This window comes from Aminobacter sp. BE322 (assembly GCF_050433525.1).
Classification (GTDB): Bacteria; Pseudomonadota; Alphaproteobacteria; order Rhizobiales; family Rhizobiaceae; genus Aminobacter.
The window spans coordinates 111,431-165,510 of record NZ_JBNPXB010000007.1 but is presented as its reverse complement, the minus strand read 5'-3'; the positions used below and the strand labels follow the sequence as shown (position 1 = coordinate 165,510).

Here is a 54,080-nt window from a genome sequence, read left to right as displayed (position 1 = left end):
TGCCCTTGATGAGCACGACGACCGTCTTGCCCTGGCTCTCCAGCCCGGTGATCGTGTCAACGATGCTCTCTTCGAGGCCCGTTTGTTCGGCGGCGTGACGGGGAGACCCGACCGAAGCGAAGCCGTCCTTCAACCGCGCTGTGACCGCTTTGCCGGGTGTGGCAACGCCGCCCCCGAAGGTGGCGGGCAGTTCGAGCCCCCGCACCTTTGCCGCCTCCACGATTGCAATCCCGAGAGGATGGCTGGTGCTGCGCTCGACGGCCGCCGCGATGGCAAGGACGGAGTTCTCATCACCATTGATCGGCACAATGTCCGTCACCTGGGGGTGGCCACGCGTCAGCGTTCCCGTCTTGTCGAAGGCAACGGTTACGACCTTGCCAAGTGTTTCCAGCGTCGCGCCGCCCTTGATCAACAGTCCCTGACGCGCACCGGCGGCAAGACCCGAAGCAATAGCCGCCGGTGTGGAAATCACGAGCGCGCAGGGACAAGCAATCAGCAACGTCGCGAGACCCCGATACACCCATGTCATCCAGTCACCGCCGAAGGCGAGCGGCGGCACGACAACGATCAGAGCCGCGACGACCATCGCGCCCGGCGTGTACCAGCGGCTGAAACGGTCGATCATACGCGCCGTCGGGGCCTTTGATTCCTGGGCTTCCTCGACCATGTGGATGATACGGGCGATGGTGTTGTCGGCCGCGACATGGCTGATCGACACCCGCAACTCGCCATTTGCATTGATGCTGCCGGCATAGACGTTTGCGCCGGCTTCTTTCAGCACGGGCACGGATTCGCCTGTCACCGGGGCCTCATCGACCTCAGAAACGCCGTCAATCACCGTGCCGTCAGACGGCACACGGTCACCAGGCCGAACAACGACAACATCACCGACGGCCAGATCTTCTGCGGCGACCTTCTCAACAACACCATCACGCTCGCGGAACGCGGCCCGAGGCACGAGATCGATCAGTGCTTCAATGCCAGCGCGCGCACGGCCGGCCGCCACGGTTTCAAGCAATTCGCCCACTGCGAACAGAAAGATCACGACAGCAGCTTCTTCGGCCTCGCCGATGGCGACCGCGCCGAGTGCCGCGACCGTCATCAGCGTCTCGATGGTGAAGGGGGAGCCGGACATCGCGCCGGCGACCGCCCGCCTCGCGAACGGGATGATGCTGATCAATGCAGCGCCCGAGTATAGCCATTGCTCCGATTCGGGCAGGACACGCGCGAGGGCGAAGGCAAGGATGAACAACGCGCCGGTAAGGAGCACAAGCCGACCCTTGCTGCCTTTCCACCACGCCTCCGTGCTGCGTTTCCGAGGTGGGCTCGCCTTTGCCTCGGTCTGCTCGATCACTGGTGTGTAGCCGAGCGCTCGGATCTTTTGCTCAATGGTGCCGAGAGCCGTACGGTCCTCATCCAGTTGCAATGCGAGCGTCTCGTTGGCGTAGCTGACATGAATGTCGCTAACGCCCGGCAGGCGTTGCATCACCGTTTCAATTTTCAACGCGCAGGAGGCGCAGTCCATGCCTTCTACACGCAGTCTGTAAGGGCTCGCTGCCGCCATGATGTCACCTCGACTTTCCCGATGTGACATTGTAGATAGACCCTGTAGTAACTATAGGGTCAAGAGATGAACGACAGAATTCTGATGATCGGCCAATTGGCTAGACGAACGGGGACCAAGGTCGAGACGATCCGGTTCTACGAGAAGAACGGTCTCCTGCCCGCACCCTCGCGTACCGATGGCAACTACCGTGCATATGAGCCGGGCCACCTCAACCGCCTCAGCTTCATCAGGCGTGCGCGCGAGCTTGGTTTCTCGCTCGATCAGATCAGGGAGTTTCTCAAGCTGGCCGACGATCGTTCGCAGTCCTGCGCGGCGATTGATGCGATTGCAAAGGAGCACCGGAAGGAAGTCGAGCGAAAAATCGAAGACCTAACTGCGCTCAAGTCGGAACTGGACAGGATGATAGACCAGTGTGGATGCGGGCTGGTCGCAGATTGTAGGATAATAGAGAGCCTGTCTCCGCTGCCAGCCAGAACCTAATGACTGCTCACCGCAGCGCCGGGCCTCTCGATGCCAAAATCTTTGCGGCGATCGGTGACGTAATCATCTGGATCACAGCGAAGAAGGCGGCAGGCACGGCGATTTCCGAGGGCAACCCGGACGCCGCTACGAACGCCGCCGCAATGGAGAACTCCTTTTTGCTCACCGTGAACAGGTAGGCGATCAGCTCTTGCCGGTCGGCCACAAAGACTTTTGCGATGGACCCGACCGCATAGCCGATCAGGTTCAGCGTGAGCGCGGCCAGCGCGATTAGGAGGGCGAACCAGCCATAGCCGAGGATTGTTTCGGCGTTTGGACCCACGACCGCCAGAAGCAGGAGCAGGTAGAGCACCGAACCAAGAGAGGGATAGAGGCCATCGTGTCGGCCGACCGCTTCCGGGTATCGCGTGCGTAGGTAGACCCCGATCACGGTCGGCAGCACCACGATCAGCACTAATTCCATGATGATCGCCCCGATGGGAACTTGCAGCTCGATTCCGGTGAGAAGCAGGAACAGGATCGGCACGATGAAGGGCGAAAGCACTGTGTTGACCGCATTGAGGACCGCCGCGAGGGCGACATTGCCGCGTGCGAGCAGGACCAGCAACGGAGCGGAAACGTCAGTCGGCAGAGTGCCGACAAGGGTTTGACCGGCGGCCAGCGGCCCAGAGCCGAAGAACAGCCGCCCGGTGAGCCATCCGGCGAGCGACATGGGACCATAGACGAGGCCAAGCGCCCAAAGCTGCCGGCTCGGCTTCCGGAAAACCAGCTTCACGGCGTGAGCGTCGAATGTCAGGCTGATGACCAGCATCAGCAATGCCAGAAGCGGGCTTATGCCGCTTTCAAGGACCATGCCGAGCGAAGGGACGAGCAGGCCAAGCGCGGCCGTTACAACGGCCAGCAGCAGGAGATTGTTTTCAACAAAGGCGAGGGCTTTCTGCATCGGCAGTCCTATTCGCAGCGGATCGTACCGGTTGGGCGGCCCTCGCATTTCGCGAACAGGGCAATCGCTTGATCGCAATATTTGCAGTGACCTTGGCAGCAGTCGTGCATGAGGAAGGCGACGAGATCGGAGAGCGCCGGCCAGTTGGCGCTGTAGATGATCGACTTGCCATCTCGCCGCCCCTGCACGAGTCCGGCACGCTCCAGTTCCTTGAGATGGAAGGAGACGCGCGACGGCGGCGCATCATCGAGCGCGCCGGCGATGGCACCAGCGGCCATGCCGTCAGCCCCCGCGACGACCAACATGCGGATTATCCGCAAGCGGTCCTTGTGAGAGAGCGCGGCGAAGCCCGCGAGCGCGTCGTTTTCGTCCATATCATTTCAACGTTTCATGTTTTGTTGAAATTATTGCTTATAGATGGAGCGCGCGCGCCTCAATCTCGCGCAATTCCTGAAACCCGCAATAGATCGGCTGCACCCGGAAAGTCGCGGCTATTCGTTTCACAAGACTTTATCGCAAGTGCTAAGCCACTTGCGACATGATTTCCGAGAGCGGACCACCTGGGGCGAACGTCGGCTCGGTCCCGGCGAGGCGGCCTGACGCCACGGGCCGGTCGAATCAGTCGAGAGCATGCCGGTGTGCCTGCAGATCATCCGACTGGTCAGGCACACCGCCGTTCTCCTGTAATTTTATCCCACACTACTACGACGACCGAAACTTGTTGAAACGACCTGTTTTGTGTCTCTTTTAGTGATCCCCATCCGGGGATCGTCTCTCGCCTCCCCGGTGGAACGGGGACGAGATGCCAGGCATCAACCACAAACAGGCAAATGTGGACCGCGGCGCGCGCATGCTCCGGACAGCGCTCGGGCCTGCCATCTCAACCCTGCTGCAAGACCCGTCTGTCGTCGAGGTCATGCTGAACCCGGACGGACGCATCTGGGTGGACCGGCTGTCCGAAGGGTTGGCCGATACGGGCGAAATACTGTCCGCCGCTGACGGTGAGCGCATCGTGCGGCTGGTCGCCCACCATGTCGGCGTCGAAGTCCATGCGCGCAGCCCGCGCGTCTCGGCCGAACTGCCCGAAACCGGCGAGCGCTTCGAGGGGTTGCTGCCGCCGGTCGTGTCCGCACCCGCCTTCGCCATCCGCAAGCCCGCGGTCGCAGTATTCACGCTAGACGACTATGTGGCCGCCGGCATCATGTCCGCCGATCAGGCGGAAACGCTCCGCGCGGCCGTCGCGTCCCGCGCCAACATCCTTGTCGCAGGCGGCACGTCCACCGGTAAAACGACGCTGACCAATGCGCTGCTCGCCGAGGTGGCGAAGACGCAGGATCGGGTCGTCATCATCGAGGACACCCGCGAACTGCAATGCGCAGCGTCGAATCTCGTGGCGATGCGCACCAAGGATGGTGTCGCCACCTTGTCGGAACTGGTGCGGTCTTCGCTGCGCCTGCGTCCGGACCGCATTCCGATCGGTGAGGTGCGCGGCGCCGAGGCGCTCGATCTCCTCAAAGCCTGGGGCACCGGCCATCCGGGCGGCATCGGCACCATCCATGCTGGTTCCGGCATCGGCGCCCTGCGCCGCCTCGAACAACTCATCCAGGAAGCCGTCGTCACTGTGCCGCGCGCGATGATCGCGGAGACCATCGACCTCGTGGCCGTCCTCGCTGGCCGCGGCTCCGCGCGCCGGCTGGCCGAACTTGCCTGCGTCGAAGGGCTCGGCCCCGACGGCGATTACCGGATTTCCCTCGCTTTTCCCGACACCTCAATCCCTCACGTTCCAGGAGAACCTGCATGATCCGTTGCGCCGTTCGTATCCGTCATCATCTGGCGACCGCCGCCGCCTTCACCTGGGCGAGCCTGATGACTGCCCCCGCCCAAGCGTCTGGCTCCTCCATGCCCTGGGAAGCGCCGCTGCAATCCATCCTTGAATCCGTCGAAGGCCCGGTGGCCAAGATCGTGGCAGTGATCATCATCATCGTCACCGGCCTGACGCTCGCATTCGGCGATACCGGCGGCGGCTTCCGTCGCCTCATCCAGATCGTCTTCGGTATCTCCATCGCCTTCGCGGCGTCCAGCTTCTTCCTCTCGTTCTTCAGCTTCGGCGGCGGAGCGCTGGTCTGATGGCGGTGAGTTTCGAGGCGCTCGACGCGGTTCCGGGATTCAGTGTGCCGGTTCACCGCGCCCTGACCGAACCGATCCTGCTTGGCGGAGCGCCACGCTCCGTCGCGATCCTCAATGGCACGCTGGCCGGAGCCGTGGGCCTCGGCCTCCAGCTCTGGCTGGCCGGCATCCTGATCTGGGCCGTCGGTCACATCGCCGCCGTCTGGGCCGCCAAGCGCGATCCGCTCTTCGTCGAGGTCGCGCGCCGCCACCTCCGCATCCCCGGTCATCTTTCGGTGTGAGGAAGCCCATGATGAATCTCGCCGAATACCGCCGTACCGCATCCCGCCTCGCCGATTACCTTCCCTGGGTAGCGCTGGTCGGCTTCGGCGTTGTCCTCAACAAGGATGGCTCGTTCCAGCGCACCGCGAAGTTTCGCGGTCCCGATCTGGATTCCGCCGTCGCGGCCGAGCTGGTCGCGGTCGCTGGCCGCCTTAACAATGCCTTCCGTCGCCTCGGCTCCGGCTGGGCGATCTTCGTCGAAGCACAGCGGTCGGAAGCCGCCACCTATCCGGCGAGCCGCTTCCCCGATCCCGCATCGGCGCTGGTCGATGCCGAGCGCAAGGCCGATTTCGAGGAGAAAGGCAGCCATTTCGTCTCTGGCTATTTCCTGACCTTCCTCTGGCTTCCGCCCGCCGAGGATGCCGCCCGCTCCGAGTCCTGGCTTTACGAGGGCCGCGAAACGTCGAGCGTGAACCCTTGGGAACTGGTGCGCGGCTTTGCCGACCGCACCGACCGCGTGCTGGCGCTGCTCGACGGTTTTATGCCGGAATGCCGCTGGCTCGATGACGCCGGGACGCTGACTTACCTGCATTCGACGATTTCGATCAACCGGCATCGCGTCCGCGTGCCCGAAACCCCGACCTATCTCGATGCGCTGCTGGCCGATCAGCCGCTGACCGGCGGGCTGGAGCCGCGCCTGGGCAATCAGCATCTCCGGGTGCTGACGATCACCGGCTTTCCGGCAACCACCACCCCCGGCCTGCTCGACGAAATGAACCGGTTGGCCTTTCCCTATCGCTGGTCGACCCGCGCCATCCTCATGGACAAGACCGATGCGACCCGGCTGCTGACGAAGATCAGGCGCCAGTGGTTCGCCAAGCGCAAGTCGATTGCCGCCATCCTGAAAGAGGTGATGACCAACGAGCAATCCGCGCTCGTCGACACCGACGCCGCCAACAAGGCGGCCGATGCCGACATGGCCCTGCAGGAACTTGGCGCCGACATGGCGGGCATGGCCTATGTCACGGCGACCGTCACCGTTTGGGACGAGGACGCCCGCCGCGCCGACGAAAAGCTGCGGCTGGTCGAGAAGATCATCCAGTCCCGCGATTTCAGCGTCATGGTCGAAACGGTCAACGCCGTCGACGCCTGGCTCGGCAGCTTGCCCGGACATGCCTATGCGAATGTCCGGCAACCGCCGGTCTCGACGCTCAACCTTGCCCACATGGTCCCTTCGTCCGCCGTGTGGGCGGGACCGGAACGGGACGATCACTTCGGCGCGCCCCCGCTGCTGTATGGCAGGACCGAAGGATCGACCCCGTTCCGGTTTTCCCTCCATGTCGGCGATGTCGGCCATACGCTTGTCGTCGGGCCGACGGGTGCCGGCAAATCGGTGCTGCTGGCGCTAATGGCCTTGCAGTTCCGGCGCTACGCGCGCTCACAGGTCTTTGCCTTCGATTTCGGCGGCTCGATCCGGGCCTGCGCCCTCGCGATGCAAGGTGACTGGCACGATCTTGGTGGCGAGCTGACCGACGCTTCCGAAACATCCGTCTCGCTGCAACCTCTGGCGCGCATTCACGAGACGGCCGAACGCGCCTGGGCCGCCGACTGGATCGTGGCGATCCTGACGCGCGAGAACATCCAGATCACCCCGGAGGTGAAGGAGCACATCTGGACGGCCCTGACCTCGCTCGCCTCCGCCCCGGTCGGGGAACGCACCATCACCGGCCTCGCCGTGCTGCTCCAGTCGAATGATCTGAAACAGGCGCTCCGCGCCTATTGCGTCGGTGGTCCCTATGGCCGGCTGCTCGATGCGGAGACCGAACATCTTGGTTCAGCAGACGTGCAGGCATTCGAAATCGAGGGCCTTGTCGGGACCGGCGCGGCGCCCGCGGTCCTCTCTTATCTCTTCCACCGCATCGGCGACCGGCTAGACGGGTGGCCCACGCTGCTGATCATCGACGAGGGCTGGCTGGCGCTCGACGACGAAGGCTTCGCGGACCAACTCAGGGAATGGCTCAAAACCCTGCGAAAGAAGAACGCCAGCGTCATCTTCGCCACGCAGTCACTGTCCGACATCGACAATTCAGCCATCGCGCCGGCGATCATCGAAAGCTGCCCAACGCGGCTGTTGCTGCCCAACGAGCGCGCCATCGAACCCCAGATCACCGCGATCTATCGCCGTTTCGGCCTCAATGACAGGCAGATCGAGATCCTCGCACGGGCCACGCCCAAGCGGGACTACTACTGCCAGTCGCGGCGCGGCAACCGCCTGTTTGACCTCGGATTGTCGGAAGTCGGGCTGGCGCTTTGCGCCGCATCGGCCAAATCCGATCAGGCCCTGATCAGCGAAATCCTCACCGAGCATGGCCGCGACGGGTTCCTCGCCGCCTGGCTCAAGGCGCGTGGCGTCGAATGGGCCGCAGAACTGATCCCGGACCTCAGCAATCTCGCGACCGAAAGCGAGGATCTGCCGTCCGTCATTTTCGATGAGGACGCGTTCGAGCTCACCCTGGAAGAAGAGGAAAGTACCCCATGACGCGCACAAAGACCCGGATTTCCCGCATGGCCAGCGCTTCGGCGCTCGCCCTTTCGCTTGCCGCGCCGCTGGCGCTCGCGCCGGACTTCATCACCCCGGCCCATGCCTTCTTCGGCGGGTTCGGCCGGATCGTCTATGATCCGACCAACCACGCGGAGAATCTGCTGACCGCCGCCCGTACGCTGGAGCAGATCAACAACCAGATCACCTCGCTTCAGAACGAGGCGCAGATGCTGATCAACCAGGCCCGCAATCTCGCGAGCCTGCCTCACAGCTCGCTTCAGGCGCTTCAGCAGAACGTCCAGCGGACCCAGCAGCTTCTCGGGCAGGCCCAGAACATTGCGTTCGACGTTCAGAACATCGATCAGATGTTCCAGCAGGACTACGGCAAGCTGTCTTTGACCGCGACCGACACCCAGATGATCGCCGATGCGCGCTCGCGCTGGGAAAACACCGTCGGCGGCCTGCAGGACGCCATGCGCGTCCAGGCCGGCGTCGTCGGCAATATCGACAGCAATCGCACGCAAATGTCGGAGCTTGTCGGCCAAAGCCAGGGGGCGACCGGCGCGCTTCAGGCGACCCAGGCTGGCAACCAGCTTCTCGCCCTCCAGTCGCAGCAGCTTTCGGACCTGATCGCTGTCATCTCGGCCAATGGCCGGGCGAATGCCTTGACCGAGGCCGAACGCGCCACGGCAGCCGAACAGGGACGCATTCAGCGCGAGCGTTTCCTGACGCCGGGGTCAGGCTATCAGCCCGGCAACGCGCGAATGTTCAACTGAGGAAAGGAGGCGGAGTATGGAGGGGAAGGTGCTGGCCCGGATCGCGGCCATTGTGTTCGTGGCCGTGGCCATCACGGCGGCGATCATCGAGATGTCGCGTGAGGAAGGCCCCGCGCCAGCACCTTCCGTCCCAGCGCTTCAGCCCGCCACCGATCCGCTGCGTCTGGAACAGCGGCGTTGCCAGGCATTGGGCGAGGCGGCGGCCAATGATGCCGACTGCCTCCGAACCTGGGCCGAGACCCGCGATCGCTTCCTCGGCAAGACACCCGCGCCAGCGACCCCCGCACAGAACGGGAGACCGTGAGCCATGGGCGGAACGGGGGTCATCGATAATTTTCTCGGCATCTTCACCAGCTATATCGACTCCGGCTTCGGCCTGCTCGGCGGCGAGGTGGCGTTTATCGCCACGACGCTGATCGTCATCGACGTGACGCTCGCCGCACTGTTCTGGGCCTGGGGCGCCGACGGCGACATCATTGCGCGGTTGGTGAAAAAGACGCTGTTCGTCGGCGTCTTCGCCTATCTCATCAGCAACTGGAACAATCTCGCACGGATCGTCTTCGAGAGCTTCGCCGGGCTCGGGCTCATGGCGTCCGGCACTGGCTTCTCGGTTGCCGATCTGCTGCGCCCCGGCCGCGTTGCCCAAACCGGGCTGGACGCCGGTCGCCCGCTGCTGGAATCTATTTCGGACCTGATGGGCTGGATCGCCTTCTTCGAGAACTTCATCCAGATCGCGTGCCTGTTGTTCGCCTGGGCGCTGGTGGTGCTGGCCTTTTTCATCCTGGCAATCCAGCTTTTCGTCACGCTGATCGAGTTCAAGCTGACCACGCTGGCCGGCTTCGTGCTGATTCCATTCGGCCTGTTCGGCAAGACCGCCTTCATGGCCGAGCGGGTGCTGGGCAATGTGATCTCCAGCGGTATCAAGGTGCTGGTCCTCGCCGTCATCATCGGCATCGGCTCCACGCTCTTCGGCCAGTTTACCGCAGGCTTCGGCGGTGCGACCCCGACAATCGACGACGCCATGGCGATCGTGCTGGCAGCCCTTTCCCTTCTCGGCCTCGGCATCTTCGGCCCCGGCATCGCCACCGGCCTCGTCTCCGGAGGCCCGCAACTCAGTGCCGGCGCCGCCGTCGGGACTGGCCTTGCGGTTGGCGGCGCTGCGATCGCAGCCGGTGGCGCGACCATGCTCGCGGCGCGGGGTGGCGCAGCCGCACTCTCGGGCGGGGCAGCACTTGCCCGCGGCGGTGCCTCGGCCGCCGGTGCGGCTTCGTCCGCCTATACCCTCGGCTCCTTGGGCGGGTCCGGCACGGCCGGGGTCGCCTCCGGCCTTGGCGGTGTGGCGCGCGCCGGAGCCTCCGCCGCCGTTTCACCACTCAAGCGCGCCGCCTCCCGCGCCAGCGACAGCCTGAAATCCAGCTATTCCGATGGTGCGAAAGCCGGATTCGCGGCATCCGGCGGCACGTCGACCATGGGCACCGTCGGCAGAGATTCGTCGCCTGCGCCGTCAACCCCCTCAACCCCTGATGGGCCGCCGGCCTGGGCGCAGCAGATGCGGCGTGGCCGGGCCATGAGCCACGGCGTCACGGCTGCTGCTCATGCTGTCCGATCCGGCGACAGCCACGGCGGCGGCTCCTCCGTCAGCCTTTCCGAAAGTGACCGCACATGAACATCTTCAAACGACCGACGACCCATTACGGCAAGGTGCCGGAACCCGAGACTCCCTATCAAAAAGCCGCACAGGTCTGGGACGAACGCATCGGCTCGGCCCGCGTGCAGGCGAAGAACTGGCGCTATATGGCGTTCGGCTGTCTGATCCTCTCGGCCGGCTTTGCCGCCGCGCTCGTCTGGCAATCGGCGCGTGGAACCGTCGTGCCCTGGGTGGTGCAGGTGGACAATCTCGGTCAGGCGCAGGCTGTCGCGCCCGCGAACGCCGATTATCGCCCGACCGATCCGCAGATCGCCTTCCATCTCGGCCGCTTCATCGAGCAGGTCCGCGCGATCCCGGCGGACGCGATCATCGTCCGGCAGAACTGGCTTCGGGCTTACGAGTTCACCACCGACCGGGGCGCGGCGGCCTTGAACGATTATGCGCGGGCCAACGATCCCTTCACCAAGGTCGGCCGCCAGCAGATCGCCGTCGAGGTGTCGAGCGTCATCCGGGCTTCGCCGGACAGTTTCCGCGTCGCCTGGACCGAACGCCATTTCGAGAACGGCCAGCTTTCCACGACCGAGCGATGGACCGCGATCCTGACTGTCGTGATCCAGCCCCCGCGCGATGCCGAACGATTACGCGCCAATCCGCTGGGAATCTACATCAACGCAATTTCATGGTCGCGGGAGATGAGCCAATGACCCGCACGACTTTCCGTAGAGCCGGTTTTCCGGTTTTCCGTAAACCCGCTTTCGCGGCTTTGCTGCTTTCCGCGACCATGTTGGCCGGCTGCGCGACCAACCGGACGCCGCAATTCAACTATGACGCCGACGTGCCGCCGCTGCCCACCGTGCAGACGGTCGCCACCGACGACCGGCCCCGGCCGCTTCACACGCCGCCGGCCTGGACGGTCGCGCGGGGCGGAACTGCTGCCAGCACTCCGGACGGCCGTGTCGAAAACGCCAATGCCGCCGCCCGTGTCGAACCTCGCCGTGAGGGCTATTACAACGCCATCCAGATTTATCCGTGGAGCGAAGGCGCGCTCTATCAGGTCTATGCGGCCCCCGGCCAGATCACAAATATCGCGCTGGCGCCGGGCGAAAGCCTGACCGGCGCGGGACCTATTGCGGCCGGGGATACGACACGATGGATCATTGGCGACACCGAATCCGGTTCGGGCGCGAACCGCCGCGTCCACATCCTCGTGAAGCCGACACGCCCGGACATTTCCACCAACCTTGTCGTGACCACCGACCGGCGCACCTACATGATCGAGCTGCGCGCGCGGGAATCGCTCTACATGCCTTCCGTCGCATGGGCCTATCCCGCGGCGCCGGCGGGAAGCCGTGCCACCACGCCCGCCGCGCCCATCATCCCCGCCGAGGCGGCGCGGAACTATCGCTACGGATTGCAGGTGCGGGGCGACAGCCCGCCATGGCGGCCGCTCTCCGTCTTCGACGATGGCCGCCGCGTCTATGTCGTGTTCCCGCGCGGCATCGTGCAGGGTGAAATGCCGCCGATCTTCGTTCTTGGCGCTGACGGCGAGCCGCAGATCGTCAATTCCCGCGTCCACCAGAACACCCTGATCGTGGACCGCCTGTTCGGCGCGGCCGAGTTGCGCCTTGGCAGCGGCGACCGCCAGCAGGTGGTCAGGATTGTCCGCATGGAACAGAGGCAGGCCGCAGCCCAGCCGGCCCGCACGACCACGGGGGGATCGTCCTCATGAGCGATACCGACATCAACGCGCCCATGCGCCTGCGCGCCGAGCCGCCCCGCGTCACCCGCCTGTCCCGAAAGGTGCTCGCCGGCGTCGGCGCGGTCGCGCTTCTCGGCATCGGCGGCGCGCTGATCTACGCACTCCAGACTCGCGATGCAGGGCCTGGAGGAGAGGAACTCTATTCGACCGAAAACCGACCTACTGCCGACGGGTTATCCGACCTGCCGCGCGACTATACCGGGCCGATCCTGGGACCTGCGCTGCCGGGCGATCTCGGCCGCCCGATCCTTGAGGCTCAGAACCGGGGGCAGCCCATAGCGACACCAGCCATTACGACACCTGCCGTCGATCCCGAAGAGGAGCGCCGGCGCGCCGAGGAAGAGGCGGCCCGCCTCAGCAACGTGTTCTTCCAGTTCGGGTCACGCTCTGGCGGGACGCCGGGAACGGCCATACCCGGCCTGGCCGGACCCGGCGGACAGCACCAGGACGCGACCCGGCAGAACCGGCATGCCGCTTTCCTCAATGGACCCGTGGACCGGCAGACCGTCGCGCCGGATCGTGTCGCGCCTCCGGCATCGCCCTACATCCTTCAGGCGGGGGCCGTGATTCCGGCCGCGCTCATCACCGGTATCCGCTCCGACCTCCCAGGCCAGATCACCGCGCAGGTCACCGAAAACGTCTATGACAGCCCCACCGGCTCGCTGCTTCTGATCCCGCAGGGCACGCGCATCATCGGCCAGTACGATGACGGCGTGACCTTCGGCCAGCGCCGCGTGTTGCTTGTCTGGAATCGCATGATCCTGCCCGGCGGCCGTTCCATCGTTCTGGAGCGCCTGCCGGGCGCGGACGCCAGCGGCTATGCCGGGCTTGAGGATGGCGTCGATTATCACTGGTGGGATCTGATGAAGGCCGCTGGGCTTTCCACGCTGCTCGCCGTCGGCACGGAGTTGGCGACCAGCGACGAGGACCGGCTGATCCGCGCGATCCGCGACGGCGCGCAGGATACCGTCAATCAGGCGGGCCAGCAGATCGTCCAGCGCCAATTGCAGGTCGCGCCGACGCTCACCATCCGCCCCGGCTTCCCGGTCAGGATTATTGTGACCCGCGATTTAGTATTCGAGAACGCAGGAGGTTGAACCCCATGACGAAGCTGAAACTCGGCCCGCTGCCAGACGACAAGCCGGTGAAGGTCACGGTGGAGTTGCCTGGGCCGCTCCATCGCGATCTTGCCACCTATGCCGAGGTGCTGGCCCGCGAGACGGGCCAGCCCGCCGCTGATCCTGTCAGGCTGATCGTGCCTATGTTGGAGCGCTTTATCGCCACCGACAGGGGATTCACGAAGGCACGGCGCTCCGTCCGGTCTCCGAAGTCACAGGTTTGACGGCCATTGCTTTCGCCAGACTGAGAAACCGACGGAAGGCGGGATTGTCGTTGCTCGCCGACCAGACAGCCGAAAAGGGCAGGATCTCGCCAAGAACCGGCCGGTAAACTACACCCGGAAATTGCGCAACGGTCATTGCCTCACTCACCAGCGTCAGACCCCGACCAAGTGCGACAAGCGGCACCAGATTATCCCGACCGACATATTGTACCTGGATCTCGGGATGCCTGCTGAGATCCGCGAGCCGCCGCACCAGATGATCGTAGATTTCCTGTCCCGGAGCAGTCTCACTGACGATGAAGGTCTCGTCGGCCAGATCGCCCCACACCACCTCCTCCCTGTTGGCCAAGGTGTGATGGTCAGGCAAGACCACGAACACACGCTCAGACCACAAGAGGACTCGTTCGCAATCTGGCCAATCCCGCGTTCCGGTGATGAAGGCTGCGTCGAGACTAAGTTGCCGGATCGCTGCGACATGTTCGGCAGGGTTCCCGTCTACCACTTCGATCCTGACCCCGCTGTGGCGCCTTCCGTACCTCGCGAGCAGCTCCGCCAAAAAGCCTGAAGCGATCGACGAATAGATACCGAGCCGGATACGTCCCACCTCAGCTTGTCCAGCCGAGGCAACATCTTGCGCGCCATCGCCTACGGTCCTGATGACTTGGCGCGCGCGCGTGAGGAAGCGCTGGCCGGCATAGGTTTGCGATACACCCCAAGTGTGGCGATGGAACAATGAAGCGCCGATCTGGTCTTCCAAGTCAGCGATGCACCGGCTTATCGCGGATTGCGACCGTCCAAGTGCGGCTCCAGCCTTGCGGAAACTTCCATACTCGGCTGCAGCCACGAAATAGCGGAGATGGCGAAGTTCGATTGATTTGGAATGCTTCACCATCCGCTGCATCACTATTTAACCACGGCGAGCGTAAGCTCCGTCCGCCGATGCTGGCACGCCGTGGCCGCCGCCGGTGGCGATCGTCTTCACAATCTGTCCCGTCACCGCATCGATTTCGGCCCCGGTATCGTTGGGTTCCGCGGCGGTACCTTGATTGGCCACATTGACGTAAGCCAAGTCCGGGGTCGCGAACATATGGATCGGGTTTCGTCCGACACCGACCCTGTTCGTCATTTGGCAGGAAGAAATATCAATGACAGCCATGCGGTCCTCGTCGCGACGAGAGCCATCTATCTCCTTGCTTGAGGGCATGAGTCCGATCTGGACCGGCGCTGCACCCACCGGCTCGGTAAGGTTCAGCGTATCGATGTCGGACACGGATCCGCCCTCGACATTAGCCACATAGAACTCGGTCTCGTCCGCGCTGAACCACAGGCGCCGCTGCCGCTCTTCTCGTTCTGCTTCGGTCATGTGTCCAGTTGATTTGCCCATGATTGAATTTCGAAGGTTCAGGCAGCCTGGTTCCGTGCGGCCTTGTCGCAGCCGTCGAAAACGGCCATCTGGCTGGCGCCACCCAGCCTCGGATGCTGCCCGGCAATGTCGGTGCACTGCACCACGTAGCCCTGCCGGTCAGCGACGCCCCTGGCCCAGCGACGGAAGCGGGCGCGGTCCCACTCGAAGCGATGATCCGGATGGCGGAACCGATGGGAAGGCACGCCGAGCAGCGGGTTGAACTCCGCGTTCGGCGTGGTGACAATCACCGTCGTCGGCCGTAGGCGGCCAAGCACTGAGCGTTCGAAGGCCCCGAGGTGGTCCGTGTCGAGATGCTCGATCGTCTCGACAAGCACAGCGCAATCGAACCCCCGCATGCGTGCGGGGACGTTCAGCAGTGATCCTTGTAAAAGCTCGACATCTCTCTCATGATCGGCTGTTTTTTCGAGCCGCGTCCGCAGCCGGGTGAGCGAGCGTTCGCAAAGGTCGACACCGACGACACGGGCGACGGCTTCCTCGCGAACAATTCCAACGAGAAGGTCACCATCGCCGCAGCCGAGATCGAGTATCGATCGCGCACGGCGGTCGCGGATCACATTTCGTACGGCCATGAGGCGTTGTTCGTGCAGCCAGCCCGTCACGCCGCGGCTTCCGGTTTGCGCATGATCGCCACATCCTTGTTCGGTATCTCGCAGGACCAGCCCATGCGATGCGCAAGAATGCGTAGCGTCTCTTCCCGATAGAACACGACATGTGTCGGATCGTGTCGGTAGTGCCAGTCCTTGAAGCGATCGTCATCGGTTCGGAAACACGTCATCACGCCGAGCCAGCCACCCGGTTTCAAGAGTGCGTCAAGACGGTCGAATTCTTCAGCGGGTCGATGGAAATGCTCGATCACCTCACTGCAGAAGATGAAGTCGTATGTGCGCTCCAGCGCGGCCGCCTCCGAGTTGAAGAATGGATCGTAGGTGGCGACCTCATGTCCGTGCTCGCGCAGAATCGCGGCAAGTGCTGGCCCCGGTCCGCAGCCGTAGTCGAGCCCACTGCTCTTGGATGGCAGGCAGGCGAGCAGCGGGTCCCCTAAGCGTGAAACGAACTTGCGGTATCGAGGATCGGCGACGTCATTTTGATGCTGGCGGTAATGCAGCAATTCTTCGCGACGATCAGGAAGATGTGTCTGGTCGAGAAAGACCGCCTCGCATTTGAGGCAGCGCCAATATTGCAGGTTGCCGATAAGCTGAAAGGGGACGCAGCCCTGTTGCCTGCACACGCGGCAGGACGGAAGCGCCCTATCATCGACCCCACTGCGGCTTGCGTCGATCACGAAGAACCTCCCACCTTGCGTGCGATGTAGACGCATTGATGCGCTTTGCGGCCCTGCAGTGGGTTATCGAACGTCACTGGCTCGGCACGGCCGACGCCGAAAGCCGCTCGGAGTACGTCAGTGAAGGTCGGATCCTCGCGATTGTTGGACCATAGGGCGAAAACGCCACCCGGCCGAAGCTGCTCGCCTAGCATGCAAAGACCGTGGAACGTATAGAGCGTCGCATTTGACGGGTGTAGTACCTCGCTTGGCGAATGATCGATGTCGAGCAGGATGGCATGAAATTGTCTGCCCGCGCTTCGAGGATCGAATCCCGTTTCCGGCCGTGCTTTCTGGAAGAAGTCGCCATGCACGAAGCGGCATCGCTTGTCGCTGGCGAGGACCTCGCCAAGGGGCAAGCGGCCACTTTCGTGCCATTCGATGACGGGCTTCATAGCCTCGACCACAAGCATCGAGCGCACGTGTGGGTTCTGCAGGGCGATGGCCGCAGTGTAGCCTAGACCGAGTCCGCCGACGACAATATCCAGGTCGGAACCTGTGAGCTCCGCCAGGCTAAGTTTTGCCAGCGCCTCTTCCGAAACCGTGAACTTCGAAGACATCAGGAACTCGTCGTTCAGCTTGATCTCGAAAATGTCGCTACCTGTCGAAAGGTCGCGGCGCCTGCGAAGGACGAGCGTCCCGAGCGACGTCACTTGGTAGTCGAGTTCTTCGAACAAGGCGCTCATCGGCGCCCCGCCATCATGGCCGGTCGTTCTGGCGGAAGCGTTGCGATCGCCTCACGGAACTCGTCGTAGAACCTCACGATTGGAACTCCGACTGGATCCGTTCCATCGACTGCCGCCAACAGGCTCAGGGGATCCGTCCCGGCGACCGTGTCTTCCGGTTGCGTACCCAGCAGATCGCCGAGCCTTCGCGCCGCCTTGCGCAGTTCGTCGACAATCGTCTCGATATTTGACTGTGTTCGCAAAGAGAGAGTCGCAAGGGCCGAGGATGGCGACAGAGGATCGAGCCGCTCGATATGCAGGACGCGGATGCTCTCGCGCATAGAGGCCGGGAGCGCAGCCAAAGACTCGCGGAACTCCGCCGCGGTCGGCACACCGTCGCGACGTTCAAGCTGCATGGTAGAAAGCCTCGTCTCCAGTACCTCCTTCATCAGTGCGATGGCTTCATCTACGCTTGAAGCCTCCACCGCTTCGACCGGGCGGATGCCCCCCATGCCCAGATAGGCGACAGCCTTGCAGATTTCGCCGACTTCGCCTGCCACGATACGGTAGAGGCGGTATTCCCGCTCAATACGGCCCTCGACCGGCTTCTTCCTTTCAGTCGTTGCTGTGGTTGCCATTCATATTCCTCTTCCTCTGGACGCAGGGCCCGCGCACGTATGCCTGCCCCGGATGGTCGTGCAGCCAGGGACGACGGTGAACCGGGGCGACCTTGCCCCGGACCGATCCCGTGAACCGCCAGCAGATGCTGCACAGTCCAAGTTGCGGCCATTACGCCTGAGCGTGCCGGACGCGAGGATCGTCAGGGCTGGCCACGTGGTTCCGCAAAAATGTGAGAGGAACAAACCGAAACGGCGGGGCTTGAAGCTCAGGGCCGCGCGGCGGGACAGCAATGATGGTGCGTAAATAGCAGTGCGAAGACTGTTTGTGTAGAGCCTTCTGCAGCTGACTTCTTACAGGGAACATTGGCCAGGCCCTCGGAAATCAAACGAAGGGCTACACAACCGGCACCGCTTGCGTTATCTTGGCGCATCTTCCCACATATTGGTGGGCTGACCCTAGACACCGAGGATGCCTGACAGGCAGCGCGCAGCGGCATCCTCGGCGTGACCCGTAAGGGTCTTCGTCGGCGATCAGCCGTCTTCGCATCCGCGGCCACCGGCCGGCGGGCAGACCTGTTTCCATCCTCGCGGAAGGAGACACATGACGATCGACACACTGATAGCCGACCACCTTCCCCGGGCGAGCGCGCAGCCGGCGAATGCGACGGAGCGCGCCTACACGCTGGTGCTCCAGCGCCACCTCCAGATCGACGACGTGACGAGACTGCTTCACTACGTTTCGGATTTCGGCACCGGGGACGCGCGCGGCCATGCGCATGACGGCGGCTGGTGCATCCGTCTTTCCGAGATGGCCGACGTGAGGCTCCTGACGTCGCAGTGCGGCGACCTCATCGAGGACCTCCTCGTCGACAAAGGAGAGGCGCGATGAACTTCAGCGGAAACGATGCAAGAGGAACCGATGTCTTGATCGCTCGAATCCTTGTCGCGAAGCCGGAACTGACGCCCGGCGTCCTGCGCCGGATTGTGCCGCGGCTCGACCATCTCGACGACCACGCGCTCGCGCAGAAGATCGCGTATCTCAAACGCAAGGGAGGGTCTGGAGGAAAGCGCGCCAGATGAGCGAGACAAAGGGTGGAGTGCAGATCCCGCCAGACCGCCGCCCGGTCGTGCTTGTCGGCATGATGGGTGCGGGAAAAAGCGTGGTCGGCCGCTGTCTTGCGCGGAGACTTGGACTGGAGTTCCGGGACAGCGACGGCGAGATCGAGATGGCGTCACGCATGTCCATCCTGGATCTCTTCGCGCTCTACGGCGAGGCGGAATTCCGTGCGCTCGAACACAGGGTGATCCGGAGGCTTCTGCGGCAAGACGCAATCGTTCTTGCGACCGGTGGCGGCGCGTTCGCCAACGATGTTACGCATGCGGAGATCGAAGCGGCAGGCGTATCCGTCTGGCTACGAGCGGATCTCGAAACTCTCTACGAAAGGGTATCGAGAAGATCGCATCGCCCCCTGCTACGAGCAGAGGATCCGCGAGCCGCGCTTGCCGATCTTCTGGCGGCTCGCGAGCCGATCTATGCCCAGGCTGACATCACCGTCGCCACGGGAAGCCAGCCGCTTTCAGTGGTTGTCGATCAAGTTCTCGAAGCGCTCGCCAAGCACCGGATGCGCGCGGCTGGGTCTGTATGTTCAAAGATGTCATCACAAATTCTCCAAACCGAAAGCAGGTCAGCATGACAAAAATTCGCGGTGGACTGATCCAGATGGCACTGAAGGCGTCGACAGAGTCGGCACCGGAGAAGATCGCCAAGACAATGCTCGATGCGCAAATCCCGCTGATCGAGAAAGCCGGTGAGCAAGGGGTTCAGGTCCTTTCTTTCCAGGAGGTGTTTACGCAACCCTATTTCTGCCCGAGCCAGGACGCGAAGTGGTACGCGGCAGCCGAGCCCGTTCCGGACGGGCCGACCGTGAAGCTGATGCAGGGCCTTGCCAGGAAATATTCCATGGTCATCGTGGTGCCGATCTACGAGCTGGCCATGACAGGCGTCTATTACAACACGGCGGCCGTCATCGACGCGGATGGGACCTATCTAGGCAAATACCGGAAGACCCATATCCCGCAGGTGGCGGGGTTCTGGGAGAAGTTCTTCTTCAAGCCGGGCGCATCCGATTATCCGGTGTTCCAGACACGCTATTGCAAGCTCGGCGTCTATATCTGCTACGACCGCCATTTTCCCGAAGGCTGGCGGGCGCTGGCGCTCAATGGCGCGGAATACATCGTCAATCCGTCGGCCACCGTCGCAGGTCTTTCGGAGTACCTCTGGAAACTGGAGCAGCCCGCGGCTGCTGTCGCCAACGGCGTCTATATCGGCGCCATCAACCGCATCGGCACCGAAGCGCCGTGGAACATCGGCGAGTTCTACGGGCAAAGCTATTTCGTAAACCCGCGCGGTCAGATCGAGGCCATAGCCTCGCGCGACCAGGACGAACTTCTCGTTCACGACATGGATTTCGAGCTTATCCGCGAGGTGCGCAACACATGGCAGTTCTTCCGCGATCGCAGACCGGAAACCTACGCCGGCCTGACAGAGATCAATTGAGACAAGTGAATCGCAGCCCGTGAACAAACCAAACGATCCCGCGCTTGGCGAAGCCATCCAGAACTATGTCCGTCGCAAGTGGAGGTATCGTGAGAAGTGGACGCATATCGGCGCGGGAAAAATGCAACTCGACAGCGATCTCATGGAGCGGATCGATCTTCTCGGCATCGACGACAAAATGCTCCTCGACGTCCAAGGAGATCGTGTCATCAGCCGAATTAGCGAACTCGAACGACGGCTGGCCGAAGAAGATCTGGGCGGCACCTGATTTGGAAAATGCAGACGCCACCGCAGATGGTCAAAGAACGAGCCAAGGAGATGACATGGCGGAAACCATGCCGCTGCGCGACACAGCCAGATACGGAAAGTTCGCGCGGAGAGAAACCGACATTACCGAGGTGCGATGGGAGCACCAACTGGATGACTTGCCGGATGTCGAGGCAACGGTCGAAAGAATTTACGGCATGCTGCCTTGGACCCACCGCATCGCCTTCGAGGATGACGGGGAGGAGGAACGATGGCTACTGCGTGGGTTCTCCCCGCTGACACAGCTCCCCGATTGATTGTCGAACGGCCAGGTCGAACTGCGTTTTCAACTCATAGCAGAAATTCTGTCAGCCAATGTCTTTTCCATCGATAAGAACCGTAGCCATGTTCGTCGCGTTGATACTGGCATGGTCGTTTGTTGGCTCGCTTCTCTTCGGTTTCTGGTGATAGCGATCCTGATGGTAATTTCCGTTCTGGGAGTGCTTCCCTGACAAGGATCGTGAGGATTTCCATCGCATTATTTCTCCCATCGGATGCCAATCCCACAACGGCCTCAAGGAATAGAACCTATGTATGATGACATGAATGTCGCCGAAGAGCTTGAGCACATTGCCGACAATCCGTCCCACTTCAGCAAGGCCGAGATGAGCGGTATGTTGAAAGTGGCTGCGGCGACGATCCGCTACCAACGACAGCGGTTGAACGAAGCCGAAGCCGTCATTCTGGAAGAACTGGTGCCCGAAGGAAACGCTTAGCTCTCACGGCGCTTTGCCGCCGTCATAGTAAGCCATGCAGAAAATGCACAGCAGCCATGACTTGAACTGGGCGGCTCGTTGCCGCATTGAAGCCACAATAAGTGGACCCGGTTTGCCGGGTGGCTCATCCGGGCGCCTATCCCCCGGCAACTGATCAAATCCTGTGCCGGCGTTCTGACCGCACGCAGTGTGATCCCCTTGTCAGTTCTCTTGCGCACATATTGATCGGAATACCCGTCGATAAATGACGAGAGACCACTGCCGGTCACCTCTGGCAGGCGGGGGAGACATGTGCTGCGATCGTCAGAAGCTAAGGCGCTGCGGGCAGCAGAATGAGTAACTATTTCACCAGCTTCATTTCTCGACATATCAAAGTGGGCCGGCTTACCGTCATCGATGCAGGCGGCCGCAGTCACCAATTCGGTGACCGGAGTGGACAAGAAATTGTGGTCCGCTTCACCGACAGGCTAACCCAATGGAAAGTCTTCCTGAACCCGGAACTTGCGGTGGGAGAGGCCTTCATGGATGGGCGCCTTATAGTCGAGAGTGGGACGATCTACGCGTTTCTGGAGCTTGTCTTCAAGAACACCGGCGTCGAGAAACTGACCGGGCCGGCACGTCTCCTGCGGCGGATGTCCCACCTGTCGCGGCGGATCAGGCAGCACAATACGCTCGGCCGTTCAAGAAAGAACGTGGCACATCATTACGATCTGGATGACGCCCTCTACGAGCTGTTCCTCGATAAAGATCGCCAGTATTCATGCGCCTATTTCGAGACGCCCGATGTTTCCCTTGAGCAAGCCCAGATGGCCAAGAAGCGGCACATCGCGGCAAAGCTGGGGCTGGAGCCTAATCAGCGCGTACTGGATATCGGTTCGGGATGGGGTGGGCTCGGCCTTTATCTGGCTAGAGTCGCGCAAGCCGATGTACTGGGCGTCACCCTATCTGAAGAACAGTTTTCTGTTTCGAATCGCCGTGCCAGAGATACGGGGTTGCAGGACCGGGCGCATTTTCTGCTCGAGGACTACCGCCGCCTTGATGAACGCTTTGATCGCATCGTTTCTGTCGGCATGTTCGAACATGTCGGCGTCGGCCATTTTGACGAATTCTTTGCAAAAGCGAAGACCCTCCTGAAGCCGGATGGAGTGATGCTTCTTCATTCCATCGGGCTGTCCGATGGACCCTCCCACACAAACCCCTGGATTCAGAAGTATATCTTCCCTGGCGGCTACATCCCGGCGCTTTCGGAAGTGCTGCCGGCGATCGAGCGGCAAGGTCTCGTCGTCTGCGACATTGAAATCCTGCGCCTGCACTATGCGGATACGCTGAAGGCCTGGCGACAGAGATTCATGGCGCGCCGAGATGAGGCGGTCGCGCTGTATGATGAGCGGTTTGCCCGAATGTGGGAGTTTTACCTTGCCGCGTCCGAGACAGCATTCCGCTACCAGGGCATGATGGTCTTCCAGATTCAGCTTGCACACGATCAAAACGCAGCGCCACTGACCAGAGACTACATAGCGCAGCGTGAGACGGTTCTGCGAGATCTGGAAATGGAACGGGCGTCGCCGTTTGAACAGGCTGCGGAGTGACAATTGCCGCTCTCCCTTGCGGAGCGCATGGTCTTGCATTCACTCCATTTCATATCCCTTTCAGTTCGCGTCGTCCGTCGGCCGGCGCCTTGGAGACAATTTTCCTATGAACTTCACAAGAATCCGCGATGAGTGGTTTGGCAATATACGCGGGGACCTGCTTGCAGGTGTCGTCGTGGCACTTGCCCTCATCCCCGAAGCCATCGCCTTTTCGATCATTGCCGGCGTCGATCCCAAGGTCGGCCTCTACGCGTCGTTCTCCATTGCCGTTATCATCGCCTTCACGGGCGGGCGGCCCGGCATGATCTCGGCCGCGACAGCCGCCACCGCCGTCCTGATGATCACGTTGGTGAAGGATCACGGCCTGCAGTATCTGCTGGTCGCCACCATTCTCGCAGGCGTTCTCCAGATTCTCGCGGGGCTGTTTCGTCTCGGCGACTTGATGGGCTTCGTCTCGCGCTCGGTCATCACGGGCTTCGTCAACGCCCTGGCGATCCTGATTTTCATGGCGCAGATCCCCGAACTCGTGGGCGTCCCGTGGATGACCTATGTCATGGTTGCGGCGGGGCTTGCCATCATCTACCTCTTTCCGCATCTGACCAAGGCTATCCCTTCGCCACTCGTCTGCATCGTGGTGTTGACGTCCGCAGCGATGTATTTCGGAATGGATATCCGCACGGTCGGCGACATGGGCGAATTGCCAGCGACGCTTCCCGTCTTCCTGCTGCCGGACGTGCCGCTGACGCTCGAGACCTTGATGATCGTGCTACCCTACTCGGCGGCGGTCGCGGTGGTCGGACTGCTTGAATCGCTGATGACCGCTTCCATCGTCGATGAACTCACGGACACAGACAGCGACAAGAACCGCGAATGCGTCGGCCAGGGCGTGGCCAACGTGGCGACGGGCTTCATCGGCGGCATGGCGGGTTGCGCGATGATTGGCCAGTCGGTCATCAATATCAAGTCGGGCGGCCGGGGGCGATTGTCCTCGTTCGCGGCGGGTGTTTTTCTTCTCGGCATGTGCGTCGGTTTGGGCGAGTGGGTTTCCGCGATCCCTATGGCCGCGCTCGTCGCGATCATGATCATGGTCTCGATCGGCACCTTCTCATGGGGCTCCATCAAGAACCTGCGCGATCATCCGCGGCGTTCGTCCGTGGTGATGGTGGCGACCGTGATCGCTGTCGTGGCCACACATAACCTCGCCATCGGCGTGCTTGTCGGTGTACTCCTCTCGGGCCTGTTCTTCGCTTCCAAAGTGGCGCAGATCTTCCGAGTTACGTCGACCGTTTCTGAGGACGGCAGGGAGCGCTCCTACGTGGTTGAGGGTCAGGTCTTCTTCGCCTCGGCCGAGCGCTTCCAGAAATCCTTTGATTTCAAAGAGGCGGTCGAGAAGGTTCGTATCGATGTCAGCCGTTCCCATATCTGGGACCTGACAGGGGTTGCCGCGCTTGACACCGTCATCTTGAAGTTCAGGCGTGAGGGTGCCGAAGTGGAGGTCTTCGGCATGAACGAGGCGAGCGAAACACTAGTCGATAAACTTGCAATCCACGACAAGCCGGGCGCGCTCGACAGCCTGACGAGTCACTGAGGGAGGAACCGGAATGTCCAAGATACTCGCTTTCATCGATGGATCGGTTTACGCCGAGAGTGTGTGCCGTCTGTCCGCCTGGGCGGCATCCCGCATGGTGCTATCCGTAGAGATCGCGCACGTGCTCGGCCGCCGCATGGCTGGGACATTTGATCTCAGCGGAAGCCTGGAGTTCAACCAGCGCGTCGCTCTCCTCGACGAATATGCCCGCCTAGACGAACAGCACGCCAAGCTCGCGCAGGCCAAGGGCCGCGCGCTCCTGGAGACAGCGAAAGAAATTGTCATGTCGGAGGGCGTTCAGACGGAGACGCGCCTGCGCAATGGCGATCTGCTGGAAGCTCTGACGGAGTTTGAGAAAGACGCGCAACTGGTCGTGATCGGCAAGCGCGGCGAAGCGGCGGATTTTGCCAAGCTCCATCTCGGTTCCAATCTCGAACGCGTCGTCCGTTCCTCGACCCGGCCTGTGCTGGTCGCCGCTCGGAAATACACGCCGTTCGACCGGTTCGTGATCGCCTTCGACGGCGGCAAGAGCGCCGAGCGCGCCGTCGATTTCGTCGCAGCGAGCGGCCTGCTGAAAGGTATGAAGGCAACAGTTCTGTCTGTCGGCGCGGAAACCGCGGAGAACCGGTCGCGGCTTGATGCACCCGTGCAGCGCCTGAAAGATGCGGGGTTCGAAGCGGAGGGAGCGCTGATTCCAGGCGAGCCGGAAGACGGCATCGGTTCGTACGTCGAGACACAGGGCATAGGACTGCTCGTCATGGGTGCCTACGGCCATTCTCGTATTCGCAGCCTCGTCATCGGCTCCACGACCGAGGCGATGGTCCGCCGCTGCAAGATCCCGGTCTTGATGTTTCGCTGACCCTGGAGCTCAATGCGCCATGGAAGACCTTGGCTACAAGGAACTCGTTGCCCGCTTCCGGCCTCGACTCAAAGAAGAATTGGCGGAGATCGAGAAGCTCGATGAGGAAAACGCCTCATGGAGTGCGCCGGTTGAGCTCGACCAGCAGAGCGTCGGCCGCGTCTCGCGTATTGACGCAATGCAGATGCAGGCGATGTCGCAGGCCGTGCAGCGCCGTCGCGCCGCCCGGCGTGTGGCCATCCAGCAGGCGCTGAAGCGCATCGAGGAAGACGAATACGGCTACTGCGTTGAGTGCGGTGAACCGATCGCACCAGGAAGGCTCGATGTCGATCCGACATTCTCTGCCTGCGTCCGGTGCGCCAAATAGTCAGCCGTCCGCTTTCTTGGCAGCCATGTGCCATGCGGCCCAAGCACCAATTGCTGCGAACGGGATGGCGGTGACGAAGACCCAAAGCCCGGTCGCTTCAGCGGTTTGCAGAGTGAGGCCGGTACCAAACCCCGCGAGGTTAGCTGTCGTGCCGGCGACAGCCGCTCCGAATGCGCCGCCGGTCTGACGGACTGCTATCAGCGCGGAGCTGCCCGTGGCCTTGTCGTGTTCGCCGAGCAGCCCCAGCACGCGACGATTCATGAGGCTCGACGAAAGGCCGAAGCCTGCCCCCGTGACGGTGGCCGCGAGCAGGAAGAGCGGAAGCGGGGCGTTGCTCGTGAATGCCGCGAGAAGGGCAAGTCCCGAGAGCACCAGGACGCCACCGGCACGAATCCATCCCTTGCCTCCTCCGGGCGGCGTTCCCGCAACACAGAAGGCGCAGGCGGTCCAGGCGAGTGCCTGCATCGTGACTGCATAGCCAGCCTGAAGCGACGACAGGCCGTGGAGTTCCTGAAGGACCGCCGGGCCATAGGCCAGCAAGCCTGTCAATGCTGCGGTAAGCGCAAACATGGCGAGATACCCCGCGCCCACCGTCCGTAGTCTGAACGCCGCCCGAGGAAGTAGCGTCACCGACGCGCGGCGCTCAATCGACAACACGACGAGACAGAGCGCGCCGCCGAGCAAGGTCATTCCCGCCGCTACCCAGGCTTTGCCGACGACGTTTGCAGCGGCGGCGGCGGCGACCGCGAGCGCCAGCACCGCTAGTTGCAGCCAGGGTACGCGGGACTCCTTCTTCGGTTTGCTCTGATCGCGAAGGAGCACGGCTGCGAGTGCGCCGAACGCGAGTGCCTGGACAACGAAGAACCAGAACACGCCCCGCCAGTTTCCGGCTTCTGCGAACACCCCGCCTACCAATGGTCCGAGCAGGGTGGCAACACCCCAAACCGCCGTCACCGAGGCAAACACGCGGGCCAGATGTTTCTCGGCGAACAGCGCTCCAACCGCTACCATGGCGAAGCCCGCTATCCATCCGCTGCCGATGCCTTGCACAAGCCGCCCGAAAAGGAAGACGGGCATGTCCCACGCGATAGCGCTCAATGCGCAACCGGCTGCGAAGAGGAGTGCTGACATTACAGTCGCCCTCCCGAGGCCGAAGATTTCCGACAGCCTCCCCGCACTCGCACTTGCGAGCACAACACCAACGAAAAATCCTGCAACAGCCCAGCCGAACAGCGCATAGCCGCCGAGGTCGGCGCCGACGGTGGGCATGATGGTGGAAGTTACGAGGCTGTCGACAGCCGTCAGCCAAACCCCCAAAAGCACCATCGCGAACCGCGGGGCGTTGCCGCCCGTCAACAGTTCGGCCCAGGAGCCGTTATCGGTATGTATCTCGGCTGCCGTCAAAGGAGCGCTCCGTCTGGCGTTATCGGGGCCAACCCTTCGCTCGCGATCCGATCGAGCCGCGGCAAAAGGGTCCGGAGCCAGATCATCGACACGACAGCGTATACGACCATCCCCCAGTACTGGGTTTCGATCGGCACAGCCAGGTCGAGCAGCAGCCCGATCAAGCCCGGCGCCAGCGCGGAAGCCAGCACCTGGCCTGCGAAGGCGATCGCCCTGATGGAGCCGAGATGACGAGTTCCGAACAATTCAGCCCAAACGGCGGCGATCAATGTGGACGCGGCGCCGTTCGTCAGGGCGCCGAGGAGCATGAACATGGGGACCGCCCATGGCGAACGCAACGTAGCGAGAACCGCGATACCCATTGCCATCGGCATGAGGAACAACGGCAGAAACCGTCTCGCCGCGTAGCGGTCGACCAGCCATCCCGTCATGAGCGCGGTCGCGACGCTGGTTATAGCGTATAGCGGAAACCATCCGGCGAACCACGGCATGGTCCAGCCCTTCACCTCGACCAGATGGACCTGGTGAAAGAAAATCCCCGTCATGGCGAATGACGGCACGACGATGCCTGCCACGACCGCAAAGAACTCTGGCCTGCGGACAACTTCGGCGCGCGTCCAGCTTCGCTGCTCAATGCCGGACGTTATTTCGAACGGCTCCACCGCCGATGGCGGAGGCTCCTTGCGAAGCAGAAGCATGACAACCGGAATTGAGACCGCAACCAGCACTGAAGCGGCGGCGAGCCAAGTTTCCCGCCATCCTATGCTCGCGATCAAGGACACTGCAATAAAGGGCATCACCGCCTCGCTCGCCGGGAATCCGAGCACGGCGATTGACAGCATCCGCCCTCGCCGGCGCAGGTACCATCGCCCTGTACCGGTGATCGCCAGATGCCCCATCGCCCCCTGGCCGAACAGCCGCAGGCCAAAAAGAATAGGGAGAAGCATCCACGCAACCGAAACGACCGACATCGCCATACACACGGCCGCTAGCGCCAAGATCGCCAGCGGGCCGAGCCTGCGGACAGGCCAGATGTCCGCCACCTTGCCGCCCCAAACGAGCGCGGCCGCGCTCGCGGTCGTCGCGACGGCGTAAAGCATCCCGAACCCGCCGTCGGTAAGCCCAAGCTCCGCCTTCAGCCACGGCGCGAAGATCGCGATGAAATAGGTCTGACCGAAGGCCGACGACATGGTGAGCGCGAAGGCGGCGGCGACAAGCGCGTTCGACGCGGGTTGCCTCCCACTCAATCGTCGTCTCCGCCAGTGACAGGTTCGACCAGTTGCTGAAATTCTTCGAGCAGTATCCGCTCGTCTGGTTCATCGCCTGGATGCACGTAGATCTCGCCGCGGAATTTCTCGACCCAGTGATGACCTGAGCCATGGAGACGTAGATACGAGCCGATCTCCCGGACGGTCGACTGTCCATATCCTTCTTTCACGCGGAACTTCATCATGCCACTCCTTCCTCCTGGCGCCGCCTGGAGGCCTCGCGGACGATCATCATCGACACGTCGTCGCGGGACTGGTCATCGGGTACGATGATGCGCACGAGATCGAGATGATGTGCTTGTCCCGGCATCTCGGCGACCGCCTGGAGGATCGCTGGACAGCCAGAGGCCTCGTCGTTGGACAGACTGCCGAGCGGCGACAGCGCCACGGAGCGTAAGCCGAGCCCATCCGCCTTCCGAAAACCTTCAAGCGTGCAGCGTCGTATCAGTTCGTCGCCCGGATGCGGGCTGTCGAGAGACGCTACGACGCAATTGATCAGCCTGTCCGCCGGAACGCCAAATCCCGCAGTCACGGCCAGTTTGCCAAGCGTCATCGGTCCTGCTTCCGCACAGGCTCCTCTGAGGCGCTGGCCTCCCGCTTCATGTATGCGCTCCGCCTCGGTTCCATAGGGCTGCAGCCAGGTGTCCACGAAGACGATCAGCCCATCAATGTTTGCTTGCTCGGCGAGCGAACCGGATAGGCACTGAATCGTTAGCCCGTCGAGATGGATTCTCACACGCTTTCTCCTTTTCCGATTTCACCCGCGCTCGCGGGTGGCCCAGAACTCGATGTCTGGCCAGTCGCGCTGTGTGCGGGCGAGTTCCCATTCGTTGCGGGCAAAGTAGACGTGTGCACCGGCGCGATCCTCGGTGATGGAATTGCGCTCGGCGCGTGCGAAACGCTCGAAGGCTTCCTTGTTATTCGAGGCGATCCACCGCGCCGTTTCGAACTGGGAAGCCTCCAGCATCACGTCGACGCCATATTCGGCCGCTGCACGGGCCACCAGAACCTCAAACTGGAGTGGTCCAACGGCGCCCACGAACCACGTTGAGCCGATGATCGGCCGGAACACCTGGATGACGCCTTCCTCGGACAAATCGTCCATCGCCTTCGACAACTGTTTCATCTTCGACGTGTCGAGAATGCGGACCCGGCGAATGATCTCAGGCGCGAAGTTCGGGATACCTGTAACCGTTCTGGCGGTCCGTTCGGTTAGCGTATCGCCGACGCTGAGCGTGCCGTGGTTGGGGATGCCGACGATGTCGCCGGCCACGGCCTCTTCGGCGAGTTCGCGTTCGCGCGCGAAGAAGAACATCGGGTTCGGCACTTTCAGTTCACGCCCGCTTCGTACGTTCTTGAGTTTCATGCCGCGCGTGAAGCGACCTGAACAGAGCCGGACGAAGGCGATGCGGTCGCGGTGGTTCGGATCCATGTTCGCCTGGACCTTGAACACGAAGCCGCTGACCTCATCGTCGCTCGGATCGATCGGCTCCGGCGCAGCGGGCTGTGGCTGCGGACCGGGCGAATGTTTGGCTAGAGCATGCAGAAGTTGCCGCACGCCCACATTGCGAAGCGCCGAGCCGAAGAAGACGGGTGTCTGATGACCTTCCCGATAGCCTGCAGGATCGAACGACGAGAGTGAGGCACAGACGATTTCCAGCCCCTCCAGAGAAGGCCCGAAGATGCGGTCCTTCCTGAGTTCGGGATCTGTTGAAAGTGGCGAATCCTCGGTCCAGCGGACCGCACCGGGCGACCCGTCCGGGAGCACCATCTGCCCTCCGACGAGGTCGAGCACACCTTGGAAGTCGACGCCCATGCCCACCGGCCAAGCTAGCGGCGCGACGTCAAGCGCCAGGCGGTCCATGATTTCGTCGAGCAGGTCCAGCGGCTCGCGTCCTTCCCGGTCGACCTTGTTGATGAAGGTCATGATCGGGATGTTGCGCATGCGACAGACCTCGAACAGCTTCCAGGTCTGGCTCTCAATGCCCTTTGCGGCGTCGATCACCATGATGGCGGAATCGACGGCAGTCAGGGTCCGGAAGGTGTCCTCGCTGAAGTCGGAGTGACCCGGCGTGTCGAGCAGGTTCATCGTCAGGCCTTCATGTTCGAAGGTCATGACGGAACTTGAGATCGAGATGCCGCGTTTCTGCTCGATCTCCATCCAGTCCGAACGCGTCCGCCGCCGCTCGCCCCGCGCCTTGACCTCTCCCGCAAGGCGGATCGAACCACTCTCGAACAGGAGCTTTTCCGTTAACGTGGTCTTGCCCGCGTCGGGGTGTGAGATGATAGCGAAGGTGCGGCGCGAACTGCTCGTAGCTTGCAAAGGGCGCGAAGGGTTTTCGCCCGGCGATTTGGTTTCTTGGATGTCAAAGGCAGCGCCCATGCGCGGCCTCCTGACAATAAAAGAGGTCTCGGAACTGGCTTTTCAGCATCTCGCGGTCCTCGCGGAACTGAAGCTCCAGCCAGGTCAGCCCGTCCTCGGCAAAGGTGGTGCCTTTACCTTGTCCAAAATCGTTCACATATCGCAGCAGCGATTCGGCAACTCCGTGGCCGACGTCCTTGCGGAGCGCGACACGACAGGTTGGCTGGGAGGCAACCTCGACGGTGCTGCTCCCTTCACGGGGTAAGATAGGCACGGGCCCCGATCCCATAACGTCGACGGTCGACGGGTGCGCGATCGGAGATGAAACTGTCTTGCTGGATCGTTTCGTCAAAAAGCGTCTCCTTTCTGTCGGAGACGCGCGACGCAATGCATCGGCGATGCCGATGGCAAAGCCGCTGCAGACGGCAAGAACCGCGAGACGCTGTCAAAGCTCAAGGCTTGGGCAGATTCACCGAGGTTGTCGCTGCGGTTCGCCGCGTGCCGACTGCTTCGGTGTCTCCGGTCCTCGCGAAATTGCGAGGGAATAGCTAGTATTTAAGGTATGTAAGCCACAGGTGCAACCATCGTCTCGAAATCGGAGGCACGTCAACCGAAGCTATATGGACAATTCGGTTCTAGTGGCGACCATGCCGCGACGATCATCGCAGGAGCAGGGATATGCAAGACAAAAAATGGAATGCCTGAATCAACACGCTGTCGTGCTCACATACGGCCCGACACACTTGCCAGAACGGTTGCGACTACAGTGACGCGATATGGTATCAGAACCACCTGTTGCCCGCCGGCCTGATGCTGGCGTGAGGTCAGGCCGATTTTTCTGGCTTCGTTCGCGCTGAACTCGAGGAAAGGAAGCAGCGAAGGACAAATCGGAACTCCGCCAGAGTGGTGTAGTCGGCCCGCTTTCAAACTTGGTGTATGTATTTCCGGAACTAGCTAGTGTTTCTCCGTGGCGTTTTGGTAACCTGCAGATCACCCTTCCACGGTCGAGCAATACGACGTTTCCAAGTTTGCGAAAACTCCGTCTTCGCCAGGCTGCGAGAGCGTGTTGCTACTCAGCAGACATCCGGCCCGGCACAGCAATATTCAAGTGTTCTGTCTAGAACTTTCGCGGACCGCGTAGCATGAGATGCTTTTCGATTTGAGCGCACGGCAGGCATCCCAAGCTGCGCCCTTCGATTCGAACCCTGCGTAACGGGCGCGATGATAGGTTTCCCCTTCCGTGGTATATTGCTGAGTGAAAGGTGAAAGAGCGCCAAGGATTGCCGGTGCGGTTTTGGTCGTGCGTTCGAGAATCTCCAGGGCCTGGGTTTTGGACGGCATGGAGGCAATCTGAATCACCCACCCGCCGCTGCGCGTTGATCCTGTGGCGATGCGGTCAATGGGGGCCATCGTTTTGACGGGCGCCTTCGGGCGTGCGTCGGACGCCACGACAGCATTGCTATAGGCGCCGATGCCGTCTTCAACATAGGCAGTCACTATCTTAATGGAAGGGCGGTCGGTTGGCACCGGCACATCGTCTTCTGGCAGCCTGACAGAAGCGACCAATGCATCGGTCCCCGGACGGTCGATCACAAACCGATCTGGGCCAGTCGATGCCTTGGACAGATAGCGTCCAATCAAATCGATCATATGTGTATTCCTGCTACGGCCGGAGCGCCCGCCCATCACGACGGCGACAATGCTTCGACCATCCGTTTCCACCGAACTGACCAAGTTGAAGCCGGATGCTCGTATATAGCCAGTTTTGATGCCGTCGACGCCCTTCACCCGGTCCAACAATCGGTTGTGATTGCCATAGGTGCGACCCTTGTAGGTAAAGGACCGTGTCCGAAAATAGTCGTAGTACTCCGGATGATGGTCGCGCAGCGCCATGCCGAGCCGGGCCATATCGCGCGCAGTGGACTTCTGGGCGCCGTTTGGCAAGCCGTGGGCGTTCTTGAAGGTGGTCGAGCTCATTCCGAGTTGCCGTGCCCTGGCCGTCATCATCTGCGCGAAACCGGCTTCCGATCCGCCCAGGAACTCACCCAGGGCTGTCGCGACATCATTGGCTGACTTCGTCACCAAGCTGAAGATCGCTTGCTCCACGGTTATGGTCTGGCCAGGCTTGAGTCCAAGTTTCGTGGGCACCTCAGCAGCAGCGTTACGAGAAACAGGAATGCGGGTGGACTTCGAAATCCGCCCGCTCTTCAGCGCCTCGAATGTGAGATAGAGGGTCATCATTTTGGTCAGGGATGCGGGGTAACGTAGCGCGTCCGCATGATCTGCATAGAGGGTTTTGCCCGTCTTGGCGTCGACCACGATACCGGCATACTTTGAATTGGCAGTCGCCGCGGAAGGAGCCCCGATCACGAGGATCGACACCAGCATAAATTGCCAGACTGCCTTGAGTGCAAAGTTGAAATGCCCGGCAATAGACACCATCCGCCTCCCGTAACCGCGAAACTGGAATTGCCGAGCGTGGGCCGGCACTGGTTGCCGAACCCTATGGGAGCCGGTGTTACGAAAAAGTTTACTAAAACTGAGTCGATCGAGGGATTTGTCGTTGGGTTAACCGCGGTGGAGAGCAGGAAAAGGTGTGGGATATTACCGGCAGTCCGAGCGAGAGAGCGGCGATAGACTTGTCGCGGTAGCCTGCACCGGACTGAATTGGAGCATGCCTGACGCCGAGATCGACTCTTCGGGTGGAGCCCGCGGTTCGATCCTACAACTGAAGGCCCGCCTGCTCGATATAAGCCCGATGGTTTGAAGGCGTGTCCTAGTGCCGGTGGCCATGACGTTGAGGGAACTGCAAGGCGTCTTTCAGGTGGTGCTGGGGTGGCGCGGATTTTACCTTTCATCGGCTTCGCATCGACGCCGTGCATTACGGTTCCTAGGAGTTGTAAGCCGAAACTCCGGACCGAACGCTTCGCAGCTTCAACCTGCGCCGCGGCGACAAGTTCATCTACGAGAACGACATGACAGACGACCGAAAGCACGATATCCGGATAGAAGCTGGGCTGGAGCGGCAGCTTCCCAATGGCTGTCCGACCTGTATAGGCGGCAGAGGCAATTGCCCGCCCGAAGAATGTGACTGTGTGGCTGTCGTTTGGCACTTAATTGTAAGAATGCGCCCGTTACGTTGGGAGCGGGAAAAAAAGATGGGGTTTAAGCCGCAGGGGGTCTACAAGCCCGCTTGACAACCCGCCGATATTTAACCGGCACTATCCGACTTCCCTGCGATCGCCGATTTCCACTTTCATCGTTTTCAGAGCTCACGCATGTATGTCCGTGTGCTGAAATGAACGAACGGCCCAAGTGCTTATTGACTGTGAAGGATAGGGTGCTGCCGTACCGCGGTGATCCAGTCACCGCGCGTCACGCCAGGAGATCGGAATGGCAGAGAACAGATTTCTTACCCCCGAAGAAGTTTCGGAACGCTATCGTGGCACCGTTTCGCCCGGTACACTACGAAACTGGAGATCGATGCGAATCGGCCCATGCTTCGTCAAGATCGGCAAAGCCGTCCTCTATCCGGTGGCCGAGCTTGATTCTTGGGATGAAAAGAACAAAGTGAGCTGCCGGCCTCTGGGACGAATCGACGTGCGGGCTGAGGATGGAGCGTGACGATCATGATAGGACACGAGAGACCTATCCCAAATAACGTCCCCAACTGTCTCTAAATCACAAAAATCTCTAGTATATTTAAATAGATACAGCCTTGGGTGGAATGATTCACAACCACCCCTCGGGCGATCCGACCCCGTCGCGCGCCGACATCGACATGACCAGGACCATCATCGACACGGCCAAGCCGCTCGGCATTTCGGTGCACGACCACATCATCATCGGTCGCAAGGGATTTGCCAGCATGAAGGGCCTGGCACTGATCTGACGCCGATGCGCGGTCGCGGGCCGTCCAGACAAGACGGCAAACGAAAAAAGCCGCCGGTTTCCCGGCGGCCTTTGCTAACCTTGTCTGGAAGCTGAGCCTTACTCGGCGTCGCCTTCCTTGGCGGCCTTCTTCTTCGGAGCGGCCTTCTTCTTCGGCTCTTCGCCCTCAGCGGCCTCGGCCTTGGCGGCCTTCTTCGCCGCAGCCTTCTTGGCCGGCTTCTCGGCAGCTTCGTCCTCGTCGTCCGCCAGCAGCTCTTCCTTGCTCACCTTCTTGTCGGTGACGGAGATCTGCGACAGCAGGTGGTCGACCACCTTTTCCTCGAACAGCGGCGCGCGCAGGTTGACCAGCGCCGACGGGTTGTTGCGGTAGAAATCGAAAACTTCCTGCTGCTGGCTGGCCGGGTAGCGGCGAACCGTGTCGAACAGGCCGCGCTGCAGCTCCTCGTCGGAAACAGTCACGCCGGCCTTCTCGCCGATCTCGGCGAGCACGAGGCCCAGGCGCACGCGGCGCTCGGCCAGGCGCTGGTACTCGGCGCGGGCTTCCTCTTCGGTCGTCTCTTCGTCGGCGAAGGTACGGCCGGCGAGCTCCAGATCACGGGTGACCTGGCCCCAGATGTTGTTGAACTCGGCCTCGATCAGCTTCGAGGGCGCCTCGAACTTGTAGTTGCCGTCGAGCTGGTCGAGCAGCTGGCGCTTCACCTTCTGGCGCGTCATGGCGCCGAACTGGTTCTCGAGCTGGCCGCGGACGATCTCGCGCAGCTTGTCGAGCGACTCGAGGCCGAGGTTCTTGGCCGTCTCGTCATTGATCTCGAGGGCGCCGGGAGCGGCCACTTCCTTGACGGTGACGTCGAAGGTGGCTTCCTTGCCGGCCAGGTGCGCGGCCTGGTAGTTTTCCGGGAAGGTGACGGTGACGAGCTTCTCGTCGCCGGCCTTGGCGCCGACCAGCTGGTCCTCGAAGCCCGGGATGAACTCCTTCGAGCCGAGCACCAGCGGCTGGTCGCCGCCCGTGCCGCCATCGAAGGCAACGCCGTCGATCTTGCCGACATAGTCGATGGTGACGCGATCGCCCTCGGCGGCCTTGCCTGCCTTCGTCTCGAAGGTACGCGCCGACTCGGCGATGCGCTTGACCTGCTCGTCGATCTCGCTTGCCGGCACGTCGTAGACCGGACGCGAAACCTTGATGTCGGAGAATTCCTTGATCTCGATCGCCGGAATGACTTCGTAGCTCAGCGAGAATTCGAAGTCGGCGCCGCCGGCGAGGATCTTCTCGGCTTCCTTTTCGTCTTCGGTCATCACGACGTCGGGCTGCATGGCAGCCTTTTCGCCGCGGTCGGCGATGATCGTGCGGGTCGAGTCGGTCAGGATTTCGTTGACGACTTCGGCCATGAATGACTTGCCGTACATCTTGCGCAGGTGCTGGAGCGGCACCTTGCCCGGGCGGAAGCCGTTGATGCGGACCTTGTCCTTGGCATCCGAAAGCCGCTTTGCCAGGCGGGCTTCCATGTCGCCGGCCGGGACCGTGACCTTGATCTCGCGCTTGAGACCGGAGTTGAGCGTTTCGGTGACCTGCATCATCAAACCTTTGTTCTACGTATGGCGCGGCGCGACGGCGTCCAGCCGTTCAGCCTGCCCGAATTCGTTTGCCGGGGGTGGCTTCAAGTCCGCAAACCGGAACCCGGAACCGCTTATTTCGGCCCACCTGTTCCGCCGCCTTCCGAAGATTTCGATAAGTTGTTGTTATTTCTACTTCTTATCGTATCTAGCAGAGACGGATTCTCGCGTCCCGTCATATTCGACAGGCCTTTTGTCACACGCGGGCCGAATTTTCAACCATCTTCGCCATTTCTCCCGGCCAAGCCGATTTCCTCCGCGAGATTGACAGAATGATGGCGACATGGGATTGGCGGTCGCATGCGGATGTGGCGGAACTGGTAGACGCCCTGGATTTAGGTTCCAGTGCCGAGAGGCGTGTAGGTTCGACTCCTATCATCCGCACCACGCACCCCGCCCCGAACGCCGTCTTGCGGCCGGCCCGGCCAGTCAGATGCCGGACCCGTCCACCTCGATCTCGTCGCCTTCCCAGGGCTGCGGCATGGCAAAGGCCTTGGCCGCGTTCTTGCCCAGATTGGCTTGCGGCAGCGGCATCCAGCATTTCAGTTCCGGCTCGGCATAGCCGATGATGCAGCCCGGAGCGGAATCGGCCGCGCGCCAGCCTTCGCTGCCGAACTGGTCGGTCCGCGCCCAGTAGGCAACGTCCACCTCGGCCGGCCCCTGCTCGACCGGGCGCACCGTGACAAGGATCCTGCTGCCGTCCTTCGGCGCGCTCGACATCTGGCGCCAACGATCGGGTTCGTCCATTTCGCTTTCCTCCGCTCGCGGCAGATCGCCAATGGGGAGGTCCGGCCGCGTTAAACGGGATGTTATTGCAAGCCATGTCCCGACGCCATGGCCGCACACCGGCAGGGGCGTGGATATCCGGTGCCGCGCCCGTGCCGTTTCGCGAAAAATAGGGCCCCTTGGATTCCTGCCGACATGACCTAGGATCGGCCGACCCAGACTCGGCAGCGAAGGCCACATGGCAAACCAGACCAGCCTCATCGACCGGCTCCGCATCGAAAACGGAGAGATGAACCCGGCGGACCGCGCCATCGCCAACGTCATCCTCGACGACATCGAGGCCGCGACGCGCCTGCCGATCAAGGACCTCGCGGCGAAGGCCAAGGTCAGCGAGCCGACGATCATACGCTTTGCCCGCCGTATCGGTTGCGACGGCTTCACCGACTTCAAGATCAGGCTGGCGCAGGACTATGCGATCGGCCGCATGTACATCGCGGCGGAACGGACATCGGCCGCCGAGACCGGCCCGGACGTCGCCCAGCATGTCTATGACGCGACCAGCCAGGCGCTCGCCAACGCCTTCGCCCAGCGCGACCCGGCGGCCCTCGAGCAGGCCGCCAACCTGATCCACTTGGCGCGGCGCACCTTCTGCTTCGGCGTCGGCGGCAGCTCCGCCAACGTCGCCCGCGAGGCCGAGAACCGCCTGTTCCGCCTCGACATCGCCGTGTCGGCCACCGCCGACCCCTACAAGCAGCGCATCATCGCCTCGACTGTCGAGGCCGACGACGTGCTGTTCATCTTCTCGGTCACAGGCAAGCCGCGCTCGCTCGTCGACAGCGCTCAGATCGCCCTGTCGCTCGGCGCCAAGGTGGTCACCGTCACCCACCCCGGCAGCCCCCTCGCCCAGCAGGCGACCGTCAACGTGCCGCTGGTTGCCTTCGACGAAGAGAAGTTCTTCTACATGCCCAACCGCGGACGCTACGGGCAGCTCTTCGTGCTCGACTGCATATCGACGCTGATCGGCGCACGCCGGCGCAACACCGTCGGCAAGAAACTCTGGCGCGCCCGTTCGACGCTGGTCGCGCTGCACGGCAGCACCGACAGCCAGCCCGTCGGCGACTGACGCTCCGCCGCCGACCCTCGCCACGCTCCCGAATTGGTTCTCTCCGCCGCATCGGCCGGGGCGGTGTCGTCACGGCTTTCAATTCGGCATGAAATTTTACTCCGCAATGATTGACAATATCGTAGGAAAACTACATCCTCGGTTTCGTTCCAACTGCGAGCCGAAAGCCGACCATGCCGATCACCGACAAGACCATCGTTTCATTCCGCTTCGATGAGGTCGTCGTGCCGGCCCACAAGGGCGTCATCAATTCCGACAGCCTGGCCAAGCCGCTGCACATGCTGCCCGTCGGCGGCAAGGCCGCCTGGAGCATGCAGTTCGACGAGCTTCCCAAGCTCATCCTGCGCATGACGCTTGCCGACGGCACCGTTGGCCTCGGCGAGTTCTACCGCGACCACGAATGGCCGCGCATCGAGGCGATCTGCGCCAACCTGCTCGGCCAGTCGATCATGGACCTGACCCTGCAGGACCTGCCGCTGCCGCTGTGCCGCGAGTATGACGGCTTCGAATGCGCGATCTGGGACGCCTATGCCAAGTCGCTCGGCGTGCCGATGCATCGGCTGCTCGGCGGCGCCATCCGCGAGCACGTCCCCGTGAGCGCCTGGTCGAGCCACCGCACGATGGAGGAAGTGGGCCCCTGGGTGCGCAAGTACCAGGAACAGGGCTACAAGGTCATCAAGTTCAAGTGCGACCTCGAGGACGACGTCGCCGGCTGGTGCGCCGAGATCAAGCAGCATGCGCCGGGCATGAAGGTGATCTTCGACCCCAACCAGCGCTGGGAGAATTCGGGCAACGCGCGGCGCATCATCCGCGAGCTCGAGGCGGTCGGCAACGTGCTGCTGCTCGAGGATCCGCTGCCGCGCTGGATGCTGCTCGACTTCGCCGAGCTGCGCCGCTTCTCCTCCATCCCGATCGTGCTGCACGTCTCCCTGCCCTACATCTACCAGGGCCAGCGCCCGCACGACGCCATCAACGCGCTCGCCCACAATGCGGTGGACGGCTTCAACTTCAACGGCGGCCTCGCCAAGTTCCAGGCGCTCGACCACATCGCCGCGACCGCCGGCCTCTATTGCTGGCACGGCTCGGAGGTCGACCTCGGCATCCTCGAGGCGATGTACGTGCACCAGTCGGCCGCGGCCAGGAGCTGCGTCTGGCCGGGCGACATCTTCGGCCGCATGATCCGCTCGCACGATCTGCTGGAGACCCCGCTCGCCTTCGAGCCGCCCCATGTGCGCATTCCGAGCGACGGCCCGGGCCTCGGCGTCAAGCTCGACGAGGCCGCGCTCGCCCGCTTCCGCACCTCCGAACGCACCATCGCCTGAGGGTAGACGCAGATGCGCTGGGAAAAACTCACCACAAACGAGTTCGCCGGATTGGATCGGTCGATCCCGGTCGTGCTCAACGTCGCCGCCATCGAGCAGCACGGGCCGCACCTTGCGATCGACACCGACGTCGCCATCGGCGGCCATTTCCTCGACCGGCTGGAGGAGCGGATGGGCGACCGGGCGCTCATCCTGCCGCAGGTCAAGGTCTGCTGCTCCGAGCACCATATGGAATTTGCCGGGACGCTGAGCATCCGCCACGAGACCTTCCTCGCCTATGTCGGCGACATATTGGAAAGCGTGGTGCGCCACGGCTTCACCAACATCGTCCTGTTCAACAGCCACGGCGGCAACCAGGCCATCGGACAGGTGCTGCTCGAAACCTTCGGCTCGCGCCATCGCGACTGCCGCATGGCCATGCTCACCTGGTGGCGCCTTGCGGCACCAGAGCTCGAAGCGATCCGAGAAAGCGGCTTCGCCGGCGTCAACCACGCCTGCGAATTCGAGACCTCGCTGATGCTGCTGGCCGCGCCCGACAGCGTGCGCCGCGACCTGATCGGCGACATGTCCTATGTCGAGACCTTCGACTGGGCCAACGCCGACATGATCCGCGCCAGCCGCGGCGCGCTCTTCCGCACCATGCACCAGATGTCGGGCGGAACGGGCGTGGTCGGCGATCCGTCCACCGCGACTGCCGCCAAGGGCGAGCGCATCACCGAGGCCGTGGTCGACCAGATGGAGCGCGTCGTCACGTCACTGGCAAAGGCGCACTGAATACTTCACCAGCACTTCGAATGGATAAAGGGAGGCGAACATGCTGAGGAAATTGATTATCGCAGGTCTGGCAGGCGCGAGCATGCTGGCAGCGGCACAGGCATATGCACAGGAACGCGGCGGCGTCGTCAACGTCGCGACGATCGGCGAATTGACCACGCTCGATCCGATGACCGCGACGGGCGACTTGCTCGGCATGGTCACGCAGCACTTCTTCGAGACGCTCTACACGTTCGACAAGAACTGGAACGTCGCGCCGCTGCTGGCCGAGGGCCTGCCGGAGGTTTCCGCCGACGGCAAGGTCCACACCATCAAGCTGCGCCAGGGCATCGTCTTCCACGACGGCTCGGCGATGACCTCGGAGGACGTGGTCGCCTCGCTGAAGCGCTGGCTGGAGGTCGCCTCGCGCGGCAAGCTGGTAGCCGCCAACCTCGACAAGCTCGAGGCCGTCGACGACTACACCGTCCGCATCACGCTCAAGCAGCCGTTTGCGCCGCTGACGGCCCTGCTCGCCTTCAACAACTCCGCAGCCGTGGTGCTGCCGTCCGAGAAGATCGGCGAAACGCTGTCCGAATATGTCGGCACAGGGCCCTACATGATCAAGGAGCGCAAGCCCGACCAGTATCTCCAGCTCGTCCGCTTCGACGGCTACAAGTCGCGCGAGGGCGAGCCGGACGGCTTCGGCGGCGCGCGCAAGCAATATCTCGACGAGATCCGCTTCGTGCCGGTCCCCGACGCGAACACCCGCGTCGAGGGCGCCATCGCCGGACAGTACGACTATGCCGACCTGCTGCCGGTCGAGGCATTCGATCGCCTCAACGGCCAGGCCAAGACCGAGCCGCTGGTGCTGAAGTCCTTCGGCTGGCCGATGTTCATCATGAACAACAAGGAAGGCATGATGACCAAGCCCGGCCTGCGCAAGGCCGTGCAGGCGGCGCTCAATTCGGAGGACATGCTGGCCGCCGCCTTCGGCAAGCCCGACTTCTTCGCCGTCGACGGCGCCCTCTACCCCGAAGGCTACCAGTGGCGGTCGGACGCCGGCGTCGATGCCTACAACCAGGGCAACCCGGACAAGGCCAAGGAACTGGCGACGGAAGCCGGCTACGATGGCAAGCCGATCCGCATCCTGACCAGCCGGCAGTACGAGTTCCACTACAAGATGGCGCAGGTCGCTGCCGAGTACCTGAAGGCGGCGGGGCTTGCGGTGCAGCTCGACGTGGTCGACTGGGCGACGCTGGTGCAGCGCCGCGCAGAGCCTGCGCTGTGGGACATCTTCATCACCCACAGCCCCTTCCTGCCGGACCCGGCGCTGATCGCGCCGCTGCCTTTGTCCTATCCGGGCTGGTGGGCGAGCGAAGCCAAGGACAAGCTCGTGGTCGCGCTCAACACCGAGATGGACCCGGAGAAGCGCGTGGCAATCTGGGCGGACATCCAGAAGCTCATCTATGAAGAGGCGCCCTTCTACAAGGTCGGCGACTTCAACGCGCTTTCGGCCAAGTCGCCCAAGCTCGGAGGCTTCACGGCTTCGGCCTGGCCGTACTTCTGGAACGCCTACCTGACCAAGTAACAGCCAGGTTCAACCGGCGCGGCCACGGCCGCGCCGGAGGGACGAACGGGAGCCGATCGATGACACGATACGTCCTGCAGCGCCTCCTCGGCATGCTCACGGTGATGTTCACGGTCGTCACGATCGTCTTCATCATCGTGCGCGTGGCGCCCGGCGATCCGGCGGCGGTCATGCTCGGCCCGGATGCGACGCCGGCCGATATCGAGGCACTGCGCGTGCGCCTCGGCCTCGACCAGCCGCTGCCCATCCAATATGTCTACTTCCTCGCACAGCTGGCGCGCGGCGATCTCGGCCACTCGATCTTCCTCGACATGCCGGTGGCGAGCGCCCTGCTCGACCGCGCCGAGCCGACCTTCTTCCTCACCCTGTTCGCCATTCTGATTGCCAGCGCCATCGCCCTGCCGGTGGGCATCATGTCGGCCTATCGGCGGGGCAGCCTGTTCGACCAGTCGGTCACCACGCTCACCATGCTGGCCGCGAGCATCCCGAGCTTCTGGCTCGGCCTCATCCTGATCCAGGTCTTCGCCGTTCGCCTCGGCTGGTTCCCGGTCGCGGGCTATGGCGGCCCGGATGCCTCGTTCCTGACGCGCATGAGCCACCTCGTCCTGCCTGCGACGGCACTCGGCGTCGTATCGTCCGCGCTGATCACCCGCTTCACCCGCGCCTCGATGCTCGACGTGCTCAACGACGACTACGTGCGCACGGCCCGCTCCAAGGGCATGGGCGAATTCCGCGTCGTCATGAAGCACGCGTTCAAGAACGCGCTGATCCCGGTGCTCACCGTCGTCGGCCTGACCGCAGCGCTTTTGGTTTCCGGCGCCGTCGTCACCGAAACGGTGTTCAGCCTGCCCGGCGTCGGCAATCTCGTCGTCTCGGCCGTGCTGCGCCGCGACTATCCGGTGATCCAGGGCGCACTGCTCGTCATCGCCGCGATCTACGTCCTCATCAATTTCGGCATCGACATGCTCTATCTCATGATCGATCCGCGGGTGCGTTACTGATGGCTGCCTCCTCCGCCGGTGTGGACACTCCGCGCATCTCCACCCTCATCCTCCAGCGCCGCACGCTGGCGATCGGGCTTGCCGTCATCGCGACGATCACGCTTCTTGCGGTGCTCGCGCCGCTGATCGCACCCTATGCGCCAAACAAGCTGTCGATCGTCAACCGGCTGAAGCCGCCGAGCGCGACCTGGTTCTTCGGCACCGACGAGTTCGGCCGCGACGTCTTCAGCCGCACGATCTATGCCGGCCAGCTGTCGCTGATGGTCGGCGCCGCGGCCACCACGTTGGCCGGCGTCGTCGGCATCACGCTCGGCATCGTGGCTGGCTTCTTCCGCAAGGCGGACGGCGTGGTCTCGCGCATCATCGACGCGATGATGGCGTTTCCGGACATCCTGCTGGCGATCGCGCTGGTCGCCGCGCTCGGGCCGTCGCTCGCCACCGTCATCATCGCGCTCGGCATCGTCTACGCCCCGAGGCTCGCCCGCATCGTGCGCGCCTCGACGCTGGTGATACGCGAACTGCCCTATGTCGAGGCCGCGCGCGCGCTTGGCGTGCCGACCTGGCGCATCATGACCCGGCACGTCCTGCGCAACCTCGTCTCGCCGATCCTGGTACAGGCCACCTTCATCTTCGCCTATGCAATGCTCGCCGAAGCCGGCCTCTCCTTCCTCGGCGTCGGCGTCAGCCCGGAAATCCCGACCTGGGGCACCATGATCGCGTCCGGCCGCCAATATGTCGGCCAGGCGGACTGGGTGACGATCTTCCCGGGCCTCGCCATCATCCTCACCGTACTGTCGCTGCAGCTCGTCGGCGACGGGCTGCGCGACCTGCTCGATCCGCGCCTGCGCAAGGATCTCTGACCATGGCCGTTTCCGCACTGAAAACCGCCGCCCAGCCAGAGACGCTCGCAGCCGACGTCGTGCTGCGCGCCGAGGACCTGCGCACGCATTTCGTCATGGGGTCGCGCGCCGCAAAATCGGTGGACGGGGTCACCCTCACCGTCCGCCGCGGCGAGACGCTCGCGGTGGTCGGCGAATCCGGATCCGGCAAGTCGGTCACCAGCCTGTCGGTCATGCGGCTGTTGTCGCATCCGGGCCGGATCGTCGGCGGCCGCCTGCTCTACCGCCTGCGCGACGGCAGCGTCGTCGACCTCGCCGCGCTCAGCGAGAAGCGGATGCGCGCGATCCGCGGCAAGGAGATCGCCATGATCTTCCAGGAGCCGATGACGAGCCTGAACCCGCTCTTCACCGTCGGCGACCAGATCATGGAGATGATCCGGCTGCACGAGCCGATCGGCCGGTCCGAAGCGCGGACCCGCGCCAAGAGGATGCTCGAACTCGTCGAGATTCCCGCCGCCGACAAGCGTCTCGACCAGTATCCGCACGAAATGTCCGGCGGCATGCGCCAGCGCGTGATGATCGCGCTGGCGCTCGCCTGCAACCCGGCGCTGCTGATCGCCGACGAGCCGACGACCGCGCTCGACGTGACCATCCAGGCGCAGATCCTCGACCTGATGCGGCGCCTGCAGCGCGAGATCGGCATGAGCATCCTGTTCGTGACGCACAATCTCGGCGTCGTCGCCGAGATCGCCCACGAGGTCGCGGTCATGTATGCGGGCCGGGTCGTCGAGCAGGCGCCGGTGCGGGATCTGTTCGCGCGCCCCCGCCATCCCTACACCAAGGGTCTGCTCGCCTGCATTCCGGATCCGAAGCGCGACCGCGCCGACGACGGCTCGCGGCGCATGCTCAATCCGATCCCGGGCAGCGTGCCGAGCGTGCTCGCCCTGCCTTCGGGCTGCGCATACGCCCCGCGCTGCCCGCTTGCCGCGCCGTGCTGCGAGGCCGCCCCGCCTGACCTGCTGAACGCGTCGCCCGAACACCTGACCCGCTGCTGGAGGCACGAACTCCTGTGACCGACACCCGACAAACCTCCGCCGGCGAAGCCGAAATCCTGCTGTCGGTGCGCGGCCTGAGCAAGCAGTTCTCGACCGGCAGCGGCCCGGTCAAGGCTGTCGAGGACATCTCGTTCGATGTCCGGCGCGGCCAGATCGTCGGCATCGTCGGCGAATCCGGCTCGGGCAAGACCACTGCCGGACGCTGCCTGCTGCGGCTGGTCGAACCCTCGTCCGGCCAGGCCGTGTTCGATGGCGTCGACCTCTTCGGCCTGTCCGAGAAGGCACTGCGCGCTTATCGCCGGCGCCTGCAGATCATCTTCCAGGACCCCTATTCCAGCCTCAACCCGCGCATGCGCGTGCGCGACATCATCGGCGAGGCGATCGACACGCACGGGCTGGCGAAAGGTGCTGCCCGCCAGGCGAGGATCGACGAGCTCCTGACCCGCGTCGGGCTTTCGCCCGAGCATGGCCGGCGCTACCCGAACGAGTTCTCCGGCGGCCAGCGCCAGCGCGTGGGCATCGCGCGGGCGCTCGCGGTCGAACCCGAACTGATCATCGCCGACGAGCCGGTCTCGGCGCTCGACGTGTCGGTCCAGGCGCAGGTGCTGAACCTGATCCAGGAGCTGCAGCGCGAACTCGGCCTGACGATGATCTTCATCTCCCACGACCTGACGGTGGTGGAGTACCTGTGCGACGAGATCGTCGTGCTCTATCTCGGCCGGGTCATGGAACATGGGCCGGCGCGCTCGGTCTATGCCAACCCGCGCCACCCCTATACGCGCGCACTACTGGCAACCGCCCCGGTGCCGGACCCCACCGTGCGGCGCGAGCGCGTCATCCTGCAGGGAGACATCCCGAGCCCGCTCAACCCGCCGTCCGGCTGCGTGTTCCGCACTCGCTGCCCGCACGCGGTCGCCGCCTGCGCAGAGACGGTGCCGGCGCGCGAAACGGTCGGCCCAGGCCACAGCGTCGCCTGCATCCGCCAGGCTGAACTCGCAGAACAGCAGACATCGAGCCAATGACCCCATACGACCGACTGGCGGCGCTGGGCCTCTCCCTGCCGCCTCCGCCCGCCCCCATCGCCACCTATGTGCCGTTCGTAAGGGAGGACAATATCCTCTATCTCTCCGGACAGGGACCTCGCCAGGCTGACGGCCGCCTGCGGACGGGCAAGGTCGGCGCCGGGATCGGCATCGATCAGGCCTATGACGACGCCCGCCTCACAGGCCTCAATTTGCTCGCCGTCATCCATTCGGCCATCGGAGACCTGTCGAAGGTGCGGCGCGTCATCAAGCTGCTAGGCATGGTCAACGCCGTGCCGGACTTCGAGGCGCATCCAAAGGTCATCAACGGATGCTCGGACCTGCTGCTCGAGGTCTTCGGCGAGCGCGGGCGCCACGCCCGATCGGCGGTCGGCTTCGGCTCGCTGCCGGACAACATCACGGTCGAAATCGAAGCGATCGTGGCCGTGGAGCCGTAGCGGCCTGGGTTGCGCGACGGCCGGCTCGCTTCAAGCAGCGAGCGGCAAAGTCGCGCTCAATGTCTGGCGGTCCGTCCGTCCGCCTCACTCAGCGCCGACGCGTAGACAGCGAGCATCGCGTCCACCTTGCGCTCCCAGTCGAACTCGGCGTGGACGCGCCGCTGCGCCGCCTGCCCCATCGCCTGCCGCACGGCCGGCGAGCTAGCCAGCCTGACAAGCGCCTCTTCCAGGCCGCTAACCAGGGCCTCGGACGAATCCGGCGCCACGAGTATACCGCACTCCGCGTCCAGATAATCCTGCGGACCACCCCACTCGGTGGCGATGACCGGCTTGGCAAGCGCCATCGCCTCGAGGACCACGGCGCCCCCGCATTCGTAGAGGCTGGGAAGCACCAGGGCGTCGCGCGCCGCCAGCACGTCCGCGCATTCCTCCTGGCCGAGCCACCCGGCGAAATGCACGGCTCCAGCGGCCTCATCGGCGGAAAGCAGGCCGAGCTCCCCGGCAAGCCGCTCCAGGCCGCCGCGCGCCTCTCCGTCGCCGGCGATCAGCAAGCTCATCGGCGCTTGCGTGCTCGCCCTGGCAAAGGCCCGTAGCAGGAGATCGACGCCCTTCCAGTCGACGAGGCGTCCCGAGAAGACAAAGCGTGTGTGGCCGGGCCGCGCCTCGCTCCCTGCCGTCGCACCAGTCGTCCATGTCGAGAGATCGACGCCGTTCTCGCTAAGCTCGATGATCTTGCCGCGAACGTCTGCTGGCAGGGCCAAGCGGCTGCGCTCGTTGGCGACCAGCACCACACTGGCATGGCGCTTGCCCGGGATCAGCCAGTTCATGACGTCGGTCATCGCCCGGGCGGCAACCACGGCATATCGCTCGAGCCGAGACGACCGGCTGCGGAACGCCGGCGGGAACTCCATGCCGCCGTTCAGCGGCCCGATCACGACCGGTGCGCCCAACCCGTAGAGCATGGACGGTTCGCGCGGGGAGACGGGCATGGGCTGATGCACGATCCCGACGCCTTCCTCGGTGACGAGCCGGCGAGCTTCCTTCACCTGTATGCGCTGTGTGAGTGTGCGCATCAGATAGCCGGTCGAGATGTTCGCCAGCCGCTGCGGGAGGAACCTGCCCATGCGCCAGAGCAGTCGGATGAGAGGCGTATCCGGCGTGAAGATGATGCGCGCGTCGTTGTGGAACAGACTCTTGAGCTCTTCGCGTGTCCGCTCGTGGACGATGAGCCAGACATCGTGCCCGCGCTGGCGCAATATGCGAAAATAGTGAAGTGGAAGGACTGCTTCGCCGCCCATACGGGCCGAAGCATGCTCTGCAACGATGGCAATCTTCATCAGGACTACGAACGTATTCTTTCAAGCTTGAACGGGCAGCAGCCATCTAATTCCACAACCGCGCGATTAACGAAAGGGTAAGCATAAGCCATGCACCGGCTTTCGCTTGAACCAGATCCATCCGTTGCTTGCAAAATGCGGCCAGCCGTCGGGCTGGTCAGTAGAGCGGCTCTTCAAAAAGCATGGTGTCGCCGTCCATCAGTGCTTTGATCTGCCCGCTGCCGTCCTTGCCGACCGCGACCTTGATGCCGAAGCTGCGCACCCGCATGTCGCGCTCGATGGCCAGGCCCTCGCCTTCCGGCACGTAGAAGCGTTCGATTCCATACTCCACGCCGATCTCGGAACCCGGCGCCAGGCTCCAGCCGCCGGAGATTTCACCGCGAAGGTCGACCTCGTCGGCCGCCGCCGGCGTCAGCGCCGCACTGCCCAGCCAGGCGCTCGCGGCACGCCAGAAGCCGTCGGCATCCTTCCTGAGGCGCACCACGATCGGCCCTTCCGCCGAAGTCGTCTCGCCCTGTGGCAGGTTGGCGATCCTATCCACCGGCAGGCGTGAAATGTCGTAGCCGAGCCGCACATAGTCGCCGCGCAGGAGGTCGCGCGGATCGACCGGCTCGACCTTGAGCAGTACCTCCTGGCCGCTGCGCAGCAGGGCCGCCCTCCCGGCGATCATCCAGCCCAGGAAGCCGATCTGCGCCAGCGCGAGCAGGATCGCCGCGACGATGAGCTTGTGGCGGGACATCATGCGGCTCCCCCTGCTGCCTGGGCCTTCATCCGCCGCTCTATGCGGATGATCGCATAGGCGAGGCCCGCAAGAATTATGGCGGCTGCGAAGAAGAAACCCGCCGTGCCGAGCATGCTGCCCACCGTGGCGACGTAGACGATGGACAGTTCGAAGGCGAAGCCGAGATAGGCGACCCAGCGCAGGGCCCGGCTCTCCCGGCCGAGGAAGACGATGACCGCCGCGATCACGGCAAGCGCCACGGCCGCTGCGATGCCGAAGCCGTCGTCTTCGGCCAGGTCGAGCTGCAGCAATGCCATCCCGGTCAGGAAGCCGATCAACGCGTGCAGCGGCAGGCGCCCGCCCAGGCGGACGACGCTTTCGACGGGAGCCGCTGCCAGGGCCGATACCGCCAGCAGCGCGGCCGACACCAGCGCCAGCACCGTTCCTACCGGCAGCACCTCGTAATCGATGCCCAGGAGCACCGCATAGAGGATGAGCGAGAGCAGGATCAGGTGCCGCGCCGCGCGGCCGTCGGTCCAATAGGAAAGCGCCCAGAGGACGGCCATGAAGGCGGGAAACAGATGCGGGAAATCCGCGCGCCGAAACAATTCGAAGCCTTTGCTGACCAGCCAGAAGTCGGCAATGCCGACCGCGGCGACCGTCAGCGCATTGGAACGCAGCACCGCCGCTGCAATCCCAGTCCCGATGCACCAGGTGACGATGGCGGCCGCTTCGTCGCCGGAGAAATGATACATCTGGCCGATCAGGGCGATCGAGCCGCCGAAGGCAGCGGCGCCGATCAGCCAGAGCGCCTCGGCCAGGCCGCCATGGCCGCGCTGCTTGAGCACGGCGCCGCCGACATAGCCGGCGAGGATGATGGCAAACAGCCCGCCGACCCTGGCCGGGCGGGGTATCGCCTCCCAATTGGCCGCGACGAGGATGAGAATGGCGGCCGCGAACAGAAGTGCCGCCATCACCGCCAGGATCGAGCCGAAGTTGAGCCCGTTGCGCTCGTTGGCCTCGACGTCGCGCACCAGCGCATCGGCCGTGGCACGGTCGATCAGCCCACCATCTGCCCAGCGGGCGATGTCCATCTTCACCTTGGTTGCATGGCTCGCCACGCGTCACCCTCCCCCATCATGCACCGCACGATCGGCCCAAGCCGTTGTCCAGTATGGCAAAAATTCGATTCGGCCACAATTATGACCGAAGGGTGAATGCCGGTTAATGTTGCAATGCACAAAACGCATTGCTGCCATGCGAGCATAGCGCTTCATTTTTAATCAGCGCGGACCTATCTACGCCCCGTAAACACGAAGCGAAAAAAGACGAACGGGATACGAAGATGAACCTGATCCGCAACTACCGCAACTGGCGCCGCTATCGCGACACCGTGAACGAGCTGAGCCGCCTGTCGAACCGTGAACTGACCGACCTGGGCATCACCCGCAGCGACATCCACTTCGTCGCGCGTAAAGCCGTCTAAGCGTCGGCGCTCAAAACCGTACGAACCGAAAAGAGAACGAAAATGAACTTGCTCCGCACTTACCGCAACTGGCGCGCTTATCGCGAGACGGTGAACGAGCTGGGCCGCCTGTCGAACCGCCAGCTTGCCGACCTCGGCATCAACCGCGGTGAAATCGCGGCGATCGCCCGCCGCGCCATCTAATTGCAGTTTCCGCCAGGGTCGACCTCCTCCCCGACCCTGCCGGATCTGGTCGGCTTACTCCTCCTCCCGAAGCCGACCACCCTAACGCACCCGCCGGATCCTCCTCCCCCGGCGGGTGCCGTTACCCCAAAGAGTTTCGCCCTCTTCGATCGGCGAAAAGAATTTCGCCTAGCCGACCTCCTCCCCGGCAATGGCGAATAGGTCAGCCCCCTCCTCCTCCCTGAGGCTGACCACCCTTAACGCGCCCGCCGGTTCTCCTCCCTCCGGCGGGCGTCGTTACCCAAAGAGTTTCGCCCTCTTCGATTGGCGAAAGGAATTTCGCCTAGCCGACCTCCTCCCCGGCAACGGCGAATAGGTCAGCCCCTCCTCCTCCCTGAGGCTGACCACCAAAACGACGCCCGCCGGATCTCCTCCCCCGGCGGGCGTTGTCGTTTCCGCACTTGAAGCAATGGCTAGTTCAGCGCGCCGCTTTCCAGCACGCCGCGCTTCTTCCATTCGCCGAGCGGGAAGATGTCGGGCGCGCCGCCCATCGGGGCGTACCACGAATCCACCACCCACCTGGTTCCGTCCGGCGCCCGGACCACCGCCGTCCAATGCGGATAGCGGCCGTCGAGGAGGAACCCGCGCGAGGTCCGGCGGTCCACCTTGTGGTGCTTGAGCAGGCCCCTGGCCTGCAGGTAGCGCAGCAGCGCATCGGTATTGGTGGACTCGTCGACGCAGTCCATCTGGCCCCTGACCTTCGAGGCACCAAACTCCGACCTCGGCTGGTCGCGCACGCCGGTGACCTGCTGTGCCCTTTTTTCGAAATAGCTGACCGCCCTGGCGATCGCCGCGCGCTCGGCCTTCGGCGAGGCCTTGCCCGCCGCCATGATAGACGCCAGCCTGCCGGCATCGCCGGGTCCGAGGTCGAGGCGGGACCGAAAGGCGCAGCCATAGCCATGGCAGATGTCGATGCGGCCGGAAGCAGGAGCGGCCAGGCCCGTCGAGAGGCCGCCCCCATAGGCCGAGAGCGAAACCATGCCCGCAAGCAGTAGCCGACAGATCGAGCGCGTCGTCATCTGGCCATCTTAGAAGTCGTTCCTCGTCCGCGGCAATCCGCCAGGCGCCTGCAATCCACCGCAATGATTGCATTCCCCCGGCCGAGGGACTATCTCGGCGACCATGAGCGCAAAACCCATTCACATCGTCGGCGGCGGCCTCGCCGGATCGGAAGCAGCATGGCAGGCGGCGGAGGCCGGCGTGCCGGTCATCCTGCACGAGATGCGTCCCGTGCGCGGCACCGACGCCCACAAGACCGAGGGCCTCGCCGAACTCGTCTGCTCCAACTCGTTCCGCTCCGACGACGCCGAGACCAACGCGGTCGGCCTGCTGCATGCCGAAATGCGCCTCGCCGGCTCGCTGATCATGTCGTCGGGCGATGCCAACCAGGTGCCCGCGGGCGGCGCGCTTGCCGTCGATCGCGACGGCTTCTCCAATGCGGTGACCGCGCGCCTCGAGGCGCACCCGCTGATCACCATCGTGCGCGAGGAAGTCACCGGCCTGCCGCCGGCGGACTGGGACCAGGCGATCATCGCCACCGGCCCGCTCACGGCGCCCGCGCTCGCCGAGGCCATCGCCGCCGGCACGTCGTCGGACGCGCTCGCCTTCTTCGACGCGATTGCGCCGATCGTGCATTTCGAGTCCATCGACATGAACACCTGCTGGTTCCAGTCGCGCTACGACAAGGTCGGCCCCGGCGGCACCGGCAAGGACTACATCAACTGCCCGATGGACAAGGCGCAGTACGAGGCCTTCGTGCAGGCCCTGATGGACGGCCAGAAGACCGAGTTCAAGCAATGGGAAGGCACGCCCTATTTCGACGGCTGCCTGCCGATCGAAGTGATGGCGGAACGCGGACCGGAAACGCTGCGCCACGGCCCGATGAAGCCGATGGGGCTCACCAACGAGCATAACCCCGAGGTCAAGGCCTACGCCGTGGTGCAGCTGCGCCAGGACAATGCGCTGGGCACGCTCTACAACATGGTCGGCTTCCAGACCAAGCTGAAGCATGCCGAGCAGGTGCGCATCTTCCGCATGATTCCCGGCCTGGAGAACGCCGAGTTCGCCCGCCTCGGCGGCCTGCACCGCAACACCTATCTCAACTCGCCGACGCTGCTCGATCCCACGCTGCAGCTCAGGTCGCGGCCCGGCCTGCGCTTCGCCGGCCAGATCACCGGCTGCGAGGGTTATGTCGAGAGCGCCGCCATCGGCCTGCTCGCCGGCCGCTTCGCCGCGGCCGAACGGCTCGGCCGCCCGATGACGCCGCCGCCGGCAACGACCGCCTTCGGCGCCCTGCTCAACCATATCACCGGCGGCCACATCGTCTCAGACGACGAGCCGGGCAAGCGCTCGTTCCAGCCGATGAACGTCAATTTCGGCCTGTTCCCCGAGATCGAGGCACCGAAGGTCGACGGCAAGCGCCTGCGCGGCAAGGAAAAGACGGTTGCCAAGAAGAAGGCCATGACCGGCCGTGCGCTGGCCGACTGCCGCAACTGGCTGGGCATCCCGGCTGCGGCGCAGGCCGCGGAATAAGGGAGATGACGCCCCCTCCGGTAACGCAGCGGCTGATCCTGAGGGAGATGAAGCGCGGCGACGAGGCGGCGATCCTTTCGATATTCGCCGACGAATATGCGCGGCGCTTCTATCCCGAAATGACGGACGAAGCGGGCGCGACCGAGTGGATCGAGCGGAACCTCGCACGCTACCGGCAAGACGGTTTCGGCCTCTGGGCCATGCTGGATCGTTCCAGCGGGACGCTGATCGGAGATTGCGGCGTGACGTGGCAGGACGTCGGCGGATCGCGGGTGCTCGAGATCGGCTATCATGTCGCTCCGGCATGGCGCGGCTGCGGCCTTGCTCTGGAAGCCGCACGGGCGGCCATGGCATTCGGCTTCGAGGTCACCGACGAAGCTGAGATCGGGTCGATCGTGGCACCCGACAATACTTCTTCTGCGAGCGTGGCCCGCCGGTTGCACCGGGACGTGCGCACCTATGCGAACGCGCGCGGGCTTAGTCGGTACTTCTTTTTCACCAGACGCGAAGAGTACCAGCCCGATTGAACCTGCACGAGGCGAGACCGCCTGTCGCCGGCAGCGGTCAGCGCCAGCCGCGCGATGCCGTCCGCAACATCAGCAGGTGCCTGCGCAGCGAGGACATGCCGTCCTCGCCGCGCTCCAGCCTGTCGAGATAGGCGCCGGTGAGCGTCAAGGGCAGGAATGCCGGGCGAAGCGGGGCAGGCATTGCGCCGGCCTGCCGCGCGAAGGCGCCGAGATGCTCGCGCGCCAGCGCGATCATCGCCTGGACGACCAGGGCCGACCGCTGGCTCTTGCCGTCGGCGACGAATTCCTCCGGCGTCATGCCTGCCGCAGCAAGGATGTCTCGCGGCACATAGCACTGCCCCCGCGCGCGATGCATGGGCAGCAGCCGCAAAAGGCCGGTGATTGCCTGGGCGCAGCCGGCGTGGCCGGCCAGTTCGGCGTGGCTGGCCGCCTCGGGCGCATCGAGGACCAGCGCCGCAAGCTGGATCAGCGCCGAGGCCGTCTCGCCGCAATAGCCTTCGAGATCGGTCCGTGACGGCATCGGGTCGTCGTAGAGATCGAAGATGCGGGCTTCGAGGTAGTTGTCGAAGGCGGCTTGGGGCAGCCGATAGGTGCCGATCGCGGCCAGCAACGCCTCGGCTACCGGATGGCCGGCACCCGCCTGTGGGTCGCCCGAGGCGATGACGTCACGCCACCATTGCAGGCGTATCTCGCCCGGCATCGGCTCGCTGACGCGGTCGCGGATGCCGGCGATTTCGGCGTTGAAGGCATAGAGGGCCAACAGCGCTCCGCGCCTGTCGTCGGGAGCGTAGAGGGCCGACAGATAGCGGTCGCGGTCCTGACCGCGGACAAGTTCCATCACCGCTGCGGCATTCGCCCCCACTTCAGTCGACGGCGATGAATGCCGCCGCGACCGCGCGGTCTTCGGCGAGCAGCACGTTGTAGGTACGTACCGCTGCGCCGGTCGACATCGGATCGGCGGAGATCCTGGCCTCCTTGAGGGCCGCGCGCAGATCGGCCGGCAGCGGCCTCAATTCCTTGCCGGTCCCGACGAGCAGGATTTCGACCTTGTCGGCCTCGGCGAGAAGCCTTGCGAAGTCCGCCGGCGTCAGCGCCAGCGGATCGGCCGGCTCCCAGCCGTAGATGCCGGACGGCAGGCAGAGGATCGAGCCGCGATGCGACATCTCCGCGAAGCGGAACCCGCCGTCGCCATAGGCGTCGACGGGGGCCCTTCCGGGAAAGTGCGCCTCGCGCATGACCAGGCCTGCCGCCATCGCCTGTTACGACTTCGTCGGCTGGGCGTTGGTCGGCACGGCCGGCTTGTCCTTCTCGTCGGCCTCGAAGGTCTCCGGCCGCAGCCTGAACAGGATCAGCAGCGGTCCGGCGACGAAGAT

Annotated in this window: 63 protein-coding genes, 1 tRNA gene, 1 pseudogene and 1 other annotated feature (2 of these 66 running past the window's edge); of the genes and pseudogenes, 40 read left to right on the top strand and 25 right to left on the bottom strand. The window is 63.5% G+C overall.

Translation table 11 applies throughout. From position 1 onward, the window contains the following. Window positions 1-1,564, bottom strand: the 5' portion of a protein-coding gene (locus J2X50_RS13010; RefSeq protein ID WP_028034401.1) for a heavy metal translocating P-type ATPase. The gene continues 569 nt to the left of window position 1, outside the view; the window shows 1,564 of its 2,133 coding nt (coding positions 1-1,564); its start codon is at window positions 1,562-1,564; its stop codon lies off the left edge, out of view. A 66-nt stretch (window positions 1,565-1,630) separates the two neighbouring features. Here J2X50_RS13010 and J2X50_RS13005 point away from each other — a divergent pair, with 66 nt between their 5' ends. Then, window positions 1,631-2,047, top strand: coding sequence for a MerR family transcriptional regulator (locus J2X50_RS13005; protein WP_012092652.1), 417 nt, complete (start codon window positions 1,631-1,633; stop codon window positions 2,045-2,047). A 7-nt stretch (window positions 2,048-2,054) separates the two neighbouring features. Here J2X50_RS13005 and J2X50_RS13000 read toward each other — a convergent pair whose 3' ends face one another. Next, on the bottom strand, window positions 2,055-2,990 hold the full coding sequence (locus J2X50_RS13000; RefSeq protein WP_012092653.1) for a bile acid:sodium symporter family protein: 936 nt from the start codon (window positions 2,988-2,990) through the stop codon (window positions 2,055-2,057). An 8-nt stretch (window positions 2,991-2,998) separates the two neighbouring features. Then, a complete protein-coding gene (locus tag J2X50_RS12995) occupies window positions 2,999-3,364 on the bottom strand; it encodes an ArsR/SmtB family transcription factor (protein ID WP_012092654.1) in 366 nt (121 codons plus the stop codon). Between the two features lie 428 nt (window positions 3,365-3,792). Between J2X50_RS12995 and trbB the strand changes: the two genes are divergently transcribed. From trbB to J2X50_RS12940, 11 genes are read left to right on the top strand one after another with little or no spacing between them, the layout of a single operon-like run. Next, complete coding sequence (trbB, locus tag J2X50_RS12990) at window positions 3,793-4,791, top strand: P-type conjugative transfer ATPase TrbB (protein WP_012092655.1); 999 nt, start codon at window positions 3,793-3,795, stop codon at window positions 4,789-4,791. Then, the gene (locus J2X50_RS12985) at window positions 4,788-5,117 is read left to right on the top strand and encodes a TrbC/VirB2 family protein (protein WP_012092656.1); all 330 of its coding nucleotides are present in this window, start codon (window positions 4,788-4,790) and stop codon (window positions 5,115-5,117) included. The genes trbB and J2X50_RS12985 overlap by 4 nt, the downstream gene beginning before the upstream one ends. Continuing rightward, a complete protein-coding gene (locus J2X50_RS12980; RefSeq protein ID WP_012092657.1) occupies window positions 5,117-5,398 on the top strand; it encodes a VirB3 family type IV secretion system protein in 282 nt (93 codons plus the stop codon). Before J2X50_RS12985 ends, J2X50_RS12980 begins: the two co-directional genes overlap by 1 nt. An 8-nt stretch (window positions 5,399-5,406) precedes the next feature. After that, window positions 5,407-7,917, top strand: coding sequence for a conjugal transfer protein TrbE (gene trbE / locus J2X50_RS12975; protein ID WP_012092658.1), 2,511 nt, complete (start codon window positions 5,407-5,409; stop codon window positions 7,915-7,917). Further along, complete coding sequence (trbJ, locus tag J2X50_RS12970) at window positions 7,914-8,696, top strand: P-type conjugative transfer protein TrbJ (protein WP_012092659.1); 783 nt, start codon at window positions 7,914-7,916, stop codon at window positions 8,694-8,696. Before trbE ends, trbJ begins: the two co-directional genes overlap by 4 nt. Before the next feature lie 16 nt (window positions 8,697-8,712). Continuing rightward, window positions 8,713-9,000, top strand: coding sequence for a putative entry exclusion protein TrbK-alt (gene trbK-alt / locus J2X50_RS12965; RefSeq protein ID WP_012092660.1), 288 nt, complete (start codon window positions 8,713-8,715; stop codon window positions 8,998-9,000). Window positions 9,001-9,003: 3 nt separating this feature from the next. Further along, entirely contained in the window at window positions 9,004-10,362 is a 1,359-nt protein-coding gene (gene trbL / locus J2X50_RS12960; RefSeq protein WP_012092661.1) for a P-type conjugative transfer protein TrbL, read from the top strand. Beyond that, a complete protein-coding gene (trbF, locus tag J2X50_RS12955; protein ID WP_012092662.1) occupies window positions 10,359-11,048 on the top strand; it encodes a conjugal transfer protein TrbF in 690 nt (229 codons plus the stop codon). Before trbL ends, trbF begins: the two co-directional genes overlap by 4 nt. Beyond that, window positions 11,045-12,073, top strand: coding sequence for a P-type conjugative transfer protein TrbG (gene trbG / locus J2X50_RS12950; RefSeq protein WP_429095479.1), 1,029 nt, complete (start codon window positions 11,045-11,047; stop codon window positions 12,071-12,073). The genes trbF and trbG overlap by 4 nt, the downstream gene beginning before the upstream one ends. Then, the gene (locus J2X50_RS12945) at window positions 12,070-13,200 is read left to right on the top strand and encodes a TrbI/VirB10 family protein (RefSeq protein WP_429095477.1); all 1,131 of its coding nucleotides are present in this window, start codon (window positions 12,070-12,072) and stop codon (window positions 13,198-13,200) included. The genes trbG and J2X50_RS12945 overlap by 4 nt, the downstream gene beginning before the upstream one ends. Window positions 13,201-13,205: 5 nt before the next feature. Then, window positions 13,206-13,445: a DUF2274 domain-containing protein gene (locus J2X50_RS12940; RefSeq protein WP_122520912.1), complete on the top strand. Its 240-nt coding sequence runs from the start codon at window positions 13,206-13,208 to the stop codon at window positions 13,443-13,445. Here J2X50_RS12940 and J2X50_RS12935 read toward each other — a convergent pair. From J2X50_RS12935 to J2X50_RS12910, 6 genes are read right to left on the bottom strand one after another with little or no spacing between them, the layout of a single operon-like run. Beyond that, complete coding sequence (locus J2X50_RS12935; RefSeq protein WP_429095475.1) at window positions 13,399-14,337, bottom strand: LysR family transcriptional regulator; 939 nt, start codon at window positions 14,335-14,337, stop codon at window positions 13,399-13,401. The genes J2X50_RS12940 and J2X50_RS12935 overlap by 47 nt on opposite strands. Before the next feature lie 15 nt (window positions 14,338-14,352). Continuing rightward, complete coding sequence (locus tag J2X50_RS12930) at window positions 14,353-14,808, bottom strand: YncE family protein (RefSeq protein WP_429095472.1); 456 nt, start codon at window positions 14,806-14,808, stop codon at window positions 14,353-14,355. A gap of 38 nt (window positions 14,809-14,846) precedes the next feature. Beyond that, window positions 14,847-15,470 (bottom strand): methyltransferase domain-containing protein, encoded by a 624-nt coding sequence (locus J2X50_RS12925; RefSeq protein WP_429095469.1) that lies wholly within the window; start codon window positions 15,468-15,470, stop codon window positions 14,847-14,849. Continuing rightward, on the bottom strand, window positions 15,467-16,153 hold the full coding sequence (locus tag J2X50_RS12920) for a class I SAM-dependent methyltransferase (protein ID WP_429095467.1): 687 nt from the start codon (window positions 16,151-16,153) through the stop codon (window positions 15,467-15,469). The genes J2X50_RS12925 and J2X50_RS12920 overlap by 4 nt, the downstream gene beginning before the upstream one ends. Next, a complete protein-coding gene (locus tag J2X50_RS12915; RefSeq protein WP_429095465.1) occupies window positions 16,150-16,878 on the bottom strand; it encodes a spermidine synthase in 729 nt (242 codons plus the stop codon). Before J2X50_RS12915 ends, J2X50_RS12920 begins: the two co-directional genes overlap by 4 nt. Then, window positions 16,875-17,495, bottom strand: a complete 621-nt coding sequence (locus tag J2X50_RS12910; protein ID WP_429095464.1) for a hypothetical protein — start codon at window positions 17,493-17,495, stop codon at window positions 16,875-16,877. The genes J2X50_RS12915 and J2X50_RS12910 overlap by 4 nt, the downstream gene beginning before the upstream one ends. 583 nt (window positions 17,496-18,078) lie before the next feature. On the opposite strand from J2X50_RS12910, the gene J2X50_RS12905 reads away from it, so the two are divergent. From J2X50_RS12905 to J2X50_RS12855, 11 genes are all read left to right on the top strand, one after another. Beyond that, entirely contained in the window at window positions 18,079-18,366 is a 288-nt protein-coding gene (locus J2X50_RS12905) for a hypothetical protein (RefSeq protein WP_429095462.1), read from the top strand. Then, on the top strand, window positions 18,363-18,557 hold the full coding sequence (locus tag J2X50_RS12900; protein WP_429095459.1) for a hypothetical protein: 195 nt from the start codon (window positions 18,363-18,365) through the stop codon (window positions 18,555-18,557). Before J2X50_RS12905 ends, J2X50_RS12900 begins: the two co-directional genes overlap by 4 nt. Then, window positions 18,554-19,171 carry a shikimate kinase gene (locus J2X50_RS12895; protein WP_429095457.1) on the top strand — a complete coding sequence of 206 codons (618 nt, stop codon included), beginning with the start codon at window positions 18,554-18,556 and terminating at the stop codon, window positions 19,169-19,171. The genes J2X50_RS12900 and J2X50_RS12895 overlap by 4 nt, the downstream gene beginning before the upstream one ends. Continuing rightward, the gene (locus tag J2X50_RS12890; RefSeq protein ID WP_429095455.1) at window positions 19,120-20,034 is read left to right on the top strand and encodes a nitrilase-related carbon-nitrogen hydrolase; all 915 of its coding nucleotides are present in this window, start codon (window positions 19,120-19,122) and stop codon (window positions 20,032-20,034) included. Before J2X50_RS12895 ends, J2X50_RS12890 begins: the two co-directional genes overlap by 52 nt. A 19-nt stretch (window positions 20,035-20,053) precedes the next feature. Beyond that, window positions 20,054-20,302, top strand: coding sequence for a hypothetical protein (locus J2X50_RS12885; protein ID WP_429095454.1), 249 nt, complete (start codon window positions 20,054-20,056; stop codon window positions 20,300-20,302). A gap of 55 nt (window positions 20,303-20,357) precedes the next feature. After that, on the top strand, window positions 20,358-20,597 hold the full coding sequence (locus tag J2X50_RS12880; RefSeq protein ID WP_429095452.1) for a hypothetical protein: 240 nt from the start codon (window positions 20,358-20,360) through the stop codon (window positions 20,595-20,597). 273 nt (window positions 20,598-20,870) lie between these two features. After that, window positions 20,871-21,056 (top strand): hypothetical protein, encoded by a 186-nt coding sequence (locus tag J2X50_RS12875; RefSeq protein ID WP_429095450.1) that lies wholly within the window; start codon window positions 20,871-20,873, stop codon window positions 21,054-21,056. Between the two features lie 100 nt (window positions 21,057-21,156). Next, window positions 21,157-21,209, top strand: a sequence feature (sul1 is cis-regulatory element that is thought to sense ions involved in sulfur or methionine metabolism; They are found in Alphaproteobacteria). Window positions 21,210-21,388: 179 nt separating this feature from the next. Further along, window positions 21,389-22,645 (top strand): class I SAM-dependent methyltransferase, encoded by a 1,257-nt coding sequence (locus J2X50_RS12870; protein ID WP_429095448.1) that lies wholly within the window; start codon window positions 21,389-21,391, stop codon window positions 22,643-22,645. Between the two features lie 106 nt (window positions 22,646-22,751). Next, window positions 22,752-24,233 (top strand): SulP family inorganic anion transporter, encoded by a 1,482-nt coding sequence (locus J2X50_RS12865; RefSeq protein ID WP_429095447.1) that lies wholly within the window; start codon window positions 22,752-22,754, stop codon window positions 24,231-24,233. Between the two features lie 13 nt (window positions 24,234-24,246). Then, window positions 24,247-25,092, top strand: coding sequence for a universal stress protein (locus tag J2X50_RS12860; protein ID WP_429095445.1), 846 nt, complete (start codon window positions 24,247-24,249; stop codon window positions 25,090-25,092). A gap of 19 nt (window positions 25,093-25,111) precedes the next feature. Then, window positions 25,112-25,459: a TraR/DksA family transcriptional regulator gene (locus J2X50_RS12855; protein WP_429095443.1), complete on the top strand. Its 348-nt coding sequence runs from the start codon at window positions 25,112-25,114 to the stop codon at window positions 25,457-25,459. Here the strand turns inward: J2X50_RS12855 and J2X50_RS12850 are convergent, their stop codons facing one another. The 7 genes from J2X50_RS12850 to J2X50_RS12820 form a co-directional block, all read right to left on the bottom strand. Beyond that, window positions 25,460-26,863 (bottom strand): MFS transporter, encoded by a 1,404-nt coding sequence (locus J2X50_RS12850; protein ID WP_429095441.1) that lies wholly within the window; start codon window positions 26,861-26,863, stop codon window positions 25,460-25,462. Continuing rightward, the gene (locus J2X50_RS12845) at window positions 26,860-28,110 is read right to left on the bottom strand and encodes an MFS transporter (protein WP_429095439.1); all 1,251 of its coding nucleotides are present in this window, start codon (window positions 28,108-28,110) and stop codon (window positions 26,860-26,862) included. The genes J2X50_RS12850 and J2X50_RS12845 overlap by 4 nt, the downstream gene beginning before the upstream one ends. Continuing rightward, window positions 28,107-28,316, bottom strand: coding sequence for a hypothetical protein (locus J2X50_RS12840; RefSeq protein ID WP_429095438.1), 210 nt, complete (start codon window positions 28,314-28,316; stop codon window positions 28,107-28,109). Before J2X50_RS12840 ends, J2X50_RS12845 begins: the two co-directional genes overlap by 4 nt. Beyond that, on the bottom strand, window positions 28,313-28,867 hold the full coding sequence (locus tag J2X50_RS12835) for a macro domain-containing protein (RefSeq protein WP_429095435.1): 555 nt from the start codon (window positions 28,865-28,867) through the stop codon (window positions 28,313-28,315). The genes J2X50_RS12840 and J2X50_RS12835 overlap by 4 nt, the downstream gene beginning before the upstream one ends. Before the next feature lie 21 nt (window positions 28,868-28,888). After that, window positions 28,889-30,514 (bottom strand): peptide chain release factor 3, encoded by a 1,626-nt coding sequence (locus tag J2X50_RS12830; protein ID WP_429095432.1) that lies wholly within the window; start codon window positions 30,512-30,514, stop codon window positions 28,889-28,891. Further along, window positions 30,498-30,845, bottom strand: a complete 348-nt coding sequence (locus tag J2X50_RS12825; protein WP_429095429.1) for a hypothetical protein — start codon at window positions 30,843-30,845, stop codon at window positions 30,498-30,500. Before J2X50_RS12825 ends, J2X50_RS12830 begins: the two co-directional genes overlap by 17 nt. Window positions 30,846-31,597: 752 nt before the next feature. Then, window positions 31,598-32,935 (bottom strand): D-alanyl-D-alanine carboxypeptidase, encoded by a 1,338-nt coding sequence (locus J2X50_RS12820; protein WP_429095427.1) that lies wholly within the window; start codon window positions 32,933-32,935, stop codon window positions 31,598-31,600. A 533-nt stretch (window positions 32,936-33,468) separates the two neighbouring features. On the opposite strand from J2X50_RS12820, the gene J2X50_RS12815 reads away from it, so the two are divergent. The 3 genes and pseudogenes from J2X50_RS12815 to J2X50_RS12805 form a co-directional block, all read left to right on the top strand. After that, complete coding sequence (locus J2X50_RS12815; RefSeq protein WP_429095424.1) at window positions 33,469-33,690, top strand: IS1096 element passenger TnpR family protein; 222 nt, start codon at window positions 33,469-33,471, stop codon at window positions 33,688-33,690. Between the two features lie 196 nt (window positions 33,691-33,886). Next, the gene (locus J2X50_RS12810) at window positions 33,887-34,117 is read left to right on the top strand and encodes a helix-turn-helix domain-containing protein (RefSeq protein ID WP_429095421.1); all 231 of its coding nucleotides are present in this window, start codon (window positions 33,887-33,889) and stop codon (window positions 34,115-34,117) included. A 103-nt stretch (window positions 34,118-34,220) separates the two neighbouring features. Next, window positions 34,221-34,385: pseudogene (locus tag J2X50_RS12805) on the top strand (JAB domain-containing protein); the annotation flags it as partial. A gap of 98 nt (window positions 34,386-34,483) precedes the next feature. Here the strand turns inward: J2X50_RS12805 and tig are convergent. Beyond that, window positions 34,484-35,956 carry a trigger factor gene (gene tig / locus J2X50_RS12800; RefSeq protein ID WP_429095567.1) on the bottom strand — a complete coding sequence of 491 codons (1,473 nt, stop codon included), beginning with the start codon at window positions 35,954-35,956 and terminating at the stop codon, window positions 34,484-34,486. A gap of 341 nt (window positions 35,957-36,297) precedes the next feature. Here tig and J2X50_RS12795 point away from each other — a divergent pair. Next, a tRNA-Leu gene (locus J2X50_RS12795) sits at window positions 36,298-36,382 on the top strand. 42 nt (window positions 36,383-36,424) lie between these two features. On the opposite strand, the gene J2X50_RS12790 is transcribed toward J2X50_RS12795, so the two are convergent. Next, window positions 36,425-36,742 (bottom strand): hypothetical protein, encoded by a 318-nt coding sequence (locus J2X50_RS12790; protein WP_429095418.1) that lies wholly within the window; start codon window positions 36,740-36,742, stop codon window positions 36,425-36,427. Between the two features lie 217 nt (window positions 36,743-36,959). Between J2X50_RS12790 and J2X50_RS12785 the strand changes: the two genes are divergently transcribed. From J2X50_RS12785 to J2X50_RS12745, 9 genes are all read left to right on the top strand, one after another. Then, window positions 36,960-37,844, top strand: coding sequence for a MurR/RpiR family transcriptional regulator (locus tag J2X50_RS12785; protein ID WP_429095416.1), 885 nt, complete (start codon window positions 36,960-36,962; stop codon window positions 37,842-37,844). Between the two features lie 173 nt (window positions 37,845-38,017). Then, window positions 38,018-39,166, top strand: a complete 1,149-nt coding sequence (locus tag J2X50_RS12780; protein WP_429095413.1) for a mandelate racemase/muconate lactonizing enzyme family protein — start codon at window positions 38,018-38,020, stop codon at window positions 39,164-39,166. Between the two features lie 12 nt (window positions 39,167-39,178). Then, window positions 39,179-39,940: a creatininase family protein gene (locus tag J2X50_RS12775; protein WP_429095412.1), complete on the top strand. Its 762-nt coding sequence runs from the start codon at window positions 39,179-39,181 to the stop codon at window positions 39,938-39,940. A gap of 40 nt (window positions 39,941-39,980) precedes the next feature. Continuing rightward, window positions 39,981-41,507 (top strand): ABC transporter substrate-binding protein, encoded by a 1,527-nt coding sequence (locus J2X50_RS12770; RefSeq protein WP_429095410.1) that lies wholly within the window; start codon window positions 39,981-39,983, stop codon window positions 41,505-41,507. A gap of 59 nt (window positions 41,508-41,566) precedes the next feature. Beyond that, window positions 41,567-42,508 carry an ABC transporter permease gene (locus J2X50_RS12765; protein ID WP_429095407.1) on the top strand — a complete coding sequence of 314 codons (942 nt, stop codon included), beginning with the start codon at window positions 41,567-41,569 and terminating at the stop codon, window positions 42,506-42,508. After that, on the top strand, window positions 42,508-43,368 hold the full coding sequence (locus J2X50_RS12760; protein WP_429095404.1) for an ABC transporter permease: 861 nt from the start codon (window positions 42,508-42,510) through the stop codon (window positions 43,366-43,368). The genes J2X50_RS12765 and J2X50_RS12760 overlap by 1 nt, the downstream gene beginning before the upstream one ends. A gap of 2 nt (window positions 43,369-43,370) precedes the next feature. After that, the gene (locus J2X50_RS12755) at window positions 43,371-44,420 is read left to right on the top strand and encodes an ABC transporter ATP-binding protein (RefSeq protein ID WP_429095402.1); all 1,050 of its coding nucleotides are present in this window, start codon (window positions 43,371-43,373) and stop codon (window positions 44,418-44,420) included. Then, window positions 44,417-45,424 (top strand): ABC transporter ATP-binding protein, encoded by a 1,008-nt coding sequence (locus J2X50_RS12750; protein WP_429095399.1) that lies wholly within the window; start codon window positions 44,417-44,419, stop codon window positions 45,422-45,424. Before J2X50_RS12755 ends, J2X50_RS12750 begins: the two co-directional genes overlap by 4 nt. Continuing rightward, window positions 45,421-45,882 (top strand): RidA family protein, encoded by a 462-nt coding sequence (locus J2X50_RS12745; RefSeq protein WP_429095396.1) that lies wholly within the window; start codon window positions 45,421-45,423, stop codon window positions 45,880-45,882. The genes J2X50_RS12750 and J2X50_RS12745 overlap by 4 nt, the downstream gene beginning before the upstream one ends. Window positions 45,883-45,938: 56 nt before the next feature. Here the strand turns inward: J2X50_RS12745 and J2X50_RS12740 are convergent, their stop codons facing one another. The 3 genes from J2X50_RS12740 to J2X50_RS12730 all read right to left on the bottom strand — a co-directional run bounded on the left by J2X50_RS12740 (window position 45,939) and on the right by J2X50_RS12730 (window position 49,061). Next, window positions 45,939-47,219, bottom strand: a complete 1,281-nt coding sequence (locus J2X50_RS12740) for a glycosyltransferase family 4 protein (RefSeq protein ID WP_429095393.1) — start codon at window positions 47,217-47,219, stop codon at window positions 45,939-45,941. Window positions 47,220-47,376: 157 nt separating this feature from the next. Beyond that, window positions 47,377-47,961 (bottom strand): GDYXXLXY domain-containing protein, encoded by a 585-nt coding sequence (locus J2X50_RS12735; protein WP_429095391.1) that lies wholly within the window; start codon window positions 47,959-47,961, stop codon window positions 47,377-47,379. Continuing rightward, a complete protein-coding gene (locus tag J2X50_RS12730; protein ID WP_429095389.1) occupies window positions 47,958-49,061 on the bottom strand; it encodes a DUF2157 domain-containing protein in 1,104 nt (367 codons plus the stop codon). Before J2X50_RS12730 ends, J2X50_RS12735 begins: the two co-directional genes overlap by 4 nt. A gap of 224 nt (window positions 49,062-49,285) precedes the next feature. On the opposite strand from J2X50_RS12730, the gene J2X50_RS12725 reads away from it, so the two are divergent. Further along, window positions 49,286-49,426 (top strand): DUF1127 domain-containing protein, encoded by a 141-nt coding sequence (locus J2X50_RS12725; protein ID WP_429095387.1) that lies wholly within the window; start codon window positions 49,286-49,288, stop codon window positions 49,424-49,426. Between the two features lie 42 nt (window positions 49,427-49,468). After that, a complete protein-coding gene (locus J2X50_RS12720; protein ID WP_429095385.1) occupies window positions 49,469-49,609 on the top strand; it encodes a DUF1127 domain-containing protein in 141 nt (46 codons plus the stop codon). Between the two features lie 452 nt (window positions 49,610-50,061). Here the strand turns inward: J2X50_RS12720 and J2X50_RS12715 are convergent, their stop codons facing one another. Further along, the gene (locus tag J2X50_RS12715; protein ID WP_429095382.1) at window positions 50,062-50,667 is read right to left on the bottom strand and encodes a hypothetical protein; all 606 of its coding nucleotides are present in this window, start codon (window positions 50,665-50,667) and stop codon (window positions 50,062-50,064) included. A 103-nt stretch (window positions 50,668-50,770) separates the two neighbouring features. Here J2X50_RS12715 and trmFO point away from each other — a divergent pair, with 103 nt between their 5' ends. Both trmFO and J2X50_RS12705 read left to right on the top strand, forming a co-directional pair. Beyond that, a complete protein-coding gene (gene trmFO, locus J2X50_RS12710) occupies window positions 50,771-52,180 on the top strand; it encodes a methylenetetrahydrofolate--tRNA-(uracil(54)-C(5))-methyltransferase (FADH(2)-oxidizing) TrmFO (protein WP_429095379.1) in 1,410 nt (469 codons plus the stop codon). 5 nt (window positions 52,181-52,185) lie between these two features. Further along, window positions 52,186-52,707, top strand: a complete 522-nt coding sequence (locus J2X50_RS12705; protein WP_429095376.1) for a GNAT family N-acetyltransferase — start codon at window positions 52,186-52,188, stop codon at window positions 52,705-52,707. Between the two features lie 37 nt (window positions 52,708-52,744). On the opposite strand, the gene J2X50_RS12700 is transcribed toward J2X50_RS12705, so the two are convergent. The 3 genes in view from J2X50_RS12700 to secDF are tightly spaced (at most 25 nt apart) and all read right to left on the bottom strand, a layout consistent with a single transcriptional unit that may run on beyond the window. Further along, a complete protein-coding gene (locus tag J2X50_RS12700) occupies window positions 52,745-53,545 on the bottom strand; it encodes a phytoene/squalene synthase family protein (protein WP_429095374.1) in 801 nt (266 codons plus the stop codon). Between the two features lie 25 nt (window positions 53,546-53,570). Then, the gene (locus tag J2X50_RS12695; protein ID WP_429095372.1) at window positions 53,571-53,960 is read right to left on the bottom strand and encodes an Mth938-like domain-containing protein; all 390 of its coding nucleotides are present in this window, start codon (window positions 53,958-53,960) and stop codon (window positions 53,571-53,573) included. Window positions 53,961-53,966: 6 nt separating this feature from the next. Further along, window positions 53,967-54,080: the final stretch of a protein translocase subunit SecDF gene (gene secDF / locus J2X50_RS12690; protein WP_429095369.1), read on the bottom strand. 2,448 nt of this gene lie beyond the right edge of the window; 114 of the gene's 2,562 nt are visible here — the last part of the coding sequence; the start codon falls outside the window, past its right edge; the stop codon is at window positions 53,967-53,969.

Coding starts and splice junctions, on each gene's coding strand:
- trbB (WP_012092655.1), top strand. CDS start 3,793: ATGCCAGGCATCAACCACAAACAGGCAAATGTGGACCGCGGCGCGCGC.
- J2X50_RS12985 (WP_012092656.1), top strand. CDS start 4,788: ATGATCCGTTGCGCCGTTCGTATCCGTCATCATCTGGCGACCGCCGCC.
- J2X50_RS12930 (WP_429095472.1), bottom strand. CDS start 14,808: ATGACCGAAGCAGAACGAGAAGAGCGGCAGCGGCGCCTGTGGTTCAGC.
- J2X50_RS12745 (WP_429095396.1), top strand. CDS start 45,421: ATGACCCCATACGACCGACTGGCGGCGCTGGGCCTCTCCCTGCCGCCT.
- J2X50_RS12875 (WP_429095450.1), top strand. CDS start 20,871: ATGTATGATGACATGAATGTCGCCGAAGAGCTTGAGCACATTGCCGAC.
- J2X50_RS12775 (WP_429095412.1), top strand. CDS start 39,179: ATGCGCTGGGAAAAACTCACCACAAACGAGTTCGCCGGATTGGATCGG.
- J2X50_RS12900 (WP_429095459.1), top strand. CDS start 18,363: ATGAACTTCAGCGGAAACGATGCAAGAGGAACCGATGTCTTGATCGCT.
- J2X50_RS12705 (WP_429095376.1), top strand. CDS start 52,186: ATGACGCCCCCTCCGGTAACGCAGCGGCTGATCCTGAGGGAGATGAAG.
- J2X50_RS12735 (WP_429095391.1), bottom strand. CDS start 47,961: ATGATGTCCCGCCACAAGCTCATCGTCGCGGCGATCCTGCTCGCGCTG.
- J2X50_RS12895 (WP_429095457.1), top strand. CDS start 18,554: ATGAGCGAGACAAAGGGTGGAGTGCAGATCCCGCCAGACCGCCGCCCG.
- J2X50_RS12790 (WP_429095418.1), bottom strand. CDS start 36,742: ATGGACGAACCCGATCGTTGGCGCCAGATGTCGAGCGCGCCGAAGGAC.
- J2X50_RS12820 (WP_429095427.1), bottom strand. CDS start 32,935: ATGGTGTCTATTGCCGGGCATTTCAACTTTGCACTCAAGGCAGTCTGG.
- trbF (WP_012092662.1), top strand. CDS start 10,359: ATGAACATCTTCAAACGACCGACGACCCATTACGGCAAGGTGCCGGAA.
- J2X50_RS12855 (WP_429095443.1), top strand. CDS start 25,112: ATGGAAGACCTTGGCTACAAGGAACTCGTTGCCCGCTTCCGGCCTCGA.
- J2X50_RS12770 (WP_429095410.1), top strand. CDS start 39,981: ATGCTGAGGAAATTGATTATCGCAGGTCTGGCAGGCGCGAGCATGCTG.
- J2X50_RS12940 (WP_122520912.1), top strand. CDS start 13,206: ATGACGAAGCTGAAACTCGGCCCGCTGCCAGACGACAAGCCGGTGAAG.
- J2X50_RS12995 (WP_012092654.1), bottom strand. CDS start 3,364: ATGGACGAAAACGACGCGCTCGCGGGCTTCGCCGCGCTCTCTCACAAG.
- J2X50_RS12890 (WP_429095455.1), top strand. CDS start 19,120: ATGTTCAAAGATGTCATCACAAATTCTCCAAACCGAAAGCAGGTCAGC.
- J2X50_RS12695 (WP_429095372.1), bottom strand. CDS start 53,960: ATGGCGGCAGGCCTGGTCATGCGCGAGGCGCACTTTCCCGGAAGGGCC.
- J2X50_RS12860 (WP_429095445.1), top strand. CDS start 24,247: ATGTCCAAGATACTCGCTTTCATCGATGGATCGGTTTACGCCGAGAGT.
- J2X50_RS12720 (WP_429095385.1), top strand. CDS start 49,469: ATGAACTTGCTCCGCACTTACCGCAACTGGCGCGCTTATCGCGAGACG.
- J2X50_RS12980 (WP_012092657.1), top strand. CDS start 5,117: ATGGCGGTGAGTTTCGAGGCGCTCGACGCGGTTCCGGGATTCAGTGTG.
- J2X50_RS12725 (WP_429095387.1), top strand. CDS start 49,286: ATGAACCTGATCCGCAACTACCGCAACTGGCGCCGCTATCGCGACACC.
- trbE (WP_012092658.1), top strand. CDS start 5,407: ATGATGAATCTCGCCGAATACCGCCGTACCGCATCCCGCCTCGCCGAT.
- J2X50_RS12755 (WP_429095402.1), top strand. CDS start 43,371: ATGGCCGTTTCCGCACTGAAAACCGCCGCCCAGCCAGAGACGCTCGCA.
- J2X50_RS12910 (WP_429095464.1), bottom strand. CDS start 17,495: ATGGCAACCACAGCAACGACTGAAAGGAAGAAGCCGGTCGAGGGCCGT.
- J2X50_RS12760 (WP_429095404.1), top strand. CDS start 42,508: ATGGCTGCCTCCTCCGCCGGTGTGGACACTCCGCGCATCTCCACCCTC.
- J2X50_RS12865 (WP_429095447.1), top strand. CDS start 22,752: ATGAACTTCACAAGAATCCGCGATGAGTGGTTTGGCAATATACGCGGG.
- J2X50_RS12935 (WP_429095475.1), bottom strand. CDS start 14,337: ATGGTGAAGCATTCCAAATCAATCGAACTTCGCCATCTCCGCTATTTC.
- J2X50_RS12840 (WP_429095438.1), bottom strand. CDS start 28,316: ATGATGAAGTTCCGCGTGAAAGAAGGATATGGACAGTCGACCGTCCGG.
- trbL (WP_012092661.1), top strand. CDS start 9,004: ATGGGCGGAACGGGGGTCATCGATAATTTTCTCGGCATCTTCACCAGC.
- J2X50_RS12945 (WP_429095477.1), top strand. CDS start 12,070: ATGAGCGATACCGACATCAACGCGCCCATGCGCCTGCGCGCCGAGCCG.
- J2X50_RS12870 (WP_429095448.1), top strand. CDS start 21,389: ATGAGTAACTATTTCACCAGCTTCATTTCTCGACATATCAAAGTGGGC.
- J2X50_RS13000 (WP_012092653.1), bottom strand. CDS start 2,990: ATGCAGAAAGCCCTCGCCTTTGTTGAAAACAATCTCCTGCTGCTGGCC.
- J2X50_RS12785 (WP_429095416.1), top strand. CDS start 36,960: ATGGCAAACCAGACCAGCCTCATCGACCGGCTCCGCATCGAAAACGGA.
- J2X50_RS12880 (WP_429095452.1), top strand. CDS start 20,358: ATGGCGGAAACCATGCCGCTGCGCGACACAGCCAGATACGGAAAGTTC.
- J2X50_RS12700 (WP_429095374.1), bottom strand. CDS start 53,545: ATGGAACTTGTCCGCGGTCAGGACCGCGACCGCTATCTGTCGGCCCTC.
- trbG (WP_429095479.1), top strand. CDS start 11,045: ATGACCCGCACGACTTTCCGTAGAGCCGGTTTTCCGGTTTTCCGTAAA.
- J2X50_RS12715 (WP_429095382.1), bottom strand. CDS start 50,667: ATGACGACGCGCTCGATCTGTCGGCTACTGCTTGCGGGCATGGTTTCG.
- J2X50_RS12780 (WP_429095413.1), top strand. CDS start 38,018: ATGCCGATCACCGACAAGACCATCGTTTCATTCCGCTTCGATGAGGTC.
- trbK-alt (WP_012092660.1), top strand. CDS start 8,713: ATGGAGGGGAAGGTGCTGGCCCGGATCGCGGCCATTGTGTTCGTGGCC.
- J2X50_RS13005 (WP_012092652.1), top strand. CDS start 1,631: ATGAACGACAGAATTCTGATGATCGGCCAATTGGCTAGACGAACGGGG.
- trbJ (WP_012092659.1), top strand. CDS start 7,914: ATGACGCGCACAAAGACCCGGATTTCCCGCATGGCCAGCGCTTCGGCG.
- J2X50_RS12815 (WP_429095424.1), top strand. CDS start 33,469: ATGACAGACGACCGAAAGCACGATATCCGGATAGAAGCTGGGCTGGAG.
- J2X50_RS12765 (WP_429095407.1), top strand. CDS start 41,567: ATGACACGATACGTCCTGCAGCGCCTCCTCGGCATGCTCACGGTGATG.
- tig (WP_429095567.1), bottom strand. CDS start 35,956: ATGCAGGTCACCGAAACGCTCAACTCCGGTCTCAAGCGCGAGATCAAG.
- J2X50_RS12740 (WP_429095393.1), bottom strand. CDS start 47,219: ATGAAGATTGCCATCGTTGCAGAGCATGCTTCGGCCCGTATGGGCGGC.
- J2X50_RS12810 (WP_429095421.1), top strand. CDS start 33,887: ATGGCAGAGAACAGATTTCTTACCCCCGAAGAAGTTTCGGAACGCTAT.
- J2X50_RS12905 (WP_429095462.1), top strand. CDS start 18,079: ATGACGATCGACACACTGATAGCCGACCACCTTCCCCGGGCGAGCGCG.
- J2X50_RS12915 (WP_429095465.1), bottom strand. CDS start 16,878: ATGAGCGCCTTGTTCGAAGAACTCGACTACCAAGTGACGTCGCTCGGG.
- trmFO (WP_429095379.1), top strand. CDS start 50,771: ATGAGCGCAAAACCCATTCACATCGTCGGCGGCGGCCTCGCCGGATCG.
- J2X50_RS12830 (WP_429095432.1), bottom strand. CDS start 30,514: ATGGGCGCTGCCTTTGACATCCAAGAAACCAAATCGCCGGGCGAAAAC.